The sequence below is a fragment of the Paraurantiacibacter namhicola genome, from assembly GCF_001687545.1.
GTDB lineage: Bacteria > Pseudomonadota > Alphaproteobacteria > Sphingomonadales > Sphingomonadaceae > Paraurantiacibacter > Paraurantiacibacter namhicola.
The window spans coordinates 839,195-896,153 of record NZ_CP016545.1 but is presented as its reverse complement, the minus strand read 5'-3'; the positions used below and the strand labels follow the sequence as shown (position 1 = coordinate 896,153).

Annotated in this window: 54 protein-coding genes and 1 tRNA gene (2 of these 55 cut by a window edge); 27 read left to right on the top strand and 28 right to left on the bottom strand. The window is 65.6% G+C overall.

The annotated features are described in order from the left end of the window. The 4 genes from A6F65_RS04295 to A6F65_RS04280 all read right to left on the bottom strand — a co-directional run. Positions 1-443, bottom strand: the beginning of a protein-coding gene (locus tag A6F65_RS04295; protein ID WP_067786277.1) for an acyltransferase family protein. 673 nt of this gene lie to the left of the window's left edge; only the first 443 of its 1,116 coding nucleotides appear in the window; it begins with the start codon at positions 441-443; the stop codon falls past the left edge of the window. Positions 444-498: 55 nt separating this feature from the next. Next, positions 499-1,587, bottom strand: a complete 1,089-nt coding sequence (locus A6F65_RS04290) for an acyltransferase family protein (protein ID WP_067786275.1) — start codon at positions 1,585-1,587, stop codon at positions 499-501. Positions 1,588-1,631: 44 nt separating this feature from the next. Next, entirely contained in the window at positions 1,632-2,207 is a 576-nt protein-coding gene (gene hslV, locus A6F65_RS04285; RefSeq protein WP_067786273.1) for an ATP-dependent protease subunit HslV, read from the bottom strand. Positions 2,208-2,288: 81 nt separating this feature from the next. Continuing rightward, the gene (locus A6F65_RS04280) at positions 2,289-2,747 is read right to left on the bottom strand and encodes an outer membrane protein assembly factor BamE (protein ID WP_083989206.1); all 459 of its coding nucleotides are present in this window, start codon (positions 2,745-2,747) and stop codon (positions 2,289-2,291) included. Between the two features lie 148 nt (positions 2,748-2,895). Between A6F65_RS04280 and A6F65_RS04275 the strand changes: the two genes are divergently transcribed. From A6F65_RS04275 to A6F65_RS04265, 3 genes are read left to right on the top strand one after another with little or no spacing between them, the layout of a single operon-like run. Beyond that, positions 2,896-3,429, top strand: a complete 534-nt coding sequence (locus A6F65_RS04275; protein ID WP_237164883.1) for a ubiquinol-cytochrome C chaperone family protein — start codon at positions 2,896-2,898, stop codon at positions 3,427-3,429. Positions 3,430-3,431: 2 nt separating this feature from the next. After that, complete coding sequence (locus A6F65_RS04270) at positions 3,432-3,947, top strand: YceD family protein (RefSeq protein ID WP_067786271.1); 516 nt, start codon at positions 3,432-3,434, stop codon at positions 3,945-3,947. Between the two features lie 31 nt (positions 3,948-3,978). After that, the gene (locus A6F65_RS04265; RefSeq protein ID WP_157093050.1) at positions 3,979-4,566 is read left to right on the top strand and encodes a hypothetical protein; all 588 of its coding nucleotides are present in this window, start codon (positions 3,979-3,981) and stop codon (positions 4,564-4,566) included. A gap of 4 nt (positions 4,567-4,570) precedes the next feature. Here A6F65_RS04265 and ssb read toward each other — a convergent pair whose 3' ends face one another. From ssb to A6F65_RS04240, 5 genes are all read right to left on the bottom strand, one after another. After that, complete coding sequence (gene ssb / locus A6F65_RS04260) at positions 4,571-5,116, bottom strand: single-stranded DNA-binding protein (RefSeq protein ID WP_067786267.1); 546 nt, start codon at positions 5,114-5,116, stop codon at positions 4,571-4,573. Between the two features lie 16 nt (positions 5,117-5,132). After that, a complete protein-coding gene (gene feoB / locus A6F65_RS04255) occupies positions 5,133-7,004 on the bottom strand; it encodes a ferrous iron transporter B (RefSeq protein WP_067786265.1) in 1,872 nt (623 codons plus the stop codon). Continuing rightward, positions 7,004-7,243, bottom strand: coding sequence for a FeoA family protein (locus A6F65_RS04250; RefSeq protein WP_067786263.1), 240 nt, complete (start codon positions 7,241-7,243; stop codon positions 7,004-7,006). The genes feoB and A6F65_RS04250 overlap by 1 nt, the downstream gene beginning before the upstream one ends. A gap of 80 nt (positions 7,244-7,323) precedes the next feature. Beyond that, the gene (locus A6F65_RS04245) at positions 7,324-8,004 is read right to left on the bottom strand and encodes a COQ9 family protein (RefSeq protein ID WP_067786260.1); all 681 of its coding nucleotides are present in this window, start codon (positions 8,002-8,004) and stop codon (positions 7,324-7,326) included. Next, positions 8,004-8,627 carry an ankyrin repeat domain-containing protein gene (locus tag A6F65_RS04240; RefSeq protein WP_237164882.1) on the bottom strand — a complete coding sequence of 208 codons (624 nt, stop codon included), beginning with the start codon at positions 8,625-8,627 and terminating at the stop codon, positions 8,004-8,006. The genes A6F65_RS04245 and A6F65_RS04240 overlap by 1 nt, the downstream gene beginning before the upstream one ends. A 154-nt stretch (positions 8,628-8,781) precedes the next feature. Between A6F65_RS04240 and A6F65_RS04235 the strand changes: the two genes are divergently transcribed. The 7 genes from A6F65_RS04235 to A6F65_RS04205 all read left to right on the top strand — a co-directional run bounded on the left by A6F65_RS04235 (position 8,782) and on the right by A6F65_RS04205 (position 13,329). Beyond that, the gene (locus A6F65_RS04235) at positions 8,782-9,396 is read left to right on the top strand and encodes an SCO family protein (RefSeq protein WP_067786258.1); all 615 of its coding nucleotides are present in this window, start codon (positions 8,782-8,784) and stop codon (positions 9,394-9,396) included. Beyond that, positions 9,384-9,827, top strand: coding sequence for a YcgN family cysteine cluster protein (locus tag A6F65_RS04230; RefSeq protein WP_067786257.1), 444 nt, complete (start codon positions 9,384-9,386; stop codon positions 9,825-9,827). Before A6F65_RS04235 ends, A6F65_RS04230 begins: the two co-directional genes overlap by 13 nt. Positions 9,828-9,840: 13 nt before the next feature. Beyond that, a complete protein-coding gene (locus tag A6F65_RS04225) occupies positions 9,841-10,560 on the top strand; it encodes a M48 family metallopeptidase (protein ID WP_067786255.1) in 720 nt (239 codons plus the stop codon). Positions 10,561-10,660: 100 nt separating this feature from the next. Beyond that, positions 10,661-11,185, top strand: coding sequence for a DUF4402 domain-containing protein (locus tag A6F65_RS04220; RefSeq protein ID WP_169816996.1), 525 nt, complete (start codon positions 10,661-10,663; stop codon positions 11,183-11,185). Between the two features lie 54 nt (positions 11,186-11,239). Further along, positions 11,240-11,704: a hypothetical protein gene (locus A6F65_RS04215; protein ID WP_067786253.1), complete on the top strand. Its 465-nt coding sequence runs from the start codon at positions 11,240-11,242 to the stop codon at positions 11,702-11,704. Continuing rightward, on the top strand, positions 11,688-12,668 hold the full coding sequence (gene ribD, locus A6F65_RS04210; protein ID WP_157093157.1) for a bifunctional diaminohydroxyphosphoribosylaminopyrimidine deaminase/5-amino-6-(5-phosphoribosylamino)uracil reductase RibD: 981 nt from the start codon (positions 11,688-11,690) through the stop codon (positions 12,666-12,668). The genes A6F65_RS04215 and ribD overlap by 17 nt, the downstream gene beginning before the upstream one ends. 25 nt (positions 12,669-12,693) lie before the next feature. Next, on the top strand, positions 12,694-13,329 hold the full coding sequence (locus A6F65_RS04205; protein ID WP_067786251.1) for a riboflavin synthase: 636 nt from the start codon (positions 12,694-12,696) through the stop codon (positions 13,327-13,329). Here the strand turns inward: A6F65_RS04205 and A6F65_RS04200 are convergent. The 5 genes from A6F65_RS04200 to A6F65_RS04180 all read right to left on the bottom strand — a co-directional run bounded on the left by A6F65_RS04200 (position 13,326) and on the right by A6F65_RS04180 (position 18,763). Then, positions 13,326-13,868: a GNAT family N-acetyltransferase gene (locus A6F65_RS04200; RefSeq protein ID WP_067786250.1), complete on the bottom strand. Its 543-nt coding sequence runs from the start codon at positions 13,866-13,868 to the stop codon at positions 13,326-13,328. The genes A6F65_RS04205 and A6F65_RS04200 overlap by 4 nt on opposite strands. 2 nt (positions 13,869-13,870) lie before the next feature. Next, positions 13,871-15,046: an amino acid aminotransferase gene (locus tag A6F65_RS04195; RefSeq protein ID WP_067786247.1), complete on the bottom strand. Its 1,176-nt coding sequence runs from the start codon at positions 15,044-15,046 to the stop codon at positions 13,871-13,873. Between the two features lie 76 nt (positions 15,047-15,122). Beyond that, on the bottom strand, positions 15,123-15,935 hold the full coding sequence (locus A6F65_RS04190) for a DUF1134 domain-containing protein (protein WP_157093049.1): 813 nt from the start codon (positions 15,933-15,935) through the stop codon (positions 15,123-15,125). Between the two features lie 129 nt (positions 15,936-16,064). Continuing rightward, a complete protein-coding gene (locus A6F65_RS04185; protein WP_067786245.1) occupies positions 16,065-17,579 on the bottom strand; it encodes an MFS transporter in 1,515 nt (504 codons plus the stop codon). A gap of 137 nt (positions 17,580-17,716) precedes the next feature. Then, the gene (locus tag A6F65_RS04180) at positions 17,717-18,763 is read right to left on the bottom strand and encodes a LacI family DNA-binding transcriptional regulator (RefSeq protein WP_067786243.1); all 1,047 of its coding nucleotides are present in this window, start codon (positions 18,761-18,763) and stop codon (positions 17,717-17,719) included. A 262-nt stretch (positions 18,764-19,025) separates the two neighbouring features. Between A6F65_RS04180 and A6F65_RS04175 the strand changes: the two genes are divergently transcribed. From A6F65_RS04175 to A6F65_RS04120, 12 genes are all read left to right on the top strand, one after another. Further along, a complete protein-coding gene (locus tag A6F65_RS04175) occupies positions 19,026-21,734 on the top strand; it encodes a TonB-dependent receptor (protein WP_237164881.1) in 2,709 nt (902 codons plus the stop codon). A 69-nt stretch (positions 21,735-21,803) separates the two neighbouring features. Then, positions 21,804-23,360 carry a tryptophan halogenase family protein gene (locus A6F65_RS04170; RefSeq protein WP_257784264.1) on the top strand — a complete coding sequence of 519 codons (1,557 nt, stop codon included), beginning with the start codon at positions 21,804-21,806 and terminating at the stop codon, positions 23,358-23,360. Next, entirely contained in the window at positions 23,357-25,258 is a 1,902-nt protein-coding gene (locus A6F65_RS04165) for an alpha-amylase family glycosyl hydrolase (RefSeq protein WP_083989199.1), read from the top strand. Before A6F65_RS04170 ends, A6F65_RS04165 begins: the two co-directional genes overlap by 4 nt. After that, positions 25,255-26,904 (top strand): alpha-amylase family glycosyl hydrolase, encoded by a 1,650-nt coding sequence (locus A6F65_RS04160; RefSeq protein ID WP_067786241.1) that lies wholly within the window; start codon positions 25,255-25,257, stop codon positions 26,902-26,904. The genes A6F65_RS04165 and A6F65_RS04160 overlap by 4 nt, the downstream gene beginning before the upstream one ends. Further along, the gene (locus A6F65_RS04155) at positions 26,879-28,399 is read left to right on the top strand and encodes a tryptophan halogenase family protein (protein ID WP_067786239.1); all 1,521 of its coding nucleotides are present in this window, start codon (positions 26,879-26,881) and stop codon (positions 28,397-28,399) included. Before A6F65_RS04160 ends, A6F65_RS04155 begins: the two co-directional genes overlap by 26 nt. A gap of 64 nt (positions 28,400-28,463) precedes the next feature. Further along, positions 28,464-28,555: transfer RNA gene (locus A6F65_RS04150), tRNA-Ser, on the top strand. A gap of 74 nt (positions 28,556-28,629) precedes the next feature. Further along, the gene (locus A6F65_RS04145) at positions 28,630-30,465 is read left to right on the top strand and encodes an ATP-binding cassette domain-containing protein (protein ID WP_067786237.1); all 1,836 of its coding nucleotides are present in this window, start codon (positions 28,630-28,632) and stop codon (positions 30,463-30,465) included. A 65-nt stretch (positions 30,466-30,530) separates the two neighbouring features. After that, on the top strand, positions 30,531-31,427 hold the full coding sequence (rfbA, locus tag A6F65_RS04140; protein ID WP_067786235.1) for a glucose-1-phosphate thymidylyltransferase RfbA: 897 nt from the start codon (positions 30,531-30,533) through the stop codon (positions 31,425-31,427). Then, a complete protein-coding gene (gene rfbC, locus A6F65_RS04135; protein ID WP_067786233.1) occupies positions 31,424-31,969 on the top strand; it encodes a dTDP-4-dehydrorhamnose 3,5-epimerase in 546 nt (181 codons plus the stop codon). The genes rfbA and rfbC overlap by 4 nt, the downstream gene beginning before the upstream one ends. Continuing rightward, the gene (rfbD, locus tag A6F65_RS04130; protein WP_067786231.1) at positions 31,966-32,826 is read left to right on the top strand and encodes a dTDP-4-dehydrorhamnose reductase; all 861 of its coding nucleotides are present in this window, start codon (positions 31,966-31,968) and stop codon (positions 32,824-32,826) included. The genes rfbC and rfbD overlap by 4 nt, the downstream gene beginning before the upstream one ends. Next, the gene (gene rfbB, locus A6F65_RS04125) at positions 32,819-33,871 is read left to right on the top strand and encodes a dTDP-glucose 4,6-dehydratase (protein ID WP_067786229.1); all 1,053 of its coding nucleotides are present in this window, start codon (positions 32,819-32,821) and stop codon (positions 33,869-33,871) included. The genes rfbD and rfbB overlap by 8 nt, the downstream gene beginning before the upstream one ends. After that, positions 33,868-34,809: a glycosyltransferase family 2 protein gene (locus tag A6F65_RS04120; protein ID WP_067786227.1), complete on the top strand. Its 942-nt coding sequence runs from the start codon at positions 33,868-33,870 to the stop codon at positions 34,807-34,809. The genes rfbB and A6F65_RS04120 overlap by 4 nt, the downstream gene beginning before the upstream one ends. Positions 34,810-34,892: 83 nt before the next feature. Here A6F65_RS04120 and wecB read toward each other — a convergent pair whose 3' ends face one another. The 4 genes from wecB to A6F65_RS04100 all read right to left on the bottom strand — a co-directional run bounded on the left by wecB (position 34,893) and on the right by A6F65_RS04100 (position 39,474). Continuing rightward, a complete protein-coding gene (gene wecB, locus A6F65_RS04115) occupies positions 34,893-36,041 on the bottom strand; it encodes a non-hydrolyzing UDP-N-acetylglucosamine 2-epimerase (RefSeq protein WP_067786225.1) in 1,149 nt (382 codons plus the stop codon). Then, entirely contained in the window at positions 36,038-37,261 is a 1,224-nt protein-coding gene (gene wecC / locus A6F65_RS04110) for a UDP-N-acetyl-D-mannosamine dehydrogenase (RefSeq protein ID WP_067789973.1), read from the bottom strand. Before wecC ends, wecB begins: the two co-directional genes overlap by 4 nt. A 99-nt stretch (positions 37,262-37,360) precedes the next feature. Beyond that, positions 37,361-38,128 (bottom strand): WecB/TagA/CpsF family glycosyltransferase, encoded by a 768-nt coding sequence (locus A6F65_RS04105; protein ID WP_067786223.1) that lies wholly within the window; start codon positions 38,126-38,128, stop codon positions 37,361-37,363. Continuing rightward, positions 38,128-39,474: an O-antigen ligase family protein gene (locus tag A6F65_RS04100; RefSeq protein WP_067786221.1), complete on the bottom strand. Its 1,347-nt coding sequence runs from the start codon at positions 39,472-39,474 to the stop codon at positions 38,128-38,130. Before A6F65_RS04100 ends, A6F65_RS04105 begins: the two co-directional genes overlap by 1 nt. 223 nt (positions 39,475-39,697) lie before the next feature. Here A6F65_RS04100 and A6F65_RS04095 point away from each other — a divergent pair, with 223 nt between their 5' ends. Beyond that, positions 39,698-39,967 carry a spike base protein, RCAP_Rcc01079 family gene (locus A6F65_RS04095; RefSeq protein WP_067786219.1) on the top strand — a complete coding sequence of 90 codons (270 nt, stop codon included), beginning with the start codon at positions 39,698-39,700 and terminating at the stop codon, positions 39,965-39,967. Then, positions 39,967-42,063, top strand: a complete 2,097-nt coding sequence (locus tag A6F65_RS04090; protein WP_067786217.1) for a hypothetical protein — start codon at positions 39,967-39,969, stop codon at positions 42,061-42,063. The genes A6F65_RS04095 and A6F65_RS04090 overlap by 1 nt, the downstream gene beginning before the upstream one ends. Here the strand turns inward: A6F65_RS04090 and A6F65_RS04085 are convergent. Further along, on the bottom strand, positions 42,054-42,638 hold the full coding sequence (locus tag A6F65_RS04085) for an SGNH/GDSL hydrolase family protein (protein WP_067786215.1): 585 nt from the start codon (positions 42,636-42,638) through the stop codon (positions 42,054-42,056). The genes A6F65_RS04090 and A6F65_RS04085 overlap by 10 nt on opposite strands. 307 nt (positions 42,639-42,945) lie before the next feature. Here A6F65_RS04085 and A6F65_RS04080 point away from each other — a divergent pair, with 307 nt between their 5' ends. Further along, the gene (locus A6F65_RS04080) at positions 42,946-43,578 is read left to right on the top strand and encodes a class I SAM-dependent methyltransferase (protein WP_067786213.1); all 633 of its coding nucleotides are present in this window, start codon (positions 42,946-42,948) and stop codon (positions 43,576-43,578) included. A gap of 12 nt (positions 43,579-43,590) precedes the next feature. Here A6F65_RS04080 and A6F65_RS13230 read toward each other — a convergent pair whose 3' ends face one another. The 7 genes from A6F65_RS13230 to A6F65_RS04045 form a co-directional block, all read right to left on the bottom strand. After that, entirely contained in the window at positions 43,591-44,193 is a 603-nt protein-coding gene (locus A6F65_RS13230) for a CatB-related O-acetyltransferase (RefSeq protein WP_067786211.1), read from the bottom strand. Between the two features lie 3 nt (positions 44,194-44,196). Continuing rightward, a complete protein-coding gene (locus A6F65_RS04070) occupies positions 44,197-45,654 on the bottom strand; it encodes an oligosaccharide flippase family protein (protein ID WP_067786209.1) in 1,458 nt (485 codons plus the stop codon). Further along, the gene (locus A6F65_RS04065; RefSeq protein ID WP_067786207.1) at positions 45,651-46,808 is read right to left on the bottom strand and encodes a glycosyltransferase family 4 protein; all 1,158 of its coding nucleotides are present in this window, start codon (positions 46,806-46,808) and stop codon (positions 45,651-45,653) included. The genes A6F65_RS04070 and A6F65_RS04065 overlap by 4 nt, the downstream gene beginning before the upstream one ends. Further along, complete coding sequence (locus A6F65_RS04060; protein WP_067786205.1) at positions 46,798-47,871, bottom strand: hypothetical protein; 1,074 nt, start codon at positions 47,869-47,871, stop codon at positions 46,798-46,800. Before A6F65_RS04060 ends, A6F65_RS04065 begins: the two co-directional genes overlap by 11 nt. A 63-nt stretch (positions 47,872-47,934) precedes the next feature. Further along, positions 47,935-50,166, bottom strand: coding sequence for a GumC family protein (locus A6F65_RS04055; protein ID WP_157093047.1), 2,232 nt, complete (start codon positions 50,164-50,166; stop codon positions 47,935-47,937). 15 nt (positions 50,167-50,181) lie between these two features. After that, positions 50,182-50,907, bottom strand: a complete 726-nt coding sequence (locus A6F65_RS04050; protein WP_083989197.1) for a polysaccharide biosynthesis/export family protein — start codon at positions 50,905-50,907, stop codon at positions 50,182-50,184. Between the two features lie 86 nt (positions 50,908-50,993). Further along, a complete protein-coding gene (locus A6F65_RS04045; RefSeq protein ID WP_067786199.1) occupies positions 50,994-52,382 on the bottom strand; it encodes an O-antigen ligase family protein in 1,389 nt (462 codons plus the stop codon). Between the two features lie 64 nt (positions 52,383-52,446). Here A6F65_RS04045 and A6F65_RS04040 point away from each other — a divergent pair, with 64 nt between their 5' ends. Further along, positions 52,447-52,992: a hypothetical protein gene (locus tag A6F65_RS04040; RefSeq protein ID WP_067786197.1), complete on the top strand. Its 546-nt coding sequence runs from the start codon at positions 52,447-52,449 to the stop codon at positions 52,990-52,992. 11 nt (positions 52,993-53,003) lie between these two features. On the opposite strand, the gene trxB is transcribed toward A6F65_RS04040, so the two are convergent. Both trxB and A6F65_RS04030 read right to left on the bottom strand, forming a co-directional pair. Then, positions 53,004-53,978: a thioredoxin-disulfide reductase gene (trxB, locus tag A6F65_RS04035; RefSeq protein WP_067786195.1), complete on the bottom strand. Its 975-nt coding sequence runs from the start codon at positions 53,976-53,978 to the stop codon at positions 53,004-53,006. Positions 53,979-54,084: 106 nt separating this feature from the next. Further along, positions 54,085-56,139, bottom strand: coding sequence for a TonB-dependent receptor (locus tag A6F65_RS04030; protein WP_067786193.1), 2,055 nt, complete (start codon positions 56,137-56,139; stop codon positions 54,085-54,087). A 171-nt stretch (positions 56,140-56,310) separates the two neighbouring features. Here A6F65_RS04030 and A6F65_RS04025 point away from each other — a divergent pair, with 171 nt between their 5' ends. After that, positions 56,311-56,959, top strand: partial view of a ParA family protein gene (locus tag A6F65_RS04025; protein WP_067786191.1) — the 5' portion only. The gene runs 98 nt beyond the window's last position; 649 of the gene's 747 nt are visible here — the first part of the coding sequence; it begins with the start codon at positions 56,311-56,313; its stop codon lies beyond the right edge, outside the window.

Genomic DNA, 56,959 nt, shown 5'->3' with positions numbered 1-56,959 from the left:
AACAATGTCCAACCGGTCCACAGGAACATGGTGGGTCTGATCGAGCCATTGTCCGGCCAATAAGGAACCAGGACGAGCGACTGCGCAAAGCGCAGCCAGTCGAGGTCCTGCGCCAGCATCAATCCCAGGACTGCCGCCAATAGAGCGCTGGCAATCCAATAGGGCGGCAGTATGCGGATCGCGCGGCGCAGCAGGAAAATCCGGCGCGCTCCGGGCTCACCGAATAGATGCCTGGAGGCGACCACCATGATGAAGCCGGAGATGACGAAGAACACGACGACCGCGGCCTGCGCCGCGCGCTCCATGTCGATCCGCACGCCGAAGCCGCCGCCAACATGGTCGGCAAAACCCCAGGCGATATGAACAAGAGCGACTGTACCGGCCGCGAGCGCGCGCAGCGCCTGCACGGACACGATCTTTGCTTTGGTACTTTCGACCGTCATGCGCCCGTGAATGTCCCGTCCTTATACGCCGCAATGTGCCCGCATGGCGCCGAAATCAAGGCGCGACGGAGAGCTTTGCCTCTGCTTTGGCGGGTCTTCCAGTGCCGAACAGGCGATTCAGCCTGCGCACAAGTGGGCGTTCGGCCACGCTATGGAACGCCAGCGCAGACAGGCAGGATAATGACAGCGTCATCGCGACGAAGGACCAAGGGTCAGTCCAGCCGAGCTTCATCCAGGCCCACTCGGTTGTCACTCCGATCGGCAGATGGAAGAGATAGAGCGCGTAGCTCGCGTCGGCCAGACGGTCCACGATGGCAAAGCCGGGCACGGTCAGCCGGCCGGCGAGCAGGCCGAGGCAAAGCAGCAAGGCCGGCAACCCTGCCCAGAAAATGTGGCTGAAACCGGTATCGAAGGTTTCGAAGAAGCTCTCTGGCGTCTTCGTCCCGGCAATCATCGCCACTCCGCCAAGGATACATAGCGTCCGGACGGGCATCGGTAATGTCCAGCCGTCCCGGACAAGGATCGCAATGGCCATACCCGCAATGAATACGAGGGAGATCGGCCGTGTGGCGGCAAACAGCACAGCATTGGCCGGCTGCAGTGCCATGCCGAGCACCACGAGTACGACAAGCGCCGAACCCGTCAGGATGACCGCAACATTCCTGCACCGAAGAATCGCGAAGCCGAAGATCAGGTAAAACAGCATTTCGTAAAACAGCGTCCACGCGACACCGAGTACCGTTGACGGGAACGCGGTAATTCCCGGCGTCCAATACAGCCAGAACACCGCAGAACGTGCAATGTTATCCAGTGGCGGCATCATTCCGCGCAGCCAGAACGCCGCAACCATGGCCGCAAGGGCGAGCCAGTAGGTAGGCAGGATGCGGATCGCGCGGCGCAGCCAGAAGGTCCGGCTTGCGCCGGGCCGGGCAAACAGCTTTTCGCTGGATATCACCATGACGTAACCCGACACGATGAAGAAAGCGCAGACCGCAACCTGTGCGAGCTGTCCGTCCGTGGGCGGCAAAGGCAGCGGCCCGATACGCGGCGCAAAAAGGTAGATGAAATGCCAGGCCGCAACAGTGAACGCCGCAAGGACGCGGATCAGCTGGATCGCCTGCACTCGCTGTGTGGCAGCCTCCAACACTCTTCCCCCTGCCCGGTGAAGGCGCGCGCGCCTCCGGTGTGCTAGACTTCCTCTAGCGTTACATTATCGTTGGTAAATACGCACACTTCTGCCGCGACCGCCATGGCCTTGCGCGCGATGACTTCGGCGTCTTCCTCGTAATCGGACAGGGCGCGAGCGGCACTGAGGGCGTAATTCCCGCCGCTGCCAATGGCGGCGATGCCACCTTCCGGCTCCAGCACATCACCATTCCCGGTCAGTACCAGCAGGCTTTCATCGTCGGCCACGATCATCAGGGCTTCGAGGTTGCGCAGGTATTTGTCCGTGCGCCAGTCCTTGGCCAATTCCACCGCCGCGCGAAGCAATTGCCCGCGGTACTGCTCCAGCTTCTTCTCCAGCCGCTCGAACAGGGTGAAGGCATCCGCCGTCGCGCCGGCAAAGCCTGCCACGACCTTCCCGCCTTCCCCGATGCGGCGAACCTTGCGGGCGTTGGGCTTCATCACCGTATTGCCCATGCTCACCTGCCCATCGCCCGCGACGACGGTCTTGCCGCCGCGCTTGACGCCGATGATGGTGGTGCCGTGCCAGGTGGTCAGGCCGTGCCAATGACGCGAAGATTGATCAGAATGTCCGTCCATGCGGGCGGATATGGGAGGAAGCGGCGCGCGCTTCAAGCATGCCGTCCCGCAGCGCGGGCCCGGCGATGCGCGGGGCCGGCCTTACTGGCCGCCGCCGCCCGCCGGTCCGATACCGCCGACGCGGCCGATATTGCCGAACAGGTCTTCGATCAGGCCGCGCTCACGCCCGAGCGTCGGCGTGATGTCGCCTTCGGGATCGATTTGCGCGAGGTCTTCCATCCCATTGCGATCGGTCGAGGTAACATTGCCTTGTGCATCGAAGGCCACGGCCAGGACCGTGTGCCGCTCGATCTCCGGGCTGCCGAACGGCTTCTGGCCGGTCTTGCTGGACACGTAATACCAGGTTTCCGGGCCGAACTGGCTCTTGAAGCTGGGCTGGCCCAGGGTCGCTTCGACGGAACGCTTGTTATCGAGGCCCGGCGACACGGCCTGCAGCAGCGCCTCGTCCACGATATATCCCCGGTGATCGGCGATGGAGGTGCAGCCCGCAGCCAGCGTTGCAGCCGCACATACCAGGCCAAGTTTCATCCGCTTGTTCATTCGTCGCTTCCCGTCAAACCGGTTTGGCCGCGCCCGTCCGGGGCTGCGGCAATCTGATGTGCCCGCTTTAGGGGCATGGCCAGCGCATGGCAATCGCGGTGCGCCCGCCGGTGTGCGCAATCGCGCCGGGCCATTGAACGGGCGGTGAATGCAGCATATCTGGCGCCCCATGTCCTTCTTCAGCCGATTGTTCCGCCCCAAGGCCGATGCCCGCGAAGCCCTGCGCCCGCTCTGGCATCGCATCGTCGAAACCAGCCGCGAGGAGCGCTGGTATGCGCAGCACGGCGTGGCCGACACCGTTGCCGGCCGCTTCGACATGATTGCCACGATCCTGTGCCTTGTCCTGCTGCGGATGGAGCAGGATGAAGAGCTGGTCGCGCCCTCCGTCCTTCTGACCGAACTGTTCGTGGACGACATGGACGGGCAGCTCCGCGAAAGCGGCATCAACGATGTCGTGGTCGGCAAGCATATCGGCAAGTTGATGGCGACGCTGGGCGGACGGCTTGGCGCCTTCCGTGACGGGCTTGCGAGCGACAAGGCGACGGGTCTTGAAGAGGCGGTGCGCCGCAACGTCAGCCTTGCCAACGAAGCGCAGGCCACCAGCCTTGCCGAAGCGTTGCGCGCCTATGCCGACCATCTCTCTAGCCTTGGCGGCGATGCCATCCTGGCCGGCCAGGTCTGACTATGGCGGATAACGAGTTTTCCCACCGCATCGATCCGCGCGCCGTCGACACGCGGCCCGTGGTGCTAGAGGCGGATGAGACGGAGCGCGCTGCATTGGCAAAGCGTTTCGGCCTTGTCTCCATCGGCAGGCTGACCGCGACGCTGGCCCTGGAGGCGGACGGCCAGGCTGTCACCGCCAAGGGCCGTATGCAGGCAGATTGGATCCAGCCCTGCTCGGTGAGCGGCGAGGACCTGGCACAAAGCGCCGATGAGGAGCTGGACCTGCGCTTCGTTCCGGCACGCGCCGAACCCGCTGCGCCCGACGAGGTGATCGAGCTGGAAGAGCACGAGCTCGACGAGATCGAATACGAAGGCCAGACCTTCGATTTGGGCGAAGCGGTGGCGCAAAGCCTTGCGCTGGCGATCGACCCCTATGCCACCGGCCCCGATGCGGAGCGGGTGCGCCGCGAGAAAGGCCTCTCGGACGAGGCTTCGAGCGGGCCGTTCGCGGCACTGGCGGCGCTGCGCAAGGATTGACGCGCGCGCCGGGCTGCGTAGCGTGCAGCCGATGGGACGGGGACAAGCAAGCGGATTGGGCAGGATTTACGCGGCAGCCATAGCGCTGTCCGCGCTGGCGATCGGCGCAGCATTCCTCCTCGCACCCGACACCTCTGGCCGGGCATTGCTGGCGGCCCGCTACACCGCGCGTGCGGGCTTCATCGCATTCTGCGTGGTCTATCTTGCCGGACCGGGCGTGAAGCTCTGGCCGAATCGCCTGACGCGCTGGCTGGCGCGGCGGCGCAGGCATCTTGGTCTTGCCTTCGCGCTGGTCATGGCGATCCATCTGGTGGCGCTCGCCATCAATGTCGGCTGGTTCCGCCCGCGCACGCCGGAAAGCATGATTGGCGGGGGGATCACCTATGCCTTCATCTTCGCGTTGGCGCTTACCAGCACGGATGCGGCGCAGCGGCGGATGGGGAAGTGGTGGCGCAGGCTGCATTTTATCGGCCTGCACGTCATCCTGCTGACCTTCACGGTCAGCTATTTCTCGCGCCTTTTCCAGGCGGATTACATGACAACGGGCGCGGTATTCGCGCCCGTTGTCATGTTGCTCATTGTGCTAAGGCTTCGCGCCCGATCGGCGCTCGCGCGCTAGACGATCAGAACGGGATATCGTCGTCCAGATCGTCACCGGAGGAGCCGCCCTGGTCCCAGCTCTGGCCGCCGCCACCGCCGCCGCCCTGGCTGCCGCCGCCCGATCCGCCGCCCTGGTCCCAGCCGCCGCCGGAACGCTGGCCACCGCCGCCGCCGCCATAACCGCCGCCCTGGCCACCGCCCCCGCCTTGGCCGCCACCGGCGCCATCGAGCATGGTCAGCGTGCCATCGAAACCGCGCAGGACGACTTCGGTGGAATAGCGGTCGTTACCGGACTGATCCTGCCACTTGCGGGTCTGCAGCTTGCCTTCGATGAAGACCTTGCTGCCCTTGCGCAGGTAACGCTCCGCGACATTGACGAGGCCTTCGGAGAAGATGGCCACGGTGTGCCATTCGGTCCGCTCCTGACGTTCGCCAGTGTTGCGGTCCTTCCATGTCTCGGACGTGGCGATGCGCAGGTTGCAGACCTTGCCGCCATTCTGGAAGCTCTTCACTTCCGGATCCTGGCCGAGATTCCCGATCAGCATTACCTTGTTGAGTGATCCGGCCATTTTCCTGCTTCCTTCGCTAAAGTCCGAGTGCCGTGGCACTCCAGAATGTGATTCCCGCGAAGACATAGGCGAGCGCGAACAGGTAAGCCAACATGACGATGGGCCATTTCCACCCATTCGTCTCTCGCCGTGTTACGGCAATGGTGGAAAGGCACTGCGGAGCAAAGATAAACCATGCCAGGAAGGCCAGAGCTGTGGGCAGGCTCCAGCGAGAGGCGATCTCGCCGCGCAGGGCCTGCTCGGTCTCGGCCTCGTCCTCGGCATCAACGGCATAGGTCGTGGCGAGGGATGACACGGCAACCTCGCGCGCGGCCATGGCGGGCACCAGGGCCAGCGTCATCTCGCGCTGGAAGCCGATAGGTTCGAAAGCGGGCTGCATGGCGCTGGCGATCTGACCTGCGGCGGAAGCGTCCAGCTGGCTCTCGCCCGGACCGGCTTTCGGGAAAGTCAGCAGCAGCCAAAGGATCACGGTAGCGGCAAAGATGATCGTTCCCGCGCGGCGCAGGAAGACCCACGCGCGCTGCCACAGGCCGATCAGCAGGTCGCGCAAGGGCGGCCACTGGTACTTCGGAAGCTCCATAATGAAGCCGCTTGCCGCGCCCTTGGTGACGGTGCGCCGCAAGACCAGCGCGACCACCATCGCACCGATGATACCGGCGATATAGAGCGCAAACAGGACCAGGCCTTGCAGGCCCACTCCGGGGCCCACGCTGGTGGCGGGAATGACCGCGCCGATGATGACGGTGTAGACCGGCAGCCGCGCCGAGCAGGTCATCAATGGAGCTATCAGGATCGTGGTCAGCCGGTCCTTCGGGTCAGCAATGCTGCGCGTCGCCATGATGCCGGGAATGGCGCAGGCGAAGCTGGACAGCAGCGGGATGAAGCTGCGGCCGGACAGGCCCACGCCCGCCATCAACCGGTCCATGATGTAGGCGGCACGGGCCATATATCCCGATTGCTCCATCACCAGGATGAAGGCGAAAAGGATCACGATCTGCGGCAGGAACACGACGACGGAGCCGACGCCGGCGATCACGCCTTCGGTTATCAGGTCGCGCAGCAGGCTTTCGCCCATATTGGCCTTTACGAGGCCGGAAAGACCTTCCGCCACGCCTTCGATGGCGCCGATCAGCGGATCGGCCCAGGCGAATACGGCCTGAAAGACGACGAACAGCAGGCCGAACAGGATGACCGGCCCGGCCCAGGGGTGCAGCAGCACCTTGTCGAGGCTGGCATGCAGGCGGTGCGCCCCGGTCTCCGAAAGGATGGCACCCTTGGCCATGTTGCGCGCGGCCAGACGCCGCTCCGGCAGGGTCACGTGCTGCGGCCGTTCCGGCGGGGGCGCTGCCTTGTCGATCGCAGCCAGCAGCTCCGCCGTTCCGCGGCGACGCACGGCAACGGTCGGGATGACGGAGATACCCAGCACGCCTGACAGCGCATCGGCATCGACCACCAGCCCGTCGCGCTCCGCCAGGTCCATCATGTTGAGCGCTGCGACCGCCGGGATGCCCAGTTCGAGCAGTTCCTGGGCAAAGACGAGGTGCTGCTCCAGGTTCGCAGCATCGATCACGATAACGAGAACGTCGGGGCGCGGCTCATCGGCAAATCCGCCGAGGACGACCTTGCGGGTCACCTCCTCGTCGGGGCTCGAGGCGTCGAGCGAGTAGCTGCCCGGCAGGTCGACCAGCTCTGCGGCCTCGCCCGATGCCAGCGCGAGCCGCCCAGCCTTCCGTTCCACGGTAACGCCGGGATAATTGGCGATTTTCTGGCGCGCGCCGGTCAGCACATTGAACAGCGCGCTCTTCCCCGCATTGGGATTGCCGACCAGCGCGATCCTGCGCAGCTTCGCGGCAGGTTTTGGCCGGTCGATTGTCTCGCCCTGCGCCATCAGACGTGCTCCACGCTGATGGCGCGCGCATGGCTGCGGCGCACGGCGATGACCATCCGGCCGATCATCAGCGCCAGCGGGTCGCGCCCGCCAAAGACGCCGCGATGGGCAATGGCAATACGGGCACCGGCATCGACACCCAGCGCGCGAAGCCGCTTGGCATCGGATTCAGGCAGCGATGCCCAATCCACTTGGGTGATTTCCGCCCGTTCGCGCGGCGCCAGTTCGTCCAGTGTCATTGCACCGGGCGGGTGGCACAGCACCGGCCGTATTGCAACTGGTTCTCAATAGAAGATGGCGCGGCGCGGCGGACGCAGATTTACCGCGAGGGGTAGCGCAGCCGGCCCAGAAAACGCATCATATCGAAGCTCTCGCGCGGCTTCAGCAATTGCGCCTTGGCCTTTTCGAACTTCATGACGCCTTCGATACGCCGGTCCACGAAAGCGCGTGTGTCGGCCTTGTCCTCGCTCTCATCCTCGACGAAAACCGCGATGGAGGCGGAATAGATGCCGAGCAGGATCGTGCGCTTGGTGTAATGGTTGTAATCGGTCGCCGTATCACCGGCCAGCCGCCACATCGCATCCGCGCTGTTCCACGCCACCTTCATGGTGAGCGGGAGGTTCTGCGGCATGGCCTGGATCGCCAGGGAACGGCGCACGGCCTCTTCCTTGCCGTCCAGCATGTCCAGCCGGAACTGCAGCAGCGTGCGGATACGCTCCCGGATCGGCAGGGCTGCCAGCTTCTCCTGCGGCCAGGCTGCTGCCATCGCCGCATCGACATGCTCGATCCATGCCACCGTCATGTCCATCGGCCCGCCCGGGAAGGCCAGCCGCGCCACGTCCATGTCGACACCGGCGAACTCGGCAGCGCTTTCCAGCGCAGCGTCGCTCCAGCCGTCGAAAATCGCCGCTTCCGCAATCTCCGGAGCGAGCGCGAGCCGCAGCTCGTCTAGCGTCATGTCGGCAAAACCGGGCCCGGTATCGGCAGCGGCGGCTTCCATCAGAAGCTGGGCCCGTAGGTCGAGGCCTTCTTCTTGGTCCGCGATCCGGGCTCGCCGCCCAGCCGGTCGATTTCACTCAGGACGGAGTTCCCGGGGCCGCCGAGCGTCGCGTAATCGCGCGCGGAACGGCCGGAATTGTCATTGCGATCGGGATCCGCCCCCCCGCGCAGCAGCACGCGCACCATGCTCAGGTCGCGGCGGTGCACGGCGGAAATCAGCGGCGTCTCGCCGGCCGAGTTCGGGATATCGACATTCGCGCCCTTGCTGCTGAGCAGTTCCACGCCTTCCACGAAGCCAAGCTGGCTGGCCACCATCAGGGGGGTGACGCCGTTCTTGTCCGCAATGTCCGGATCGGCGCCCTTACCCAGCAGGTACCCCATCCATTGCAGGTCGCGCCGCTTGGTCGCGATGTGCAGGCCGGTATGGCCCTTGGCGAGATCGCGCGAGTTCACGATCGTGGCATTGTGCTCCAGCAGCTCGTTCACCTTTGCCGCATCGCGTTTTTCCACCGCTTCCAGGAACAGGAAACCGTCGGAAAAACCCTGCGCGCTGGCAAGGCTCGCGCCCATCAGGGTGGACAGGAACAGGCCGACAAGGCCGAAGAGACGAAACCGCTTGAACACTTTGACGTGCGCTCCCCAATTGCTGTGGCCGGATCCGGCCGAAATACTGGCACTGATGCTGGCCGAATTACTGGCCTCCACCGGAAGGATGGCGTAGCAGGCGCGCTGCGCCCACGGTGCGAACCATCCCTTGCCCCAACCCTGTTAGCAGGACATGAACCGCCTTTCCATGACCCTCAAGCCGCTACTCGCCTCGCTGTTCCCGCTCGCCCTGCTGGCGGCCTGTGACAATACCCCCGCGCAGCCGGACCTGGCCACCGCGCCGCTCGCCGGATCCAGCATCGGCGGCGATTTCGAACTGGTCGATACAAGCGGCCAGCGCGTCACGCAGGACAATTTCGCGGGCAAGTGGCGCATCATGTATTTCGGTTACGCCTATTGCCCGGACATCTGCCCCTTCGACGTGCAGAAGCTGGTCAAGGGATATAATCTGTTTGCCGAGGATAATCCGGAGCTTGCCGCGAATGTCGTGCCGATCTTCATCACCATCGATCCGGAGCGCGACACGCCCGACGTGGTGGCCCAGTTCACCAGCGCCTTCTCCGACGATCTTGTCGGGCTGACCGGCACGCCGGAGCAGGTCGATGCCGCGGCGAAGGCCTATGCCGTCTTCTATGGGAAGGGTGAGGAGAATGCGGAAGGCGGGTACCTGATGGATCACAGCCGCGCCGCTTACCTGATCGATCCGCAGGGCAATCCCATCGCCACGCTGGCGGTTGAGAATTCGGGCGAAGCGGTTGCTGCGGACCTTGCGAAATGGGTGCGCTGAGGGACCGCTTCTGGAAGCTGCCCCTTGCCGCGCTGAACGCTGCGGAATGGGAAAAGCTGTGCGATGGCTGTGGCAAGTGCTGCCTGCACAAGCTGGAGGACGAGGATACCGGCGCCATCGCGGAAACCAACGTCGCCTGCCGCCTGCTCGATTGTGAGACCGCGCAGTGCATGGATTACCGCCATCGCAAGGCGAAGGTGCCCGATTGCCTGCAACTGACGCTGAAACTGGTAGAGCGTGTGCCGTGGCTGCCGGAAAGCTGCGCTTATCGCCGCCGCGCGGAAGGGCGCGACCTGCCCGAATGGCACCACCTGCTGACTGGCAGCACGGACGCGATGATCGCCGCCGGCGCCAGCGTGGCGGGCCGCGTCATCAGCGAGGACGAGGCCGGTCCGATAGAGCATCACATCGTGGCGTGGGACGACGAATGATGGGCAGGCCGGCGTGATCGACTGGCTCCGTAGGGGAACCGCCGATCCGGTGATCGACCTGGGCGCGGCCACGCTGCCGGTCGCCATCAAGCGGCATCCGCGCGCAAAGCGGCTGACGCTGCGCCTTGCCCCAGATGGCAGCGAGGTGCGCGTCACCATGCCGCGCTGGTGCGCCGCGCAGGAGGGGTTGCGCTTCGCAGAATCGCGCGCCGATTGGCTGGCAGCCCAGCTCGCAAAGGTCCCGCAGGAGGAAGTCATCGCCGATGGCACGCGCATGCCCCTCGGCGATGCCGATCTGGTGGTGGCCTGGGACAGCGCGCGCCCTCGCAAACCGGTTCGTGAGGGAAATGTTCTGCATGTCGGCGGGCCGGAAGATGGCCTCCACGGCCGCGTGCTGCGCTGGCTGGAGGCCGAAGCGATGCGGCTGTTTACGTCAGACCTGGAACACTATGCCGCGAAGGCGGACTTGCCGCTTCCCACGCTGGCGCTGAGCCGGGCACGTAAGCGCTGGGGCAGCTGTTCGGGCAAGGCCTGTATCCGCCTGAACTGGCGACTGGTGATGGCCCCGGCCGAAGTCCGCCGCTCCGTGGTCGCGCATGAGGTCGCGCACCTCCTGCATTTCGACCATTCCCCCGCATTCCATGCCGCCCTTGCGCGCATCTTCGATGGCGACCTGCCGGCTGCGGACAAGTGGCTGAAGCAATCGGGACGCAGCCTTTACCGTTTCGGATAAGCCCGCGCTCATCGTAGCCGTGCCTGCTCCGCTGGTTACGGCGCGTTAACCCTCTTCCTCCATATTCCGGCAAATGGCGCATATTGCCCGCCTTGCACTCATGGCCATCGTAATGGCCCTGCCTGCTCCCATCGCTGCTTCTCCAGCTGCCGGGCCGCAGGTTTCCGGCGTGCCCGTGGACGCCCCGGAATGCCGGCTGTGCGCCGATGCCTTCGGCGAGAAGGCGGAGACGCCTCTGCGCATAGAGATCCGCAGCGGGCTGACCTTCGGCCGCATGGCGCTGGTCAGCGAGGCGGACGGCCGTGCCGCGATCAAGCCGGAAAACGGCGGCATGCGGCAGGAAGAAGGCCTGGTTGACCTGGGTGGCATGGTCTTCACCGGGGAAGTCATCATCACCGGCGAGCCGCACAAGCCCGTCCGCGTGGACCTGCCATCCGAAGTTCGCCTGCGCGCACCGGGCGGCGCGGAAGCGCGGCTGACGGAATTTACCACGGACCTGCCGCCGGTGCCCCGGTTGGGCGCAGATGGCGTGCTGAAGTTCCAGTTCGGCGCCACCATGACCACGACCAGGGGCCGCGGCGGCGACTTTCGCGGACGCATCCCGATCAGCGTATCCTATTTCTGACGCGCAGGGATCGCCGGACTGGCGCGGCGCGCGAAGTGATACTATCTTGTCTCCATGGGTACATGGTCATCCGTAAAACAGGCATTCAATGCCAAGCGCGCGATCAAGGACTTCGCGAATGAATGGCAGCGGCCCAACCCGCACCGCTGGGGCGTGCTGGGCGTGTCCGTTGCACTGACCTTTGCGGTGATGATGCTGTTCATCCCGAAGACCGAACGCGGCGTGGAGCCCAAGCCCGACATTACCTATATCACCAGCTGGGCGGATGGCCGCAGCGACGCGGAAATCGTCGCGTCCAACATAGAGAACCAGCGCCGCAAGGATGAACGCGCCGCTCTGCTGGAACGGCGGGCCGAGCGGCGCAAGGAATTGTACCGCGAACTGGGCCGCGCCACCGGCATCGACGTGGACGAGGTGGAACGCCAAATCGCCCGCGAGGAAGCGGAAGCGCGCGCCGCCGCAGAAGCCGGCGAAACGCCTGCTGCAACGCCTGCCACCGGCGATACGGGTGGCGAATAAGACCGACCTGAAATGGCTGGACATGGCTGCCCGGCTGGCTGAGCGCGGGCGGCCCTCGTCCTCGCCCAACCCTGCCGTTGCTTGCGTCATCGTGAAGGACGGCATCGTACTTGGGCGAGGCGTCACGCAGGCTGGCGGCAGGCCGCATGCCGAAGCCTTGGCCCTGGCTGAGGCCGGCAGAGCGGCAGAAGGCGCAGATGTTTTCACCACGCTGGAGCCCTGCGCGCACGTCTCCGAGCGCGGGCCGACATGTTCGCATTCGCTCGCCGAGGCCGGTGTCGCGCGCGTGATCATCGGTTGCCATGATCCGGACCCCCGCACGGCTGGAAGCGGGATTGCGGCCCTGCGCGCGGCAGGCGTCGAGGCGCAGCTTGTGGGCCATTTGCCCAGCGCGGAAAGCCTTGCCGGTTACCTTGCGCGGGCCATGCTCGGGCGACCGCACATCACGCTCAAGCTCGCCCTGTCCCTCGATGGCTGCATCGCGCTGGCTGACGGGACGAGCCAGTGGATCACCGGGCCCGAGGCGCGCGCCCATGCGCATCGCGAACGCGCAAGGGCCGATGGCATTCTGGTGGGCGGGGAGACGCTGCGCGCCGATTCGCCCTCGCTCGATGTCCGCCTACCCGGCCTCGAGGATCGCAGCTCGCAGCGCCTAGTCCTGACACGCGGAGATGTGCCGGACGGCTGGCGCGCGCTGTCCTCGCCGCAGGGCGTGGCCGAGCTGGGCGATTGCCAATATCTCTTCATCGAAGGCGGGGCCGGGGCCGCAGCCGCCTTCCTTGCCGCCGATTTGGTCGACCGGTTGCTGATCTATCGCGCGCCAATCGTACTGGGCGGGGGCCGCCCCGGCGTGGCCGACATCGGCCTGGCCGAACTTTCCGCCGCGCATGACCGCTGGCAGCGCAGTGACACCCGCAGCCTTGGCAGCGACACACTGGAAGTCTACCAGCGCATCCGTTCATAGGCATTCAGGCTGAGGGCTCGACCACATGTTCACAGGGATCGTCACCGCCATCGGCACCGTCACCAGCGCGCAGCAGCAGGGCGACCTGCGGCTTGTCATTGCCAGTCCGCTGGATGCACGCGGCATTGCGATCGGCGCCAGCATCGCCTGCGCAGGCGTGTGCCTGACTGTCGTAGAGCGCGGTGCGCTGGATGCGGACGAGCATGACGGGAACACCGCATGGTTCGCCGTGGATGTCTCGGCAGAAACGACCAGCCGCACGGCCCGGGGCACCTGGGCGGAAGGCGCGCGGCTGAATCTCGAACCCTCGCTGAAGATCGGCGACGAGCTGGGCGGGCACATTGTCACCGGGCATGTCGACGCGGTGGGCAAGGTTGCGGACTGGCAGCTGGAAGGCGGATCGACCCGGCTGACCATCGCTGCACCAGCGGAGCTTGCGCCTTTCATCGCGGCGAAGGGCTCCATCACGATCAACGGCGTGTCGCTGACGGTCAATTCGGTGGAAGACCAGCCGGACGGGGCAGTGCATTTCGGGCTGAACATCATCCCGCATACCGCCGATGTGACGACGCTGGACGAGCTGGGCCAGGGCGATGAAGTGAACCTGGAGATCGATACCATCGCGCGTTACCTGCAGCGCATGGAAGCGCTGCGCAGCTAGGCGAGCGGTCCGGCCGCAAAGGTCTCGCGGTCGATCTCGTAAATCACGTTGCAATAGCCGCCGTCGGGGCTGTCGACGCGCTCTGTCCGGTCGGTCAGGATCCCGCCGATCTTCTCCATCGCGCGGCGTGATACGAGGTTGTTCTCGCCCACGCGAAAGACCACCCGGCGGACCGATTGCAGCGCATGGCGCAGCATCAGCCGCTTCATTTCGGCGTTTGCGCCGCTTCCCCACATGCGGCGGGCCAGGAAGGTCCAGCCGATCTCTACCGAGCCGCCGTCCGCCGGGTCATAGGCCTGGAACCGGCTTGACCCGGCAATCGCGCCGCTCGCCTTCTCGATCACGGCAAGTGCGCCGCCCTTGGCCAGCGCATCGTCGAAAAACTGCCGGAAGACCGGCTCCTGCCAGCGATCCGTCACCGGATGAAGCGCCCAGACCTGCGCGTCCGCAGCGACCGCAAACAGCGCGTCCCGGTCGCTCTCGCACAAGGGCCGCAGCAGCAGCCGCTCGCCTTCCAGCACCGGCTGCCGGTCAAGCACTGTCAGCCTGTCACCTTCGCCAGCGCGGCCACGAATGTGCCGATATTGGCGGTGGTCAGCCCGGCCACGTTGATGCGGCCCGAGCCTGCCATGTAAATGCCGTGATCCTCACGCAGGGCGACGATCTGCTCCTTGCTGAGAGGCAGCATGGCGAACATGCCCTGCTGGCGCGCATAGGGCGTCAGGTCCACGCTGCCGGCAGTTCCCGCTTCGCCCAGTTTCGTGCGCACCTGGTTGATACGCGTGCGCATCTGCTCAAGTTCGTCCAGCCACTGCGCTGTCAGGTCGGCATCCTCCAGCACAACGCGCACCGCAGCGCCGCCGTGGTCGGGCGGCATGGACCAGTTTGCCCGTGCAAGGGAGGATGCGTTGGACAGCACGCGGTCCAGCACATCCGTGTCGGCGGCCATCGCCCACAGCGCGCCTACGCGGTCGCGGTACAGGCCGAAATTCTTGTCGCAGCTGTAAGCCACCAGCGCTTCGGGCACCGCGGCGAGAACGGTGCGAAGGCCGTAGGCGTCTTCCTCCAGCCCTTGTCCAAGGCCCTGGTAGGCGAGGTCGAGGACCGGCAGCACGGGGCTGTCTGCCAGCATGGCGGCAATCGCATCCCACTGCGCGTTCGAATAATCGACGCCGGTCGGGTTGTGGCAGCAGCCGTGCAGCAGGACGGCATCGCCCTCGCCCGCGCCGGATAGCGCCTGCTCCAGCGCAGCGAAATTGGCATCGCCTTCTGACGTGGCATGGTCGAATGCGACCAGCTCCAGCCCCAGGTCATCGAGGATCTGCGCGTGGTTGGGCCAGCTTGGCGTGCCCATCATCACGCGTTTGCAGCCACCAGCCTTGGCCAGTGCCAGGGCAAGGCGCACGGCGCCCGTGCCGCCCGGCGTCTGCATGCCTTCGATCCGGTCCGACGCGGCCATGTCCGCGCCGAAGACGATGGGGGCCAGCCCGTGGACGAAGCCCATGTCCCCTTCCGGGCCGAGGTAGGACTTGCTGGCCTGTTCCTCCACCAGCCGCCGTTCCGCGCCCTTGATCGCGCCAAAGACGGGCGTATCGCCCTGCCCGGTGCGGTAGACACCCACGCCAAGGTCAATCTTGTCGGCGCGCGGGTCCGCTGCATGCATCTTGATCAGCGCAAGCAGCGCGTCGGGCGGTTGCTGGTTCAGTCGTTCAAGCATGCGCGCTCAATGCCCACAGGCGCGCGCGCCCGCAAGCGGCAAGCCGCCTACACGCACACAATTCATGCTTTGTATCTTAGAAGGGCAGCCAGCGCTGCTTCTTGGAAAACTTCAGGTAACCGGCGTTCAGGCCCACGCGCAGCCCGCCGCCCACGCGGATCGGAATGAGCACGATATCGCCCTTGCGCACATAGGAGGCATTGAAGCCGCCCAGCGCATACAATTGGCCCTCGCCCGCAGGGAAGCGCTCGTAGAGGTCTTCCGTGTCGTAGAGATTGTAGACCAGAATGAAGGTGCTGCCCGCATTGGCGCCCACATCGGGGCCTAGCGACGGGCCGGTCCAGTAGACGGGCTTTTGCCCCTCCACCTTGTGATACAGCGTGCCCGATCCGTAACGGACGCCGAAGATGAATGCGCCGCCGCCCTCGCGGCCGACGATATAGCCATTGGGTTCGCCCTGGTCGCGCAGCAGGTCCTCGATCAGCCCGGCGAGGCCTTCCGCGCCCTGGCCGAAGACGCCCTCAGCGGCGCCCAGCAGATCGTCTTCTTGATAAGTCTGGGACGGCTCGGCGGTCTGGGCCGCCTGCTCTGCGGGATAGGCTCCGGCTTCCGGCAGGGTATCGGCTGTAGCGCCGGCATCCTCATATTGCTGCGGCACGTCGTAAGCCGGTCCATCGGCCGCCTCTTCCGGCGGCAGGTCGAGAACGCGGTCCTCATACGTCGGCGCGGCGGTTTCCTCGCCTGCAAGGTCGCCATCGACCTCGTAAGCGGTGTCCGGGTCCACCGACTGGATTTGTGCTGCTGCCGGCATGGCCAGGGACGCGGCGGCCAGCGCCAGCAGCGCCATCCCGCCATCTTTTGCCCGCCGGGCAAGGTGCTGCATGTTCATAGCCGATCCCTCCAAGCGCAAACGCGCAGATCCATCGGCCAAGATAAGAGTCGCCCCGCCCTGAAGCAGCAATGAATGCGCGGCGAGTCGAATCCGAAATGCGGCGAAACGAGTCCGCCATGCGTCGGCTCAGCCAGGAACGCGCCCGCGAAGGCGCAGCATGGCGAATGCAGCCAGTGTCCAGCTGCCGGCGGCGAACAGCATGGTCCACACCGGCTCTTCCGGGAAGAAGGCCTTCATTACCGTGCCCATCACGGTCGCCACCAGCAATTGCGGCACCACGATGAAGACGTTGAACAGGCCCATGTAGATGCCCAGCTTCGCCTGCGGCAGGCTGCTCGCCAAAATGGCATAGGGCATGGCCAGGATGCTGGCCCAGGCGATGCCCTTCAGCACCTCCGCCACGATCAGCAGATTGGGATCGCGCAGCACGAAATAAGCCAGGAAGCCCAGCGAGCCCAGCAGCAGGCAGGTCATGTGCGTCACAACCTTGCCCAGCCGCTTCGCCATGAAAGGCAGCAGGACCAGCGCAGCGACGGCGGCGACACCGTTCTGCACGGTGTAGATCACGTTCCACCAGTTCGCGCCTTCGTTATAGGCCACGGTAGTGGGGTCCGCGCTGCCGAAGAAATATTGCGACACGATCGGCCCGGAATAGATCCACATGATGAAGAGCGCCGACCAGCTGAAGAACTGCACCAGCGCGAGCCGCTTCATCAGGTCCGGCATGCCGGAAAAATCGCCCACGATGCTGGCCAGCATGCCCGTTTCGCGCCCACCCTTGGCCAGGACGATGCCGATACCGCGCAGCAGGCCGTAAGCCGCCAGCAGGGCGCCGAGCAGGTAAAGCTCCTTCTCCAGACCCCATGCCCAGGTGGCACCCGCCACGCCGGAGCCGAGCGCAATCCACGCCATGCTCGGCCCCTGTCCGGCCTCTGCCAGCTTCGCCGGCGCGTGCAGGCTTTCCTCGGCGGCACCGTCTGCCGACGCGAAGGCCGCCTGCTCTTCGGGGCTGTATTCCTTCGTGGTGAAGACGGTCCACATGACCGCGAACAGCAGTGCGGCTGCCCCAGCCCAGAAGCTCCAGCGGACGGTGTCCGGTATCTCACCCGCTGCCGCCACATTGCTGACGCCGAACTGTTCCAGCAGCCACGGGAAGATCGCCGCAACCACCGCGCCTGCGCCGATGAAGGCGGTCTGCACGGCATAGCCTGTCGCGTGCTGCGACTTGTCCAGCATGTCCCCCACGAAGGCGCGGAATGGCTCCATCGCGATGTTGAGGCTGGCATCGAGCACCCACAGCAGCGCGGCGGCAAACAGCAGCGGCGCAGCAAACAGCGGGGCGAAGGGCATCAGGAACAGCGAAAGCGCCGCAAGCACCGCGCCGGTCGTGAAGTATGGGCGGCGGCGGCCGAAGCGGTTCCACGTCTTGTCCGAGAGATGGCCCACGATCGGCTGCACGATCAGGCCGGTCAGCGGGGCGGCAACCCACAGCGCCGGCAGGTCGTCCAGCGATGCGCCGACCGTCTGGAAGATCCGGCTCATATTGGAATTCTGCAGCACGAAGCCGATCTGGATGCCGAAGAAACCGAAGCTGATTTTGGCAAGTCCGCCCTTGCCCATATGCGGTTTGCGAGTGGGCATTGCGCCCGCGACCGATGCCATGTTGCTCTCTCCCGCGCGCGCCACCCTTCATGGGCGATCTTCGCGTTACCCGACAGGCTGGCCCAAATCCGCTGGCGCGACAACACGCATACGAATGTGACAGGCCCGCGTGCTCGTCAGTCATCACCCTCCGCAGGCGAGGTGCCGCGTACCACCAGCTGCGTTGGCAGGCGGGCATCGGGCAGGGTCTCGCCCTCGATCTTGGCCAGCAGCGTCTCCAGCAGGCGCTTGCCCGCGCCGCGAATGTCCTGGCTGACGGTGGTCAGCGGCGGCACAGTCAGGCTGGCGGAAGGAATGTCGTCAAAGCCCACCACGGCCACATCGCCGGGCACCTTGCGCCCCGCATCCGCAAGAGCCTGCATCGCGCCAATCGCAATCAGGTCGCTCGCTGCGAAGATGGCGTCGAATTCCTGCCCGCTGGAAATAAGGGCGCGGGCCGCGTCGCGCCCGGCAGCTTCGGTGGTGATGGCATCGAACTGCGGGACTTGTGCCGCGCCAATGCCCGCTTCCTCCAGCCCTTCACACAGCCCGCGGTAGCGGTGCGCAAACTCTGGGTAATGCGAATCCGCATGGCCCAGGAAGGCGATCTTGCGGCGGCCGCGCGCCAGCAGGTGCTGGGCCACAAGGCGCCCGGCACCCAGATTGTCCGACCCGATCGTGCCGCCGGTCGTATCGGAGCGGACCGAGCCCCAGCGCGCAAAATGCGTCCCTTGTGCCACCAGCTGGTCCAGCCGCTTGGAATAGAGCGAGAAGTCGCCATAGCCGAGCAGGATGAGGCCGTCGGCACGGTGACTGTCCTGGTACTGGGTATGCCAATCGTCTTCCATGCGCTGGAAGGATATCAGCAGGTCCAGCCCGCGATCCGCGCAGGCCCGGGTGATGGAACCCAGCATGGCCAGGAAGAACGGGTTGATCCCGCTCTCGTCCGCCGTCTCATCCTCGAAGAAGAGCAGCGCGATAGTGTTGCTGCGCTGCGAACGGAGCGAGGATGCGTTCTTGTCGACCGTGTAATTGAGCTCCCGCGCGATTTCGCGTATACGCTCGCGGGTCTTTTCGCTGACCGAGGGGTCTCCGCGCAGCGCGCGGCTGACGGTGGGCTGGGACACCCCTGCCTCATAGGCGATATCGAAGCTGGTGGGGCGTCCGCTCGGCTTGCGGCCCATGTCTCTCTCCCTGTGTACCAACCCTAACCGCGCGCGCGTGAGAGGGGAAGCGGATATCGCAGCCACTCGCGGCGCCATGCGATTGTTGCAAACTGGCGACACCCATCGATGCTGCAGTGCACAAACATACGTATGCCGCCTATTCGCGCCTATTGCAGCAGGCTTATGCCGCGATGCGAGAGGCGGATGTGCGGACAAATTGTGCGTCCCGTCTTGGAAGGAAATCCGCAGCCGATAGTGCGGACAAGGGAGACTAAACATCGTGACCAAGCGCAATTTCAAGCTCGCCGCGTTCGGCAGCACCGCAATGGCCTTCGCCTTGCTCGTGCCCGGCATCGCCCAGGCCCAGACCACCCAGCCGACGAATGTCGACGACCAGGTCGAAGACGGCACGCCGGTGTCCGACGAAGAACCGGAAAACACCATCCTGGTGACCGGCTTTCGCGCCAGCCTGCAGAACGACGTCAATGAGAAGCGCCGTTCCGACCAGATCGTCGAATCGGTTTCCGCCGAAGACATCGGCAAGCTGCCCGACAACTCGATCGGCGAATCGATTGCCCGCCTTCCCGGCCTCACCTCGCAGCGCCTCAACGGCCGCGCGAATGTGATCGCGGTCCGCGGCTTCGGCCCCGACTTCTCGCAGACGCTGCTGAATGGCCGCGAGCAGACTTCGCTGGGCGATGCCCGCGCAGTCGAATTCGACCAGTATCCCTCTGAAATCGTCAGCCAGGTCGTCGTCTACAAGTCGCCGACCGCACAGCTGGTGGGCCAGGGCCTTGTCGGCACGATCGACATCCGCACGGTTCGCCCGCTGGAAGTGGGTGAACGCGTCCTCGCCATCGGTGCCCGCGGTTCCTATGCCGACCTCGGCAAGCTGAACGCCGGTTCGACCGAATTCGGCTACCGCGCCAACGCAACCTACATCGACCAGTTCGCAGACGACACGGTCGGCGTCTCGCTGTCCGCATCCTATGTGGACGAGCCTTACCAGCTGCAGGAATTCAACGCCTGGGGTTACGGCGGCTTCAACGGCGCGGCCATCATCGGCGGCTCCAAGAGCTTCGTGACATCCACCCAGCTGAAGCGCCTCGGCCTGTCCGGCACGCTGCAGTTCCAGGCGACGCCGAACTTCACGGTCACCGTGGACGGCTTCTATTCCGACTTCGAAGACGACCAGATCAAGCGCGGCATCGAACTGCCGCTCGGCTTCGGCGCGTTCGGCGTCAGCACGGATCCGGTTGCCACCATCGAGGACGGTGTCGTGACCAGCGGCACGTTCAACAACGTGCGCGGCGTTATCCGTAACGATGTCTTCAGCAAGGAAGCAGACCTGCTTTCCGGCGGCATCAACCTGGAATACGAGAAGGACGGCTGGCTGGCCTGGTTCGACTTCGGTTATTCGCGCACCGACCGTGAAGAGCTGAGCTTCGAAAGCTATGCAGGCACGGGTTACAACCAGTCCGGCCCGTCCGATACGATCGGTTTCCAGACCGGCGAAACCGGCACGTTCTTCAACCCGACGCTCGATTACAGCGACCCCACGCAGATCGTCCTGACGGACCCGCTGGGCTGGGGTGGCTCGCGCATCCAGGCCGGTTACTTCAACAACCGCATCGTCGATGACGAACTGATGCAGTACCGTTTCCACCTGGAGCGTGAATTTGCCGGTCCGCTGACCTCGGTCGCCATCGGTGCAAGCTACGTCAACCGCGACAAGTCGCTGTTGGCGGACGAAAGCTTCATCATGCTGTCCGGCGGCGTCTCCGAAGCGACGATCCCCAGCAACATCCTGCTGGAATCCACGGACCTGACCTATCTCGGCCTCGGCCCGGTCGTCAGCTACGATCCGCGTGAGCTGATCGCTGCAGGCGTCTACATGCTCGATCCGAACACCGCGCAGGACGTGCTGTCGAAGAACTACTCGATCTCGGAAGACCTGCTGACGATCTATGCGCAGGCCAATTTCGAAACGAGCTTCACCGGCGGTGTGCTCACCGGTAACTTCGGCCTGCAGGTCATCTCTGCCGATCAGACGTCCACCGGCCTGATCTTCACGCCGACCGGCCCGCAGTCCGTGGAACTGGGTACCGATTACCTCGACTGGCTGCCCAGCCTGAACGTTTCGGCCCGCTTCGACAGCGATTTCGTGGTCCGCTTTGCTGCTTCCAAGCAGATCATGCGCCCGCGTCTCGACGACATGCGCGTGTCCATCGGCTATGGCATCAACAACAGCTTCAACCCGCCGATCATCGAAGGCGGGGGCGGCAACCCGTTCCTGCAGCCTTACCGGGCAACGGCCTTCGACCTGAACTTCGAGAAGTATTTCGGCCTGGGCGGCGTGGTCTCGCTCCAGCTGTTCTACAAGGACATCCAGAGCTACATCGCCGATGGCCGCTTCGTGTTCGACTTCGGTGGCTTCCCGCCCCCGACCGGTCCGGCCGTCGCGTCCACCGTTGGTATCCTGAATACCAAGATCAACACCGGTGGCGGCTTCCTCTACGGTGCCGAACTCGCAGTGACCCTGCCGTTCGAAACCTTCACCCCGGCGCTTGAAGGCTTCGGTGTGACGGGCGGCGTCTCGCTGACCGAAACGGAAGTGACCGACGCCAACGGCAACATCGCGGAGATCCCCGGCTACTCCAAGTGGGTCGCCAACGGTACGCTGTACTACGATAACAACGGCATCAACGTTCGCGGCAGCGTGCGTCACCGTTCGACCTTCCGCGGCGATTTCACCGGCTTCGGTGGCAATCTGCAGCGCAAGCAGGCGAAGGCGGAAACGATCTACGATGCGCAGATCGGTTACGACTTCCAGAGCGGTTCGCTCGAAGGCCTGTCGATCTACCTGCAGGGCCAGAACCTGTCGGACGAGCCGTTCGTGTCGCTCGCCGCACCGGGCCTGGACCGCCAGGTGACTGACTATCAGGTCTACGGCCGCCGCTTCCTGGCCGGTTTCACCTACAAGTTCTGATGAACTGACAGGGGGCGGCAGTGGTGGGCACTTGCCCTGCCGCTGCCGCCCCCTTTACGTCTGCCAGCGGTGAATACACCGTGGCATGCAATCGAGGCGGGAGAGATCGTGAGCGCCAAGGGCAAACCCAGCATCGTTATCGCCGGCGGCGGGACCGCCGGATGGATGGCGGCTGCCGCGCTCGCTCGCTTCGCCTCTGCCACGCACGACATCACCCTTGTCGAGAGCGAGGCAATCGGAACGGTGGGCGTCGGTGAAGCGACGATCCCCCAGATCCACAATTTCAATCACGCGCTGGGCCTGGACGAGGCGGCTTTCGTTTCCGCCACACAGGCCAGCTTCAAGCTGGGCATCGAATTTGCCGGCTGGTCGGGCGACGGCTCGGCCTACATGCACGCCTTCGGCCCGGTCGGCCGCGCGCATGGTCCGCTGCCCTTCCAGCATTACTGGCTGCGCGCCGCTGACGAAGGCGACGCCGGTTCGCTGGCCGAGTATTCGCTGAACGAGCAGGCTGCCCGCGCGGGCAAGTTCCGCCGCGGGCCATCGCGCAGCGGCGGGGCAGCCATGCCCTATGCCTATCACTTCGATGCCGCGCTTTATGCCGCACACCTCCGCGAATATGCCGAAGCGCGCGGCGTCACGCGCGTGGAAGGGCGTATCGACAGCGTCGCGAAACACGGCGAGAGCGGCCACATCCGCGCCCTGCATCTGGATGGCGGAACACAGGTCGTGGGCGACTTCTTCATCGACTGCACCGGCTTTCGCGCCCTGCTGATCGGCGAGGCGATGGGCACGGATTTCGACGCCTGGGACGCGCTGCTGCCCTGCGACCGCGCAATTGCCGCGCCCTGCGCCAAGGCCGGGGCGATCACGCCATATACCCGCGCCACGGCGCGCCCCGCAGGCTGGCAATGGCGGATCCCGCTCCAGCACCGCACGGGCAATGGTCACGTCTTCTGCAGCCAGCATATGGGCGAGGACGAGGCGACACAGCTGCTGCTGGACAATCTCGACGGCGAGCCCACCGCCGATCCGCGCACGATACGGTTCCAGACCGGCAAGCGGCGCGAACACTGGCGCGGCAATTGCCTTGCGCTGGGACTTGCCGCCGGTTTCATGGAGCCGCTGGAGTCGACCAGTATCCATTTGGTGCAAAGCGCCATCGCGCGCTTCCTGCCGCTGCTTCCGGGCGCGGTCCCCGCGCAGGCCGCCATCGACCGCTTCAATGCCGATGCCGACACCGAATGGCTGGCGATCCGCGATTTCCTCGTGCTGCATTACCGGGCCAATGCCCGCGAAGGCGAGCCCTTCTGGGACGCGATGCGCGGTCTTGCCCTGCCGGACACGCTCACCAGCAAGATCGCGCTGTGGCAGCAGACCGGGACCATCCACCGCGCCGGGGACGAACTGTTTGCCGAAGTGGGCTGGCTGCAGGTGCTGGCCGGACAGGGCGTGATGGCCCGCGCGCACAACCCCATCGCCGATGCCATGCCAAAGGAAGACCTCGCGCGCTTCCTGGCCCAGCAAAAACAGGCAATCGCCGCAGATCTTGCCACCATGCCGACGCATGAGGCCGCAATCGCCGATCTCACTGCCCGCCACAATCCATCCGGAGTAGCCGCATGACTAGGACCCACCAGATTCTCGCCTTCGTCTCCGCACTGGCGCTTGCCGGATGCGGCGGCAGCAATGCCGTGGCCAGCACGCCCTCCCCTGCCCCTGAGCAGGCGGAGGCAGGCAGCACGGGAGCCAGCCCCTCGGCAGAGGTTCTCGCCATCGATTACCGCCAGCGTCCGCCTTCGGACGAGGTTATCTATTTCGTCCTGCCCGACCGGTTCGAGAACGGCGACACGTCCAACGACCTTGGCGGCTTTACCGGCGGCCCGTTGCAGCATGGCTTCGATCCGACTCACAAGGGCTTCTTCCACGGCGGTGACCTGGCCGGCCTGACCGCGCGTCTGCCTTACCTCAAGCGCATGGGCATCACCGCCATCTGGTTCGCGCCGATCTTCCAGAACAAGCCGGTGCAGGGCGGCGAGGGCGAGGAAAGCGCCGGTTATCACGGATATTGGGTCACCGACTTCACCCGGCCCGATGCCCATTTCGGCACTGCAGACGAATTCCGCGCCTTTGTGGACGCCGCCCATGGCATGGGCATGAAGGTGTACATGGACATCATCACCAACCACACGGCCGACGTCATCGGTTACGAGGAAGGTCCGGAGACGGGCTACAAGTACCGCAGCCGCGGTGATTACCCCTATGTCACCCGCGGCGATGTCGGCGGTGCGCGCATCAACGAAGGCTTTGAAGGGGACCAGGTCAGCACGGATGAGAACTTCGCCCGCCTGACCGCACCGGACTTCGCCTACACGCCGGTGGTCAAGGATGCGGAGAGAGACATCAAGGTCCCCGCATGGCTCAATGACCCGATCTATTACCACAATCGCGGCGACACGACCTTCGACGGCGAGAGCAACACCTTCGGCGATTTCGTGGGGTTGGACGACCTGTTCACCGAACACCCCCGGGTGCGTGAGGGGATGATCGACATCTACCGCTTCTGGGTGACCGATTACGGCGTCGACGGCTTCCGCATCGACACCTTCCGCCACGTCGATCCCGGCTTCTGGCAGGCCTTCCTGCCCGCCATCACGCAGACCGCGAATGCTGAAGGCAAACCCAACTTCACGATGTTCGCGGAGGTTGCCCGCAACGAGCCGAATGCAGGCTATTTCGCGCAGTTTACGCGGCGTGACGGCGTGCCTGCCGTGCTGGATTTCGCGTTCCAGTCCGCCATGCAGGACGTGCTGGGCAAGGCGAAGGGCACGGATACGCTGATGGAACTGTTCGCCGGCGACGTGCTGTATGAAGGTGGCGAGGAAGCCGCCATGAACATGCCCACCTTCCTGGGCAATCACGACATGGGCCGCTTCTCCACCCTGGTGCGCCAGGACAGGCCCGGCATCTCGCAGGACGAGCTGCTGAGCCGCGTCATGCTCGGCCACGCCATGATGTTCACGCTGCGCGGCGCGCCGACCGTCTATTACGGGGACGAGCAGGGCTTCGTGGGCGATGCACACGACCAGCTGGCGCGCGAGGACATGTTCCCCAGCCGCACCGCCGTTTACAACGATAACAATTTGATCGGCACGGATGCGACCACGGCGGTTTCCAATTTTGACGAGGCACACCCGCTGTACCGGCTGGTCGCCAGCCTTTCCGAAATGCGGGCCGAGCATCCGGCGCTTCGCCGCGGACGCCAGGTCACGCGCGAATTCCGCACCAAGCCGGGCCTTTTCGCCGTCAGCCGCTTCGATCCGGACACCGGCACGGAATATTACATTGCCTTCAACACCTCGGACGCGCCCATCGTGGAAAATGCCGTCATCGGTTCAAATGCACGCTCGCTCGAAACCCTGGCCGGCACGTGCCCGGGCTCGGTTACCGTGCCCGGCAGTGTCAGAATCGAACTGCCCGCATTTGGCTGGGCCGTGTGCCGGGTGAGTGAAACCGCAAAATGAATCGCTTCGTGTCCATGAAGTCTGCGCGGGCGGACAACGGTGACGCCGAATGGTGGCGCGGCGCGGCGATCTACCAGATCTATCCGCGCAGCTTCTGCGATTCCAACGCAGACGGCATCGGCGACCTGCCCGGCATCACGCAGAAGCTGGACCATGTCGCCAGCCTTGGCGTGGACGGCATCTGGATCAGCCCGTTCTTCACCAGCCCGATGAAGGATTTCGGCTATGACGTGGCCGATTACCGCGACGTTGACCCGATCTTCGGCACGCTGGCGGATTTCGACGCGCTGATTGCCCGGGCGCATGAGCTGGGCCTCAAGGTGCTCATCGACCAGGTATACGCCCATACGTCGGACGAGCACGCCTGGTTCGAAGAAAGCCGCTCCAGTCGCGATAATCCCAAGGCGGACTGGTATGTCTGGGCCGATGCGAAGCCCGATGGCTCCCCGCCCAGCAACTGGCAGAGCGTTTTCGGCGGGCCGGCATGGACCTGGGACGCGCGCCGCGGCCAGTATTACATGCACAATTTTCTCAGCAGCCAACCGCAAGTCAACGGGCACAACCCGGACGTGCAGCAGGCGCTGCTGGATGTCGCGAAGTTCTGGCTTGACCGGGGCGTAGACGGCTTCCGCATCGATGCACTGAACTTCCTGATGCACGATCCGCAGCTGCGCGATAACCCGCCGGCGCCGGACAATGGCAAGCCGCGCACCCGGCCCTTCGATTACCAGCTGAAAGTGCACAACCAGTCGCACAAGGACATCCCCGCCTTCATCGAGCGGATCCGCGCGCTGTGTGATCGCTATGACGCCGTATTCACCGTGGCCGAAGTGGGCGGGGACGATGCCGCGCGCGAGATGAAGCTTTTCACGCAGGGCGACCGGCGGCTGAATTCCGCTTACGGCTTCAACTTCCTCTATGCCGACCAGCTGACGCCGCAGCTCGTCTGCGATGCACTGGGCGAATGGCCTGCCGATGGCCCTGAAGATGGCCCTGATGCTGGTGGGGCCGGCTGGCCCAGCTGGGCTTTCGAGAACCACGATGCGCCGCGCGCTATCTCGCGCTGGTGCGGGCCGGAGCACCATGACGCCTTTGCGCGCATGAAGGCCGCACTGCTGTGCTCGCTTCGCGGCAACATCATCATCTATCAGGGCGAGGAACTGGGCCTGAACCAGGTCGAGATCCCCTTCGAGATGCTGCACGATCCCGAAGCCATCGCCAACTGGCCGCAAACCTTGTCGCGCGACGGCGCACGCACGCCGATGCCGTGGATCACCCAGTGCGAGAATGCAGGCTTTGGCCATGCCGCCCCGTGGCTGCCCGTGGGCGACGAGAACGCTGCCAAGGCGGTGGACCGGCAGGGCAATGATCCGGCATCGCTGCTCAATCACACACGGGCTATGCTGGAACTGCGAGCCCGCCATCCGGCGCTCCGGTCAGGACGTGTTGCGGCGTGCCGCTGCGAAGGCGATGTGCTGGTTCTGGACCGAGAGGCGGATGGCCAGCGCGTGCGCTTCGTTGCAAACCTCTCGCCCGAAACCGTCACCCTGCCGGAAGGCACGGTTTGCGGCGACGTGATGGCTGCGATAAACGGCGTGGATGGCGACACCCTCGCACCCTATGGCGCGATCTTCCTCCAGTCCTGACACGCCCCGCCCACCCGATGTGGTGGTGCTGGGCGGCGGCAGCGCGGGCTGGATCACCGCGGCCCTGCTGCACAAGGAATGGGGACCGCTGGGTGCCAGCGTCACCGTGGTGGAAAGCCCGGAGATCGGCATCATCGGCGTGGGCGAAGGCTCCACCCCGCAGCTGAAGGCGCTGTTCGACCATCTGGGCATTGCGGAAGCGGACTGGATGGCCGCCTGCGATGCCACTTACAAACTGGGCATCCGCTTTTCCGGCTGGAGCGAGCGGGACGGGCACGAGAGCTATTTTCACCCTTTTTCCGGCCCGGTGGACCTGCATACTCAGCCCGGCTTCTTCCATAATTGCGCGCTCGCCCGGCGCGGCACGGACGTGCCTGCCCATCCGGACGACTGGTATCTCGCCCGATTGCTGGCGGATGAAGGCAGGGGCCCGCAGGCCGCAGACAGTTTCCCCTTCCCGCCAAGCTACGGCTATCACTTCGATGCTTACAAGCTGGGCGCCTTCCTGCGTGACTGGTCGGTGGAGCGCGGACTGGTGCACCGCGAGGCGAAAGTCGCCTCCGTCGAGCGCGCGGAGCATGGCGATATCGCAGCCTTACTGACGGAGGACGGGGATCGTATCGCGGGGGACATCTTCGTCGATTGCTCCGGCTTTCGCGCCCTGCTCTGCCAGCAGGAGCTGGGCGTGGCCTTCCGCGACTTCGGCGAGAACCTGTTCAACGACCGGGCCGTGGTGATGCCCACACAGCATGGCGGTGTCTTCAAGCCGCAGACGGAGGCCGTGGCGATGCGTGCAGGCTGGCGCTGGTCCATCCCGCTCACCAGCCGGACCGGCAATGGCTACGTCTATTCCAGCCGCTACCTTTCGGACGAGGAGGCGGAGGCCGAACTGCGCGAGGCGATCGGCATGACCGGCGATCCGCAGGAAGCGCGTTTCCTGAAGATGAAGGTCGGTCGCGTCGAGCAGACTTGGCATCGCAATTGCCTTGCCGCCGGTCTGGCGCAGGGCTTCATCGAGCCGCTGGAGGCGACCGCGCTGCACATCGTCATCTCCACAGCCATGGAGTTTGCGCAGGCATACCGGCAGGGCGGTTTCACCGCGCAGCACCGCGATATTTTCAACACCCGCACTGCCGAACGGTATGAAGGCATCCGCGACTACATCGTGGCGCATTACCGCCTGAACCGGCGCACGGACACGCAGTACTGGCGCGAAAATGCGGGGCATGACCGGCTCTCGGACAGCCTCAAGGCCATGATGACAGCATGGTTCACGCATAAGGACATGTCCGAGGCGCTGGCCGGCGCTTACCGCGACGCGCCCTACCCCGTGATGAGCTGGCATGCGCTGCTGGCAGGTTACGGAACCTTCCCGCCAGCAGACCGCATGAAGGCGCCGGAGCAGGGCCTTCCGGTGGCCGACGTTAAAGAGACACGGGCCATGTTGCAGGCATGCGCCGCAAACTTCTCGCCCTATCCGGCCATTTCCCCCTGAACGCGCCCTTGAAGCGCGCAATACTGCCCGCTATAGGCCCCCTCCTATCGCGAAGCCGCGATCCGGAGACGTGGGTGAGTGGCTGAAACCAGTTCCCTGCTAAGGAACCATACCCCTATCGGGGTATCGAGGGTTCGAATCCCTCCGTCTCCGCCAGCGGCCCCTGCCTTCGGGCAGGTGGCGATGGCGGAAATGCGAGCGGTGGACGGACATCTGGTTCGGATTCGCAGGTGCGCAGCACCGAAGAAGGCCGCAGCGCAGCGAAGGCCAATCCCTCCGTCTCCGCCAGTTTTTGCATGGTCCTGACCGAAAACCTCTCTCCTGAAGCACCCGCCCTTGCGGGCGCGCGGTTCTATCTTGCCGATCTGAAGAGCTACGCCGGCAAGAAGCTGGCGCTTGCCGCCGGGCTGGTCGGGCTTGGCGCCATTCTCGATTCGGCGGGCATCGTGATGCTCGTGCCGCTTGTTGCACTGTTTGCGGAAGGCGGCTCGGCAGACAGTGCCACCGGGCGCTTCATCCTCGGCGCACTCGGCAATTCCGGGATCGATGGGCGGGCGGAACAGGTCCTGGCAATCCTCGCGATCTTCCTGTCGCTGCTGACCCTGCGGGCGTTCGTCGCCGCGAAGCGCGAGGTGCTGCTCGTTGCCATCGCCACCGGCTATGTCGACAACTGGCGGCGGCGCATCTTCGACGCGATCGGACGTGCGGAATGGCTGGAGGCAGCGAAGTTCCAGCGCACGGACCTTGAACATGCCGTCACACGGGATGTGGAGCGGCTCGGCATCGGCAACACGCAAATGCTCAGCACAGCGTCGCTGGTGGCGCTTGCGCTGGCCCAACTGGGACTGCTGGCGGTGCTCTCACCGCCGCTCCTGCTGGCCATCGTGGCTCTCCTCACGCTGGCCGTGCTCGCGGGATGGCCGCTGGTCCGCCGCGCAGCCGGGCTGGGCCGCCACCAGACGCGCGCCGAGCGGTCGAGCCATCATGTTCTGGGCGATTTCCTCGCCAGCCAGAAGCTCGCCCGCCTGCACGACGCACAGGCCGAATTCGGCGCCCGCTTCGCAGAGAGCATCGCCGATGCGCGCCGCGGCGCGCTCGACCACGTCAGCCGCCTGGTCCGCTTTCGCTCCGTATTCCAGGTAGTCGCGGGCTTACTGGGGGCGCTCATCGTCGCCATGGGACTGCTGGTGCTGGATACGCCGGTAGAGATCCTCGCGGTCGTCATACTGGTCGTCGCCCGACTATCCTGGCCGGTGCAGGCGATCATCCAGAGCCTGCAATCGACCGCCCACATGCTGCCGGCGCTGGTCGAGCTTCAGCGCACCGAAAGCCGCCTGTTGGCGAGTGCACCGCCAGCCGCGGAGATCCACCACCCTGCGGCGCTGCCCGCCGGTCCTGCAGAAGTGGAGCTACGCAGCATTCGCTTTGCCTATCCCGGGCGTGGGGCGATCCTCAGCGCAGCGAACCTCCAGATCGGCGCGGGTGAGCGGATCGCTCTGGCGGGGCCGTCTGGCGCAGGCAAGACCACGCTGCTGGAAGTGATGGCCGGTCTGCTTAAAGCAAACGAAGGCAGCGTCTTGGTGGATGGCAAGGTGCTGACTACCCCGGCCGAATTCGCCCATTGGCGCGCGCAGATCGCTTTCGTTCCGCAGACCCCCTTCCTTTTCGATGCCACTGTCGCCGAGAACCTGCGCTGGGGCACGAATGGCGCAGATGATGCAGCGATCGCGCAGGCTCTCGCAATCGCCCAGGCCAGCCAGCTCGTCGCCCGCTTGCCACAGGGGCTTGCCACACGCGTGGGCGAGCGCGGCGAAGCGCTGTCCGGCGGGGAGCGCCAGCGCCTCTGCCTTGCCCGTGCCCTGCTGCGCCGCCCGCGCCTGCTGGTGCTGGACGAGGCGACCAATGCACTGGATGCAGCGACAGAGGACCAGGTACTGGCCGCGCTCGCCAGCCGGCGCGGTGATTTCTCGCTCATCATGGTGAGCCACCGCGAAAGTGCCCTGAACCACGCAGACCGCGTGTTTCGCCTGCTGCCCGGCGGCGCGGAGGCAAGCGGGAAAGCCTGAAACGCGCGCGCTGCACTGCACAAGCGCCTTGCCCGCGCGCCCCCGCACCGGCTAGGCGCAGGGCCATGAACAGCCAATCAGATAAGCCCGCGACGGCCCGCAAGGGCATCATCCTGGCAGGTGGCAGCGGAACGCGGCTCTGGCCGCTGACCCGCGGCGTCTCAAAGCAGCTTATGCCGGTCTATGACAAGCCGATGATCTATTACCCGCTCAGCACGCTGATGCTTGCGGGCATTCGCGAAGTCCTGATCATCACCACTCCGGAGGATGCAGACCAGTTCCGCAAGCTGCTGGGCGATGGCAGCGACTGGGGCATGAGCATCGAATATGCCGTGCAGCCAAGCCCTGATGGGCTCGCACAGGCCTTCCATATCGGTGCGGACTTCGTGCGCGGCGGACCAAGCGCGCTCGTGCTGGGTGACAACATCTTCTACGGCCACGGCCTGCCGGACCTGCTGGCGAGCGCCGATGCGCGGAGCAGCGGCGCCAGCGTGTTCGGCTATTGCGTCGCCAATCCCGAGGCTTACGGCGTGGCGGAATTCGACAGCGAGGGCGCGGTCGTGTCGCTGGAGGAAAAGCCTGCCAAGCCGAAGTCGAATTATGCGGTTACCGGCCTCTATTTCTACGACGAGACGGTGGTGGACCGGGCGCGCGACCTGAAACCGTCCCCGCGCGGCGAGCTGGAAATCACCGACCTCAACCGTCTGTATCTCGACGATGGCGCGCTGTCGGTGGAAATCATGGGCCGCGGCTTTGCCTGGCTCGATACCGGAACGCATGCCTCGCTGCTGGATGCCGGCACCTATGTCCGCATCACGGAGGAACGGCAGGGCCTGAAAATCTGCTGCCCGGAAGAAATCGCCTGGCGACAGGGCTTCATCGACAGCGAGCAACTGGACCGCATCGCCCAGCCGCTGAAGAAATCCGGCTATGGCGAATATCTGGCGGCGCTGCTGAAATGAAGATCCGCGAATGCGCGATACCGGGCCCGTTGGTGATCGAGCCCTCCGTCTTCGGGGACGAGCGCGGCTTTTTCATGGAAAGCTGGAATGCAGAGAAATTCGCGGCGGCCGGCCTCGACATTGCCTTCGTTCAGGACAACCACTCGCGCAGCCAGAAAGGGGTGCTGCGCGGACTGCATTTCCAGAACCCCGGCCCGCAGGGCAAGCTGGTGCGCGTCGTTTCCGGCGCGGTCTATGACGTGGCCGTCGATATCCGCCGCTCCAGCCCGAATTTCGGCAAATGGGTCGGCGTGAAACTCAGCGCCGCCAACAAGCTGATGTTCTGGGTGCCGCAGGGCTTCGCGCATGGCTTCCTGACGCTCGTGGACGGGACCGACTTCCTCTATAAATGCGATGCGCCTTACGCGCCGCAGGCCGAGCATACGCTGGCGTGGGACGACCCTGCGCTGGGCATCGACTGGCCGCTGGCGGGCATGGAGCCGCAGCTGTCCGGCAAGGACCGCGAGGGCCGCCCCCTGTCCGAGATCGAGGCTTTCGCGTGAAGGCGCTCGTCACCGGGGCGAAAGGCCAGCTCGGCACCGCCTTGCAGGCGACCGCGCCGGAAGGCTGGCAGGTCGTGGGCGTGGACCTGGCCGAAATGGACCTGGCCGACCCGCAGGCGATCCGCGACGTGGTGACGCGCGAGGCGCCGGATGTGCTGTTCAGCGCGGGCGCCTATACGGCCGTCGACAAGGCCGAGAGCGAACCGGACATCGCGCAGGCGGTGAACGGCGATGCCGTCGGCCACATGGCCCAAGCCCTTGCCGCGATCACGGGCGGGCGGCTGGTGCAGGTTTCGACCGACTTCATCTTCGATGGCACGCGCTCCACGCCCTACCCCGTCGATGCAGAGCCTAATCCGCTGTCCGTCTATGGCGCGACCAAGCTTTCCGGCGAGGCGCAGGCGGGGGACGGGGCGATCATCTGCCGCACAAGCTGGGTCTATGCGGCGGGCGGCGCCAATTTCGTGCGCACAATGCTGCGCCTGATGGCGGAGCGCGACGCGCTGAGCGTCGTCAGCGACCAGATCGGTGCGCCCACACTCGCGACGGGCCTTGCGCAGACGCTCTGGAGCCTTTCCGCGGTGGGCAAGCCCGGCACGTTTCATTACCAGGATGCGGGCGTCGCCAGCTGGTACGACTTCGCCGTCGCCATCCAGGAGGAGGCACTGGCGCTCGGCATGCTGGAGCGTGCGATACCCATCACGCCGATCCGCACGGCAGACTATCCTACGCCGGCCACGCGTCCGGCCTATTCGGTCCTCGACACGCGCGATACCCGCGCGTTAACAGGCCTGCCTGCAATTCACTGGCGCACGAATTTGCGCACAATGCTCAAGGAAGAACAGCAGCTTGGCTAATCTCCTCGTCACTGGCGGCGCCGGTTTCATCGGCGGCAATTTCGTGCATTTCTGGCGCGAGCGGCATCCGGGCGACACCGTCCACGTGCTCGACTGCCTGACTTATGCCGGTAACCGTTCCACCATCGCGGACCTGCCCGACGCGCAGTTCCACAAGGCCGATATCCGGGACACGGACACAGCCGAGGCGCTGCTGCGCGACCATGCGATCGATACGCTGGTGAACTTCGCAGCGGAAAGCCACGTTGATCGTTCCATCAGCGGACCCGACGCCTTCATCGACACCAATATCAACGGGACGCACGCCCTGCTGAAGGCCGCGCGCAAGGTGTGGCTGGACGAAGGAAGCGGCAAACCGCACCGTTTCCACCATGTCTCTACTGACGAAGTTTACGGCTCGCTCGGCCCGCAAGACCCGGCCTTTTCCGAGACGACACAGTACCAGCCGAATTCCCCCTATTCCGCCAGCAAGGCCGCGTCCGACCATCTCGTGCGCGCTTATCACCACACTTACGGGCTGGAGGTCTCCACCTCCAACTGCTCCAACAATTACGGGCCGTACCAGTATCCGGAAAAACTGATCCCGCTGTTCCTGATCAACGCGCTGCATGGTCGCAGCCTGCCGATCTATGGCGACGGCATGAATGTGCGCGACTGGCTGCATGTGGAAGACCACTGCCGCGGCATCGAGGCAGCGATCCTGCGCGGGACACCGGGCGAGGTCTACAATATCGGCGGCGGGCAGGAATTGCCCAACCTCGAGGTGATCGAGCAGATCTGCGCTGGCGTGGACCAGGCTTTTGCCGTGGACCCGCAGCTGGCCGGCCGCTTCCCCGATGCCCCGCCTGCGAAGGGTCAGAAGACCGAGACGCTCAAGACCTTTGTCGAGGACCGCAAGGGGCATGATCGCCGCTATGCCATCGACGAGACCAAGGCGCGCGAAGAACTGGGATATTCCGCCAGCCGCACTTTCCAGCAGGGCTTTGCCGAGACGCTGGCTTGGTACCTGGAAAACGAGGGCTGGTGGCGCCCGCTGATGAAATGAGCGCGCCCGAGCTCTCCGTCCTGATCGTCAACTGGAACACGCGCGAGATGACGCTGGAATGCCTGCGCTCGCTCTACGCCGAAACCAGCACGACCGACTTCGAGTGCATCCTCGTGGACAATGGGTCGCATGACGGGTCGGCCGAAGCCATCGCCGCCGAATTCCCGCAGGTCCGGCTGATGGCCGAAAGCGAGAACCACGGTTTTGCGAAGGCCAACAACCTCGCAGCCGAAATCGCGCGCGGCGAATATTTGCTGCTGCTTAACAGCGATACGCTGGTGCTCGACGGGGCCATCGACAGGCTGATGGACTTCGCCCGCGCAAATCCGGATGCGAAGGTCTGGGGCGGGCGCACGGTGTTTGGCGACGGTTCGCTCAACATCGGCTCGGCATGGGGGCAGCTGACGCCCTGGAGCGCCTTCTGCTTCGGCAGCGGGCTGTCGCTGCTGAAGGTCAACGCCTTCGATCCCGAAGCCATGCGCGGCTGGGACCGGTCAACCGAGCGGCAGGTGGACATCGTCTCGGGCTGCTTTTTCCTGATGAAGCGCGCCTTCTGGAACGAACTCGGCGGCTTCGACCTGTCCTTCTTCATGTACGGTGAGGAAGCCGAACTGTGCGCCCGTGCGCGCAAGGCCAGGGCCGAGCCGCGCGTTACGCCGGATGCCACCATCGTCCATTACGGCGGCGCCAGCGCGACATCGAAATGGCAGAGCCGGTATTACGTCCTTGCAGCCAAGATTGCGTTGGCGCGCAAGCATCTGGGCGAGGGCAGCGCGAACTGGATCCGGCGCTTTTTCGTGTCCGGCGTGGGACTGCGCAGCTTCGGCTACCGCGCGCTCGCGGCGCTCACCGGCAAGGGCAGGCGGCAGGCCGAGGTCTGGACCGAAGTCTGGAACCGTCGTGAAGGCTGGCAGAACGGGAAACCGCCAAGTTCGTGAGTCCCTGCGGAGGCAGGAACCTCCTCCAGTAAGCAGGTCATCGTCGCGAAGAGGCCCCTGCCTGCGCGGGGGCTCGGTTCGGTTTACAGGCCGTGCGCCTCGGCCACGGCCTTCGCAATGCGCGCGCTGGCCTTGCCGTCCCCATAGGGATTGTGCGCCTGAGCCATCGCATCATAGGCCGCCTTGTCATCGAGCAGGCGGTTCGCCTCGCTGACAATCCGCGCCCGGTCCGTGGCGACCAGCTTGGCCGTACCTGCATCCACGCCTTCGGGCCGTTCGGTCGTGTCGCGCATGACCAGCACCGGCTTGCCCAGGCTGGGCGCCTCTTCCTGCACGCCGCCGCTATCGGTCAGCAGCAGTTCTGCCATGCCCATCAGGCGGACGAAGTGCGGGTAATCTAGCGGTTCGATCAGCGCGACATTGTCGAGGTGACCCAGCGCCGCTTCCATGACGGGGCGGACATTGGGGTTGGGATGGACCGGGAAGACCACGGCCACATCTTCGCGCCGAGCGATCTCCGCCACGGCCGCAGCGATGTTCTGCATGCCCTCGCCAAAGTTCTCTCGCCGGTGCGCGGTCAGGCCCACGATACGCTTGCCGGCAAAGCGCGCGGCGACATCGTCCAGCCCGCTGGCGAGCGAGGGATCGGCCTTCACCTTGTCATGCGTTGCCAGCAGCGCGTCGATCACCGTGTTGCCGGTGACGAAGATGCTGTCCTCGGAAACATTCTCGCGCCGCAGCGCCTCTGCCGCGCCCTCGGTCGGGGCGAAGTTCAGGTCGGCAACCGCGCCCGTCACCTTGCGGTTCACTTCCTCCGGCCAGGGGGAATAGATGTTGCCGCTGCGCAGGCCCGCCTCGACATGGCCGACGGGGATGCGGCGGAAGTAACTCGCCAGCGTCACCATCATGGTCGTCAGCGTGTCGCCATGTACGATGACCCGGTCCGGCTCCCACTCGTCCAGCGCGGCGCCGTATTTCGTGATGATGCGCGCCGACAGCGCGTCGAGCGACTGGCCCGGCGTCATCAGGTCGAGGTCGATATCGGCGCTGATCCCGCCAATCTCCATCACCTGGTCGAGCAATTCGCGGTGCTGCGCAGTCAGCGCCACGCGCACATCCATGCCCCCATGCTCGCGCAGGGCGTGAACGACGGGGAACATCTTGATCGCTTCCGGCCTCGTGCCGAAGCTGACGAGAATGCGCGGCGCGCCGGACTTGGCAGGCGCGCTCATGCCCACATCCCGCGCGTATCGTAAATCGTCTTGCCCGACGCTATGGAGCGCGGGGCATTCTTGAAGGCATCGTGGTCGACCAGCACGGCGACAAGGTCTGCCTGCGCCATGGCATCGTCCAGCGATGTCAGCACCGCGCCGCTGCCGGCCAGCTTGCCGGGCAGGGCTTTGGTGAAGGGCTCCACCACCAGCAGGCGATCGGCGTAATCGGCGACCAGCTCCTCGGCGATTTCGAGCGCGGGGCTTTCGCGGAAATCATCGATATTCGGCTTGAAGGCGAGGCCGAGCAGGGCGAGCTTCGCGTCCGGCCTCGCGTCCATCATGCCCTTCAGCCGCTCCGCGACATGGACAGCCTTGCCGTCGTTCACTTCGCGCGCGGTGCGGATCAGGCGCGCCTTGTCCGGCGTGGCCGCGACCAGGAACCAGGGGTCAACCGCGATGCAATGCCCGCCCACGCCCGGGCCGGGCTGCAGGATGTTGACTCGCGGGTGACGGTTGGCGAGGCGGATGACCTCCCACACGTCGATGCCCATCTCCTCAGCAATCAGTGACAGCTCGTTGGCGAAGGCGATATTGACGTCGCGGAAGCTGTTTTCGGACAGCTTCACCATTTCCGCCGCGCCCGCTTCGGTCGGCAGGCAGGCCCCGTCAACGAACTGCTGGTAGAATGCCGCGGCGCGCTCCGAACAGGCAGGGGTCAGCCCGCCGATCACGCGGTCGTTGGCGACCAGTTCGGCGATGATGTGGCCGGGCAGCACACGCTCCGGGCAATAGGCGAGGTGGACGTCATGCGCGCCATCCTCGCAATGCCCGGGCACTTTCAGGTCGGGCCGCAGCTCCGCCAGCCGCGCGGCGATCTGCTTGGTGGTCCCGACCGGCGAGGTGCTCTCCAGGATCACGCAATTGCCGGGGCGTACCTTCGGCGCGATCATCTCAAGTGCCGAGAGGACATAGGAAATGTCCGGCTGGTGATCGCCCTTGAAGGGCGTGGGCACAGCAATCAGGAAGGTGTCCGCTTCCGGCGCCTCGGTGCTGGCCGACAGCAGCCCGCGGCTGACCACGTCGCGCACCAGCGCGTCGAGATCCTTTTCCTCGATATGCACGCCGCCAGCGTTGATCGTGTCGACAGCTTCGCGGTTGATATCGACGCCGCGCACGCTGAGGCCGCTGCGCGCAATGACGGCAGCAGTCGGCAGGCCGATATAGCCGAGGCCGATCATGGCCACGTCAAAACTCTTTTCGGGTTCACTCACAGGAAAAGCCCCAATCTTTGCCGGATGCCGCGCGCAATAGCCTAGCGCGCGATGATTGCCACCCCGTCAATACCGCTCCAGCGGATTGCGGCCCGACAGCTTCGTCTTCAACAGCAGCCACGCATAGGCGGCATTGGTGCTGGCATAGCGCCAGAACATCTTGCGCGGCTCCTTCACCATGCGGTGGAACCATTCGAGGCCGTTGCGCTGCATCCATCGCGGTGCGCGGCTGACGTGGCCCGCCAGCACGTCCACGCTGCCCCCCACACCCATGATGAAGGGCACGCCGAGGTCCCTGGCATGGGCATTGAGGAAACGCTCCTTGCGCGGCGTCGGCATGGCTACGAACAGGCAGTCCGCGCCGCTGACACGGATGTCAGCCACGATCTGCGGCACGTCGTCCGGCCCGTAATAGCCGTTGCGCGCGCCTGCGAACTCAAGGCCCGGATTGCGCTGCATCGCCTCTGCCATCGCGCGCTCGAGCACGTCCTGCCTCGCGCCGAGGATATAGGGCCGCCGCCCGGTCCGCGCGCACAGGGCCAGCACGTCGAGGAACAGGTCGACGCCGGCGACCCGTTCAGCCTTGTCCACGCCGAACAGCTTCAGGCCCAGCACGATCCCCATGCCATCAATGCCCACAAGGTCGCTGCCGCGCACGTCCTCGGCCAGCAGTTCATCGCCTTCCAGCTTGATCAGCTTCGCGACATTGAGCGCGGTGTGGCGCAGCGGCTGACCGCTATCCATAGCCTGCTGCGCACGCGCCAGCGTCTGTTCCCGGTCGAGCAGGTCGACGGGCGTCCCGAAGAACGTGATGCGACTTGCTGCCTGCTGCATCAGGCTGCCCCGGTTTGCGGGCCTGCGGCCGCCTGCGTCTGCAGATTGTGCGAGATCGTGATGCCGATCCCGGCCAGGGCGATGAAATAGGCGAAGATGCCGCCGGTAAATGCCACCGTGAAACCGGTCAGGAAAAGGGTGACCAGCGCGAATGCCAGGCCGCGCATTGTCATCAGGTCCGCCATTGGCAGGCGCGAGCTTGCGCGGGCGACCAGCGTAATCGCTCCGACGAAAAAGCCGGTCAGAAGCAGCGCCGAGGGAATGCCGTAACGCACAGCCAGCAGCAGCCAGTGGGCGTCGATCGATTCGGTCACCACCCAGGTCGGCCGTTCGTAGCCTTCGAAACCGATGCCGAAGATCGGGTAATTGCTCACCGACAACAGCCCGTATTCCCAGATCAGCGTCCGGAAATAGCCGGTTGCCGGGCTGAGCGTGAAGTAACGTACGAATACGCTGACAAGACCGCTCTTCGAAGCAATCTGGATCACGGTCGCAACCGCTATGACCGCGCCGATCAGCAGCGGCCAGTTCAGTTCGCGGATGCGCCGCTGGAGGAATTCATACGCCGTCAGACCGGCTGTCACCATCAGGGCCAGGATCGCTGCCGAGCTCAGCGAGAAGAAACCGAACAGCGATCCGGCGATCCCGGCCATCTTTGGAGGCATCTTGAGCCAGCCGAACAGGTAAAGCCCAAGGCCGCTTGCAAGGAAAACGCCGGCAAGGATCGAGTGCGGGAAGCCTGCCTGTGCGCGCATGAGGCCAAGCCTGATCTCCCCAGCGCGGTTTTGAACGCCAGCCTCTTCACCGCTGAGATAGACCGGCAGGGGCCCGAAAACGCTCTGCGCCAGCGGCTGGAGGATCAGGCGTCGCGACACACTTTCGAGAAGCATGATCCCGCCCGAAATGGCGAAGCCCGGGGCGACAAAAACCAGCAGGCGTCGCAGGTCGTGCAGCGAGCGGACCGATATCCGCCCGATCAGGTAAGCCAGCACCGTATCGAAAGCCTGCGCGCCGCCGCGCTCCAGGCCATCGGCAAACCCGTAATTGGCCATCATGGCCACGATCATCCACGCCGCTGCACCAAACACGCAGGTGTCTATCGGGCGGAAGCGCAAGGCCCCGCGCGCGATCGCCATCAGGATAAACGGCGTCATCGCATACATGTATGCGCGGTCCGGGAAGATCACGAACTGGCCGAACTGCAGCCTGATCTCACGGGGCAGCATGGCTGCGTAGAACAGCAGCGCGGCAATCCAGACCGGCCCTGCGGCGGTCGCTTCGGCGCGGCTGCGCGCCGGTTCCGCGGCGGGTGCGGGACGGCTGGAGGTGACGGCAATGCTCGACATGCGGGGGACTTAATAGCGTCCCTGCCGCAAAGTTCTACATAAAGCGCAGCGGTGTTCACCGGCCTGGCTCATGGTGGGATTTACGGCCCGTTTCGGCGGAGGCGCAAGGGACGGTCAGTGTGGCAGGCCGGGGCGGCCTGAGAACTTTCCGCTTTCCTACAAATCTCACCCCTGAATAGCGGACCCGTTCTCCCCTTCCCGAATCATCATCCGGAGAACGACAATGGCTTTCGACCCCTTCAACCGCACCGTGGACACGCCCGGCGATCCTGCGCGTGACTGTTTCCCTGTCACCCCTGCCGACAATGCCGACCTCGATCGGCTGACCAAGGCGATCTATGTTGGCACGGGCGGCGATATCGTGCTGCGCGCAGCGGATGCGGATGTCGATGTGACCTTCCGCAACGTGCCCGCCGGCAGCATCCTCGACATTCGAGTGCGGGCCGTGCGCGTGTCCGGGACCACGGCCGCCGACCTGGTCGGCCTTTCCTGATGGGGCGCCTGGGCTTTGGCTACGGCGCGCGCCATCGCAGGCGTGCGCTGCCCGGCGGCAGCGGCGTGGTGGCTGCCCCGCCGCCAACAATCGAGGACAACGGCTGGTCGGTCCGGCTGGACTCGCCGCAGGACCTCTCCATGCAGCCACTGGCTGTGCAAAGGCAGGGCTTCTCGGCAAGTGGGGCGCCGGCCAGCCACGCCGCCACCACCCTGCTGACGAAGCGCGTGCGTGAAGCCTGGCCCGACCACGCGCAGGATACACCCGGCCGCGTCGCCCTGTCCGATTATCTCTACGCTACGGACGCGGTCGCGGGCTGGGACAACGCCAGCACCGCCGCCGCGCCGAAACCGATTGCCGCATGGACCATGCCGGCGCGGGAAATCGTGGGCGCAGCGCTGGCGTGGGAGCTGGTCGCTTTCCACCGCGACGCCCGGCCCGATCCGGTCGACGGTACTGGCCGGCAGGTGGCATGCGTGCGCGTGCGGGCCAGCAATGGCGCGGCCTCGACTGCCTGGCAGGTGGTTTCGCAGACCGGGCTGTCCGCCTTATGCGAAGATCGCCAGCCGCTGGAGACCTATTCCGGCACGCTGGACGTCTCCGCCCTGCCCGATGGGCCCGTATGGCTGGAAGCCGAAGTGGTGCCGTGGTTCGGCGCGGAGGCATCGGTGCTGCGCAGCGAGGACAACGCCGCCCCGCGCGAATTCTCTCGCCGCTGGTTCCGCAAGGATGTCGCCCGCGCGGCCAATCCGCCGGTCGTTTACCTCTCCTCAACCGGAAGCGACGCGACCGGAGTCGTCTCGGCGGACAATGCCGCCGCACTGGCTGCGCCATGCCTGACGCTGGCCGGGGCCTTCACCCGGGCACGCAGCCAGCTGGGGGCGGCAACGGGATCCTTCGACGGCCTGCGCATCCGCGTGCTCGACCGCGTGCGCTGCGGTGCGATTGGCTGGCAGCCCTTCTACCCGCAGGACATCGCGGCGGTCATCGTGGAGCGCGCACCGGGCACGGCCCGCGAGGCCGCAATCCTCGAATGGAATGCGAGCCTTCGCACCTATTTCAAGGACCACTCCACCGGCCTGTCCGAAGGCGCGCTGACATTCCGTGACCTCACGATCGCGCGCACCGGTCCCCATGCCTTCTACGGCGAAGCAGCCGCGCAGCTGGAAGTCCGCTTCCATGACGTGGTGTTCGACAATGCCGGGCACGCAGGTTCTTGGCGCGCGAATTCGCATATATCCGTCCATGGGATGCAGATGACGGGCTATAACAACAACCTCCTCCAGACGAGCGCGGGCGAGCTTCGCATGCTGCGCGGGCTGGATGCGGACATGGCGGGCGGCGGACCCGAAGCGTGGGTGACGCTCGGCAGCCGCATGACGAATGCCGGGGCATGCCGCGTCGCCGATCCGGCGAAGGGCGCGCTCTTCTATGGCAATGAATGGCGCAGCCCGGCGGCAGTGACCGGGACGATCACCTTTGCCGGCAGCGTCGCGGGCCAGCGGATCGGCCCGGTGGCCATCGTGCAGAACCTGATCGAGGTCACGCATACGGAAGCAAGCGCCGCCGCGTTCGTGCTCGCCAGCGTCGGGCTCGGCGATGTCAGCCACGCTGTCATGTTCCACAATTGCGGGACTGGCGAGGGCCAGCTCGGCCGCTGGAACATCTGTTATGACGAGCATCCCGCGGCGACCCGCACGCACACGCTGGTGCGTTATGCCGGGAATTTGTGCGAACAGTTCAACACCAAGGGCGACATCTTCCAGCAGGACGGGTCGCGTCTCGGCCAGTTCCCGCTGACCCACGGTGTCGGCTGTTCGGGCAACTTCACCGTGTCCCTGCCCAACGCCCCGTCAAGCGAAGCGCAGACTTATCCCGGACCGGGCAGCCTGATCGGCGCGGGCGATCCCGGCTTCGTACAGGACAGGTCCACTTCGGGCACAGCAGAGGCGCCCATGGCAGGTGCGGGCGGCGGAGACTATGCGCTGATTGCGGCATCTCCCGCGCGCGGGATCCAGCCCGATGCGGTCCTGGCCTTCGACCTTGCGGGCAATCCGCGCGGCAATGGCCCGCAGGCCGCCGGGCCTTACGCCTGACGGCAGGCCCCGGCGATCGCTTCACGCAGCCGCTTCGACCCGGTGGCGGTGTAGTGCAGGCCATCGGGGCCAGTCGGCCCGGTTACCGCCTGGACATAGCGGGCTCCCCTCTCCTTCGCCGTCTGCGCCACGAAGGCGCTGGCGGCGGGGGAGTTCGCCACGCCGACCAAGATCAGGTCGTATCCGCCCGCCATGCTGACGAGCTGCGGATAGAGGCGGCGGAAATCCTCCATCTCGTCCCCCGCAGCGAAATGGTTGGCGCCAATCGCGATCACCACCGTCCGGGGCTGCGTAGCTTCCAGCAGGCCGGGCAGCGCCTGCATGGCCTGCTGCGTGCGCGCCCCGCCGATTCCGGCGTTGAAAGTGCGTCCACACGCGCCCGCGAGGTACGTCTGCTCCACCAGGCTATCGCCCAGCACCAACGTGTCAGCCGGCCCGTATTGCTGTGCAAGGACCTTCACGAAGGGGGTGCGCGCGCTGGCATAGGGCGGGCTTTCCCCGCGCAGGTCGCCAATCAGCAGCCCTGTCAGCAGGGCAGCGCTGCCTGCCAGTGCGTATAATGCGGATCGGCCCATGGCCGGTACACATAGGCCAAGGGATGGGAGCTGGAATTACGGCAGAATACCTAGCCCGCCATCGCGGCAGGCGCGGCGGCTTTTGCGCGAGTTATCTCAGCGCAGGACGTTCAGGAGGACAAACAGGATCACCACGATGATCACAGAACCCCCGACGTAATACAAAAGGTCCCGCTTGCGGCGACGGTTTGTTTCCAATTTGCGATGATCGACCACGAAATCTTCCCTTCCAAGCGCCTTGCCGCTAACGCCTCGGTAGCTTGAAAGCAAGCAATGCTCTCGGCAGGTTCAGGATACCCATCACCCCATGCAGCTCGGTTATCATTCGCACGTCCGGTCCGACATCTTCCCCTACCTGCCACGCGGCGGGAAAATGCTGGATGTGGGCGGCGGCGATGGCGCGACCGCCACTGCGGCCAAGCAGGCCGGCATTGCCGATGTGGTGGGCGTGGCCGACATGGTGGAACCCCACCCCGACGCCCAGCTGGACTTCAATTACAATGGCGACCTGACGGCGGACGGCTTCATCGAGCGTATCGGCGAGGAGCAGGGCCTGTTCGACATCGTCACGGCCTGCGACATACTGGAACACCTGGTGGACCCATGGGCCATGGTGGCGCGGCTGCACACGCTGCTGAAGCCGGGCGGCGTGTTGCTGGCCACCATCCCCAATGTCCGCCATCGCAGCGTGACCGGCCCGCTGATGATGGGCGACAAATGGACTTACCAGGACGCGGGCATCCTCGACCGGACACACCTGCGCTTCTTCGTGCGCGAGACTGCCGTTTCGCTGATGCTTTCGAGCGGGCTGCAACTGGACGAAGTCGCTGCCCTGCCCACCGGCAGCCGGATTGACAAGACGCTGATCAGGTTGCCCTTTGTGAAGGGCTTCGCAACGGCAAAGTACCTGGTCCGGGTGAAGCGGCCGGCTGACGGCTGAGCCTTCCCGCGGTCAGATGTCCCCGGCTTCGGCGAGGTCAAGGAACCGGCCGATATCGTCCGACATGAGATGCTCCCCCGCCGCTACGATCCGTTCGTGCGGCCAGTCCCACCAGCGCAGGGCCAGCAGGCGCTCTATCGTCGCATCGTCGAACCGCTTGCGGACTTCGCGGGCGGGTACGCCGCCGACGATGGCATAAGGCGCGACGTCGCGGGTCACCACGGCCCCGGTCATGACGACCGCTCCGTCGCCGATCGTCACGCCGGAGGTGATCGTGACATTGCTGGCCAGCCAGACATCGCTGCCAATGCACACATCGCCCCGGCTGACCGGATGGCCCGGAATACCGGATAACGAGGGTTCGAGGACCGAGAAGGGGTAGGTGGTTACCCAGTCCGTGCGATGCCCACCGCCCAGCAGAACCCGGCAATCTTCCGCGACGGAGCAGTAGCTGCCCATCGAGAAACGCGTCCCCTCGCCGAAGTCGATGATGTCCAGATCACCGTAACTGCCGCGACCGATATCGTATTTCGGCCAGACGGCAGCCAGCATCCTGGGCCTGGGCCTGATGCCCAGCTTGCGGGCGATGCGCAGGTGGAGTGGCTTCTTTCGCATGTCTCAGGCCCTGTTACCGCGTCTGGCCAAGCCTGCAATGCGTTCACGCGATTCCGGCGGCAAGGCCCACAGGCCGATAATGAGTGAAACGGCCCCCGCAATCACAGCCGGACCAAGCGCGCCAAGGAAGCCCGGGACCGGCTGCGATTGCAGCACCAGCACCAGTGCCACCAGCGCGGCGAATGTCAGCGCCAGCTGCCAGCCGCGCTCGATCCTGCCGGTTGCGGCGAGGTAAAGCGCAAACGTATCCACGGTATTGCGCGCCAGGTAGACCCAGGCGGCGCCTTCCAGCCCGTAACGCGGCAGGACCCACCACAGCGCCAGCAGGAAGAACGGAAGCTGGGCCAGCATCAGGAGGGCCACTGCGCGCGGCCGGTCCTGCGCCTGCAATTGCGCATAAGGCGGTTTGGCAAAGATGTTTATCCAACCCGCTATGGCCAGGATCTGCGCCAGCGGTGCGGAGCGCGATCCGATGTCGTCGCCCAGCCAGAACCGGATCAGCGGCTCCGCCAGGATGATAACACCCACCACCAACGGCGTCGCCAGAGCATAGAGCGCCGAGACCGCACCGCGCATCAGCATCCGGCTGGCATCGGCGTCCGTCACGGCCAGCCTCGGGAACAGGGCGTTGGCCAGCGAATCCGCGATCACGGCGATGCGGCGTGTGGCGTCCAGCGGGACGGCGTAGATTGTCACGGCCACTGCGCCCACCAATGCACCGATCAGGAAGCGGTCTGAAAAGACGAGCGCCATGCCGACGAGGCCCGACACGCTCACCCAGCCGCCATAGCCCAGCATGGATCGCATATCCTTCCGGTCCCAGCGGGCCAGGGCCCCGCTGCCGAACTCCTTGCGGCATGCCCGCCACAGCAGCAGTGCGGCCAGCAGCCGGGCGGCCAGCGCGGCGACGACCAGCCACACGAGCGTTGGCCCCACCAGCCAGGCCACCGCCAGCGGCATCAGCTGGAACAGCGCGGCATTGGTGATGGTGATGCGATTGGTGATGAAGAAGCGCTCTCGCCCCTGCAGCGCGCCGCTCAGGATGTTGAGCGTGGTCATCATCGGCACGGCCATGGCCATCAGCGGGACCAGCGGCAAAGCCTCCTGCCGCAGCCAAGGGTCAAGTTTCATCCCGTGGGCAAAGATATACCAGGCCGCGCCGCCCATCAGCAGTGCGCCCAGCAGGCCGATGACGAAATTGGACGCCAGCGCCGTGCCCAGCGCGCGCAGCCTGTCCTCCGGCGCGGCATCGCGCAGCGCCGCGACCCGCTGCGTGGCCGCGCGGCCGAGGCCAAGGTCCATCATCCCGAACAGGCCCAGCACCAGCCAGACGATGGCCAGCACGCCGTAACGCGCCGTACCGATCAGCCCGATATACAGCGGAATGGTCAGGAAAAAGAGCACCAGCGGCACGCCGAAGCCGGCAAGATTATAGGCAGCGTTGCGCCCGATCGTGCTCATCGCATCGCCCCTCGAAGGCCGGTTGCGAAGGCAGCGGCAATGGCCGGGCGGGTGAAGCGGCGCGCGGCCTCGCCTTGCTGCCACTCGGCCAAGGCCTGCTTCAGCGGGGCCTCGCTGGCGACCAGCGTGCGCAGTGCATCGGCAATCGCTCCGCTATCGCTCGCATCCACGCGCAGGGCGAAGGGGCAGTCGTCGAAATAGCCGTCCACCGCCGCCCCGGCGGGATAGGCAATGGGGCAGCCGGCAAACAGCGCCTCCACGAAGACGAGGCCGAAGCTTTCGCGCCTGCTCGGCATGGCGAAGCCGCTGGCTGCGTTGAAGCGCGCGGCAATCCGCGCATTATCGACCGCGCCGGCAAATTCGATGTCCGGGCCAGCCAGCGTGCGTGCAGCTTCTGCCTCCGCCTCGCTCCCGCCGCCGATCACAGTGAGGGGAACAGATGCCTGCCGCGCCGCTGCCGCCAGTGCGCCGAGGTTCTTGATGCCGGCGTTGCGCAGGTGGAAGGCGGTGACGATGCCTCCGTCCCCCGCCACCGGGGCGAGCATGTCGTCCCGCGCCATCGCACAGGGCAGCAGCGTGACGCCGCCATCGCGGGCGCCAAGGCGGCTCTCGACCGCTTTCTTGACCCAGGGCGTGAAGGGGAAGACGTGCGATGCGCCGTGATAGATGCGGGCGAGGCGGCGGCGCAGGTCGGGCCGCGCGGCCAGGATGCGCTGGTCCGTATTGCCCTGGATGCTCAGCGCGTAGGGAATACCGAGGCGGTTAGCGGCGCGGGCTACGGCGATCCCCTCGATACCCAGCTTGTGGCCCAACAGCAGGTCCGGCTTGCCGTCCTGCACACAGTGCCGCGCAATCCAGTCGCCCAACTGCTCCAGCATACGATGATGGTGCAGCCCGTGCGGTGGAGCCGTGTAGCTGATCGGCAGGACACGGTCTTCGGCCGTCCCGGCGCGCACTTCGAGACGCGGGTAGAGCCACTTGGTCACGGGCGGGGAATGCCGGTTTAAGGAGATGACGCGGTGGTCGAAATCATCGCGCGTCAGATGCAGCAGTGTGCGGATTACCGGCGTCTTTGCAGGCGCGATCGGATCGGGAAAATCCCCGCTTACGTGCAGGATGTGCGGTTTGCCCCGCACGCCGATCCTATCGGCCATCGGCACGTTCGAATGTCAGCACGGGCAGCGTGCCATCCCGCGCGCCCGGCCCCAGCGTCAGGGACAGGGTCTGCGTCTCGCACCCGGCAGGGACGGACAGGGGCGTGCGCGGCTGCAACAGCTCGATGGCGGGCGGAAAGGCATTTCCGCAGGCGAAGGCATAACGCCAGTCACCCACGATCTCGCCATCGGCCCTCAGCACCCAGCGGCCCGCTGGCAGGACCGTGCGGATGCTGGCAGGCCGCGCGTCCATGCTCCTGGTGCGGACAAGGCGGGAGCCTTCACCCGCGCCATCCACCCGGAAGCCAGCGGGTATCCGCCAGCCGAAGGGGCCCGGATGCATGCGCTTCTCCGCGCCCGGCCAGCCCGGCATGACGGCGCCGCCATTGGCAATCCGGTGCAGCGCGTAAGCAAGTCCGATGCGCGAATCCTCGACGAGGTCGGTCTGCAATTCGATCTGCATCTGGCGGCCCGGCATCGCGCCTGCCGCCTGTCTGGCGCGGAAGATGTCTTGAAGCGATCCATCGTCCAGCGACACGCCGTGATAGGCCAGGAACCTGTCGCCCCAGCGCGATGACCGGGAGAGGGCATCGACCAGCGCAGCCTTCAGCGCCGGGCTCTTCGACGCGTCGTCGAGCAGACGCCGGGAATTTTCCGCGACAGCGTAATCGCGCCGCAGCGGGGAGGAGGCGTGCTCAAGCGCCATTCCCGCATCCCCGCGGGCAAGCGCCATCTCATACAGGCCCTGCTGCGCGGCATTGTCGCGCCAGCCCAGGTCAGCGGCGCTGGCAAGCAATTGCGCCTGCCGCTCTCCATCAAACTTTTCCGCAAGGAAGGTAAGCGCGGCGGGAAGCAGGGGAGAACGGGCGAGACCGTCCGTGATGACGGCCTCGTCCTGCCCCGCATCCTGTCGCAGCAGGGCATAGCGCGCCGTGGTCGTCGCCTGGAACGGGATATCCGCCGCAGCGGGCGCGCCGCGCCGGGCCAGCGCCGATCCGCCGAGGTCCACCAGGACGGTGGCCACGACCGTCAGGGCAAGACCTATCGCGAGTGCGGTGCGCATGTCCGGCCGTGGCTCCTTCGCTTGCTGGCCGCCCTTGGCAAGGCGACCGAATGGGCGGCGTCCCTACTCCTGGCCGCGGTTACCGTAGGAATAGGAATAGTAGTAATAATAGTCCTCGTCGCCGGCCTTCGCCTGGTCATACTTGGTCAGGACGAAGCCTGCCATGTTGGCGCCGCTTTCGCGCAGGCGACGCACAGCCTGGCGCGCCTGGCCGGTCTTGATACGGCCGGCTTCCAGCACCAGCAGCGTGTGATCGACGAGGCCGGACAGGACCGGCGCATCGGCCAGGCCCATCACCGGTGCGGAATCGACGATGACCACATCATACTTGGCCTGCAGCTGCTCGAGGAAATCCCTCAGGACATCGCTGGCCAGCAGCTGCGCCGGGTTGGGCGGCAGCGTGCCGAGCGGGATGAAATCGAGCCCGGTTTGCGGCAGCGACTGCGTGACATCGGCAATCGACGCCTCGTTCATCAGCGCATCGACGAAGCCCTTGTCCGCGGAGACGCCCAGCGACTTGTGCAGCTGCGGCTTGCGGAAATCGGCATCGATCAGCAGCGTGCGGCGGCCGATGCGGGCAAAGTCGCGGGCCAGAGCCACAGATGTGGTCGACTTGCCTTCTGCCGGGCGGCAGGACGTGACCTGGATCGACTTCTTCTGCTTCCCGCCCGTGGCGAAATCGACAGAGGAGCGGATCGCGAAATAGGCCTCGTTGATGTCCGAATGCATGTCGTCCATCTCTTCCGAGCTGACGTCCGCCAGATATGGCGTCGACCCTAGCAACGGCAGGGCGAGCTTTTTTTCGGCATCCTGCGGCGAGTACAGCGTATCGTCGAAGGCTTCGCGAACGATGGCAAGGCCACCGCCGACGAACAGGCCCAGCATCAGCGACATGAGCATGTTGCGCAGCAGGTTGGGCGAGGTCATGACCCCTGCCGGATCGGCCTGGTCGAGGATGCGGATGTTGTTGGCGGCCGTATCGCTGGTGCGGTTCAGGATGCCCAGGCGGCGCTGCAGTTCTGCCAGCGTCTCGCGCATTGTCTGCGCTTCCCGGTTCAGCAGGTTGAACTCCACGCGGCGGCCCTGCTCTTCAAGGGTATCATCGGCATATTGCGCACGCGCAGCGCCCAGCTGGCGCTCCTGCTCGCGCGCGGTCAGATATTCCTGGCGGATGGATTCGCGCAGCTTCGACCCCGCCTCTGCAAGCTGGGATTCCACGGCATCGAGGCGCGCCTGCGCCTGCATCACTTCAGGGGCGGCATCGACATAACGCTGGCGAAGCTGGTCAAGCTCTCCCTGCGCGGCGGCACGCTGGGCCAGCAGGCCCTGGATTACCGTGCTGTCACGCGCTTGCGGCAGGCTGAGCGGATCGACTCGGCGGGCGGCATTCCAGCGCTGTTCGGCAAGGATGCGATCCTGCTGCGCCTGCACATAGCCGGAATTGATCTGCGAAAGGCTGGCAGTGGTGATCGAAGTGTTGGGCGCAGGGCCAGCCTCGCTGCCACCATCGGCAATACCGCCATCGGCATCGACCAGACCGTTGTTGCGGGCATAGACCAGCGCCTTGCGCTCGGTTTCCTGGAGCTTCGCCTGCCCTTCGGCGATCTGGCGCTGCAGCAGGCCGCGCGCATAGGCATTGGTATCGGATTCCGCCCGCACGTTTTCCGCGACGTAGGATGCGGCGTAACCATTGACAATCTGCGAGGCGAGGATCGGATCGGCGGTGGTAAAGCCGATCGTGCCCACGCGGGAGTTGATCTCGAACTCCATCGTCACATTGTTCTGAAGAACCTGCGCGGCCAGCATGCGGCGCGCTGTTTCGGCCTCGCCCTCGCCCAGCGCGGCCGGCATTTCGTCGAGGCCGTAGATGGCCAGGAACCGCTCGTTACCGGCAAGGCCCAGCACATCGACCACGACAAGCGCGAGGTTACGGCTCTCGATGATCTTGCGCTGTGTTTCGAGATAACGCTGCGTCTCAGCGGCAGCGATGCCGCGCGTGAACTGCGGATCGCCGTTCACGTTGAGGCTTTCATTCTCCACCACGACGGTGGCCTGCGAGGTGTATTGCGGCGTTGCCAGCAGCGTGAAGATCAGGCCCGCGATCAGCGCCACAGCCGTAAGCACGATGACGAGCGATTTCTGGCGCCACAGCATGCTGCGCAGCTGCGCCAGGCTCAGCCCGCCATCCTGCGGGGCAGGCTCACCTTCATTGGCAAGCGGCGCGCCGGAAGGCGGGGATTTGATGAAGCGATCCGCGATGGAGCCGCTGTCGGAAGATACTGCGCTATCGGCCACGAACAAGCTCCGGCACTAAATGGCGTTGAAGACGTACAGCACCGGCAGTGCCTCGAGGATTCGCTGGAAGGTCTTGGCCGATCCGGACTCGCCGATCACGACCTTGTCGCCCGGCAGGACGATGGGGTCGACCATCTGGCCGGAACGGATCTGGCTGAGATCGAAGCGCGCTGCCATCGGCTGACCATCGACCTCTCGGAAGATCACGACCTGGTCCAGCTTGGCATATTCGCTGGGCCCGCGGCCCATTGCCACTGCGCCGAGCAGGGTCGTCTCCGGCGTGATGGGGAACATGCCCGGCTGTGTCACGGCGCCTTCCACGGTGATCATGCGCGGCCCCGTTTCCAGAACGTTCACGGCCACGCTGGGATCGCGCAGATATGTGCGGCGAAGCACGTCTTCGATCGTGCCGGCAATCTGCGCGGGCGTGCGGCCGCTGGCGTAAACCAGTCCGACGCCGGGTGCCATGAAGGACCCGTCCTCGCCAACGCGGACCTGCGCCAGCGAAAGGCCGGGTTCCCCGCGCACATTGATGCTCAACACATCGCGCGGCTGGACGGCATATTGCGGCGAATCCGGCGCGGTGGCGCTGAAGTCTGATGCGGCGACGCCAGCAGGCAGCGCGGAGGCCACCGGCCCGCTCTGAACTTCCGGCGTGCCCTTTGCACATGCGCCAAGGAGGAGGGCCGCTGCGCCGGCGACAAGCGCCCCGCGCATGGCGTTACCCGTGTTTCGAAACATAATTCCCGTCCGACCAAATGATTTGCCAAGGCTCTAACTGCGGGGGTTGCACAAGGCAAGCAGTCCAGGGGCTGAACGGGCGCGTATCAGGCGCTTTCGTCCGACGCCGGCCTGGCGGACGCCGTGAGCAGGCCCAGCGCGGCCGCCAGGATGCTGGCCACGGCAATCGTGCGCGTGGGATAATCGACGAAGGAATGCGCGCAGAGCAGAACCACCGGCATGGCGAACAGGCCTGTCACCAGCCAGCTTTCACCATCCGCCAGTGCGCGGCGCAGCGCATTGGCAAACCACAGCAGGAAAGCGACGAGCAGCGCGATGGCGGGAAGGCCGCCTTCGATGGCAAGTTCGAGGTAATCGTTATGTGCGTGATTGCTGTAAAGCGGGCCGACCATCTCCAGCGGCTCGTGCCGTTCGTAAAGCTCGCGGAAGGAACCAAAGCCAGCACCGGCCGGGAAATAGGTTTTCGCCATTTCGGCGGAGACGTCCCAGATCTCGTACCGCGCATCCGTGGCAAGCGAGGCGCGCTGGGTCGCCCCGGCCAGCGCACCTGCTGTGACATTGCGCTGCTCCCCGCCGTCATTCCCGCCGACCAGTGAGGTGATGAGCAGACCTGCAGCCACGGCCGAAACCAGCAGGCCCGCGCCGACGGCCACGCCGGTCCGCAGGCTGGCGCCGAAGCGGTCCAGCGCGAAGGCACCTGCCCCCAGCAAGGCAAAGATGGCGATCAGCACCAGTGCGGCGCGCGAGCTGGTCAGAAGCGCGCCAATGATGGCGATACAGGCCACGATGAAGGCCATCAGCAGGCGATTGCCCCGGCCTGCAAAGCTGCCCGAGCGGGCAGAAAGCAGGAATGCACAGGCCACGCTGCCCGCCACCAGCATCATCGCCGCCATGTGGTTGTGGTTGGAAAAGAAGCCCGCGCCGTAATCGTCGCGCCCTTCGCGAAACACGAAGATGCCGTCCGTGGTGACCTGCACCAGCTGGATCACGAAGCCGATTGCCATGGCCAGCAGGATGCCGCGGATGATGGCCGCCCTGCGTCCTGCATCGCCGAAGCGCATGGCGAGATAGGCGATCAGCGGCGGAAAGAGGAAAAACAGTGTCCGCGGCGTATCATCCGGGTCGAGCGACAGCGGCCGGGCAATCGGCCCGCCGAAGACGGCCGCATCCAGCTGTTGCAGCCACTCGCGCCCGGGCAGCGATGCAGACCATCCCGCAGGCAGCGGTATCGCCTGCAGCACAACCAGACCGGCAGCGAGCGACCAGAATAGCGCCGGTGCGCCCATGTCCCGCAAGCCGAAGCGGCCCGCGCGGACCAAGAACACCATCATCACGGCAGCGATGAAGACGCACCATGCGCGCATGCCGGGATACAGTTCGCTCGTCCCGCCCAGCAGCAGGATCAATGCAATGCCGATGCTCCAGCCCCAGCCGCGCGCGGAAACCATGCTGGCCAGCGGTCCGCCACTGGCCATGTTGACCTGTCCGGTCGATCTCCTATGGCCGGGGCGATCCGGATCCCGGCTGATGGCGTGAGGCATGGCAAGCATTCCAGACTATATCGGCAGCGCGCTTTATGCGGGCTGCGCACTCGTGGCACTACTTCCCGTATGGGACAAGGTTCGCCAGGGCCATCCGCGCAAGGCGGGCTGGCTGATGGTGGCCGCCTTCCTGCTGGCACTCGTCCCGTTGCGCCTGCTGGGGGCGGAGGAACTGGCGCGCGATTCGCTGCGCGCCATCGTGCAGACGGATTACGATTATTCCGCCCGCGGGGCGCTGCAGGGGCCGATTGCCGCCGCGCTGCTGGCGCTCGCCACGCTGGTCGCAGGCTTCATGGTCCTGTGGCGCGGCATGGATTTGCGCCGCCCGGTAAACCTGGCGATCGCGGGCGTGTTCTGCATGGCGGGCCTCTGGACGCTGCGCATCCTGTCGTTCCACCCGCTGGACCGGATATTCTATTCCGGCGTCGCGGGGCTACGCTTTCATTACCTGCTGGAACTAGCCTGCCTGGGCGCGGTGATTGCCGGGGTCTTCCTTTACTTCCGCAAGCCGAAGCCGCGAAGGGGTGAGCGGCGGTATCGCTAAGCGGGCAGGCGTTACTCGGCCGCCTGCGCTTCGTGCTCGACGAATTCCAGCGTGGCGAGGAAGCGTTCGGCATCCAGCGCCGCCATGCAGCCCGTGCCGGCAGCGGTCACCGCCTGGCGATAGGTGTGGTCCATCACGTCACCGCAGGCGAAAACGCCAGGGACATTGGTTTTCGGCGTGCCGGGTGCGACGATGAGGTATCCGCCATCGTCCATCTCCAGCTTGCCCTTGAACAGCTCGGTCGAGGGTGCGTGGCCGATGGCAACGAAGGCGCCTTCGCAGGCAAATTCGCTCATCTCGCCCGTCACGGTGTCGGCCAGCTGCAGGCCCGTCAGCCCGCCATCAGCCGGATCGCCGAGGAACTTTTCGACCCGCTTGTTCCACAGGGTGGAAATCTTGGGATGCGCCATCAGGCGGTCCTGCAGGATCTTCTCGGCGCGCAGCTCGTCGCGCCGGTGGATCAGCGTCACATCGTCGGAATGATTTGTAAGGTATAGCGCCTCTTCAACGGCGGTGTTGCCGCCGCCGATCACGACCACCTTCTTGCCGCGATAGAAGAAGCCGTCGCAGGTCGCGCAGGCGGACACGCCCTTGCCGCCCAGCTCTTCTTCGCCCGGCACGCCCAGCCACTTGGCCTGCGCGCCGGTGCTGATCACCAGCACATCGCCCAGATATTCGTTGCCGCTGTCGCCGACTGCACGAAAGGGCGTGCCGTTCTCGATATCGACCTCGACGATGGTGTCCCACATCATCCGCGTGCCGACGTGCTCTGCCTGCTTCGTCATCTGCTCCATCAGCCAGGGCCCCTGGATCACATCGGCAAAGCCGGGGTAATTCTCCACGTCCGTGGTGATGGTCAGCTGGCCGCCGGGCTGCAGGCCCTGCACCACGATCGGCTCCATCCCGGCGCGCGCGCCATAGATGGCGGCAGACAGGCCGGCGGGGCCTGAGCCGATGATGAGCATGCGGGTCTTGTGGGTTGCCATGGTAACTCTGCCGTTAGGGAATCGCTTGGCCCGTTAGGTAGGGCGCGCAGGCGCTTGCTGCAATCACGCCGGGCCGGTTTTCCCGCACCCGCAGAAAGGCTGCGCCTCAGAACCCGTAGCGTAGCCCGATCCAGACGGTGCGCGGCACGCCAAGGTCCACGGATCCGCCCTGGTTGCGGGTCACGATATCCTCGTCCAGCAGGTTTTCCCCGCGCGCGACCACGCTGAACCCAGCGCCCAGCGGCACCTGCGCAAAGGCATCGAGCGTGGTGGCGGCAGGCAGCACATCGCTCTGCTGGTCATCCTCGAACTGCTTGCCGACATGGCGCAGCGTCAGCGCCAGCCGCGTGTCGGCGCCCGGCACCCAGGCGATCGTCGCGCTGGCAGCAAACTGCGGGACCTGCGGCGGGCGATTGCCATCGAGCGGTGCAGCAAACCCGCTGCCCTGCACCTTGGCATCAGTATAGGCCGCGCTGGCATCGAGGCGGAATGCGCCGCGTTCCACCTTCGCGCCGGCTTCAATCCCGCGCGCCTCGATGGCATCGAGGTTGCGGCGCTGGCGGACATTGGGCGCCAGCGTGACATTGGCGATGGCGCCTTCCACGCGGTTGTCGAAGGCTGTCAGGGAAAAGGCGATGCCCGGCGCTGCCTGCCAGTCCGCGCCGATCTCGAATCCTTCAAGCCGCTCATTCTCCAGCGCCGCATTGGCATTGGTGACGACGGGGAAGACCACGAAGGGCCGGTAAAGCTCGTTCAGCGTTGGAAGGCGCAGCCCGCGATATGTTGCCGCGCGCAGCCGCAGCTGAGCACTCGCATCGTACATCACGCCCGCGCGCCAGCTCGTCTCCCAGCCCTTTCGCGTGGCGAAGCGGTCGTCGGTCAGCAGCGTGCCGCCGGCATCCTCCTCGCGGAAGTATCCGTCTGCGATCGTGTAGCGGTCGAAGCGGACGCCGCCCGTCAGGACCAGCCGGCCGATGGTCCAGTCATCTTCCACGAACAGGCCAAGATTGCCGTTGCGCCCGCCCGCGAACCGCCGGCCCGTCAGATTGCCGGAGAAAGCGGAATAGCGGTCTTCCGACAGATCGCCCTGGCTGCGGCGATAATCGACGCCCACGCGCAGCGCATGGTCAGCGCCCACCGGCGGGCGCACTTCCAGTTTTCCGCCCAGGCCGGTGGAAGGCGTGTCCTTCTGGTCCAGCACACGGGTGAAACGGCTGGAGGAAATCACGACATTGGTGAAATTGCGCCACTGGCCATAGCCCACGGCCTCGAACTGCCATGCGCCTGTGCCGACAAGGCGGATGCTGGCATCGCGGCCTTCGCTGGATGAATCCGCCCCGTCGAAACGCAGCGTGCGCTGGTCGTCCCATGCCGCGCCGCGCAGGTGCAGCGTCAGATCGCTGCCGAGCGGCTGGACCAGCCGGCCCGACAGGTTCCAGCTCTCATACTGCGCACGCGCGCTCGCAGGCACGCGCTGGGTATCCGGCGCCGTGAAGAAGCCTTTCCCCCGATCCCACCGCGCAGCCACCACGGCATAACCGCTGCCGATGCCGGGCGCGGCGGAGGCGAACAGCTCCGTCTCGCCCCGGTCGTTCACCAGCGCGGACGCGGCAAGCGGGGTCAGCGCGTCCTGCCCGGCGCTTTCCAGCTCGATCGTGCCTGCCAGCGCGCCTGCGCCAAAGGGCCCTGCCCCGCCGCCGCGCGTCACGCGGATGCGGCCCAGCGTCTCGGGCGGCGCGGCATTGAAGGGGATATAGCCGAAGAACGGGTCCGACAAAGGCACGCCGTCCAGCAGCACCTGCGCTCGGCTGGAAGCATTGCCGCCCAGCGCCCGCAGCGTCGCGCCTTGCGCCGAGGGATTGGAACTGCGGCTGTCGGAGCGGCGGAACTGCTGGAAACCCGCGACCGATGACAGCGCATCCTCCAGCCTGCCCGATCCGGTATTCGTGATCGCCTCCCGCTCCAGCACCACTGTGCCATAGGCAGGCGCAGCTGGCGTGTCTGGCAACCGCTCCGCCGTCACGATGATTTCGGTCGGCGCCAGTGTGACTTGCGTGTCCTCACTGCTGGTATCCTCGTTGGAGGACTGGGCGTGCGCAGCATTTGCATGCAGCGAATGTGCCATGGCGCACATGGTGAGGAGCATCGGGAATCTGGTCATCGCCGGGTGCGATAGACGCGCCCGAGCGGAGGCGAAAGCCTCTTGCCGGTCCCGCGCTCGCGGCAAGGAATTGACGCGCGAGAGTCTCGATTCTGGACGAAAGCCCCGCATGCCTTGCGGCCGAGGTGCGGGTTCTGCTGTATCGCTGCGGGAATTGTTGGGGACGCAGCTTTGGCAGTCATCGCGATATTCAGCGCCAAGGGCGGCGTCGGCAAGACCACGATTGCGCTCGACATGGCGTGGCAGGCGGCCGTGTCTGGCGGCAAGCGCACGCTGCTGTGGGATCTCGACCCCCAGGGCGGCGCAAGCTGGATGTTGCAGGCCGAGCCGCCATCGCATCGCGGCGCAATCAGCGTGTTCCAGCGCGATGGCAAGCCGCGCGACCATATCGTGTCCACCGGGACGGTCGGCCTCGATTGCCTTTGCGCGGATGACAGCCTGCGCAACCTTCCACTGCAGCTGGCCCGCATAGGCAACCGGCGGCGGCTGGCCACGCTGTGCAATTCGCTGCGCGGAACCTACGACCGCGTCGTGCTGGATTGCCCACCTGGCCTGAACGAGATCAGCGAGCAGATCATGGCAGCTGCGGACCTGCTGATCGTACCCATTGCCGCCTCCCCGCTATCCTCGCGCACCTTCGCGCAATTGCGCAAGGACCTGACCCGCCATCCCGGCCATCCGCCCACCCTGCCGGTGCTGACCATGTTCGATGTCAGGCGCAGGATGCACATGGCGGCTCACGAAGGCTTTGCGGCCGGTTGGCCCACCCTCCCCTCCGACGCCGCGGCAGAGCGTGCGGCCAGCGTACAGCAGGCGATTT

Coding starts and splice junctions, on each gene's coding strand:
- hslV (WP_067786273.1), bottom strand. CDS start 2,207: ATGGACGGACATTCTGATCAATCTTCGCGTCATTGGCACGGCCTGACC.
- A6F65_RS04280 (WP_083989206.1), bottom strand. CDS start 2,747: ATGAACAAGCGGATGAAACTTGGCCTGGTATGTGCGGCTGCAACGCTG.
- A6F65_RS04275 (WP_237164883.1), top strand. CDS start 2,896: ATGCAGCATATCTGGCGCCCCATGTCCTTCTTCAGCCGATTGTTCCGC.
- A6F65_RS04270 (WP_067786271.1), top strand. CDS start 3,432: ATGGCGGATAACGAGTTTTCCCACCGCATCGATCCGCGCGCCGTCGAC.
- A6F65_RS04265 (WP_157093050.1), top strand. CDS start 3,979: ATGGGACGGGGACAAGCAAGCGGATTGGGCAGGATTTACGCGGCAGCC.
- ssb (WP_067786267.1), bottom strand. CDS start 5,116: ATGGCCGGATCACTCAACAAGGTAATGCTGATCGGGAATCTCGGCCAG.
- feoB (WP_067786265.1), bottom strand. CDS start 7,004: ATGGCGCAGGGCGAGACAATCGACCGGCCAAAACCTGCCGCGAAGCTG.
- A6F65_RS04250 (WP_067786263.1), bottom strand. CDS start 7,243: ATGACACTGGACGAACTGGCGCCGCGCGAACGGGCGGAAATCACCCAA.
- A6F65_RS04245 (WP_067786260.1), bottom strand. CDS start 8,004: ATGGAAGCCGCCGCTGCCGATACCGGGCCCGGTTTTGCCGACATGACG.
- A6F65_RS04235 (WP_067786258.1), top strand. CDS start 8,782: ATGAACCGCCTTTCCATGACCCTCAAGCCGCTACTCGCCTCGCTGTTC.
- A6F65_RS04230 (WP_067786257.1), top strand. CDS start 9,384: ATGGGTGCGCTGAGGGACCGCTTCTGGAAGCTGCCCCTTGCCGCGCTG.
- A6F65_RS04220 (WP_169816996.1), top strand. CDS start 10,661: ATGGCCATCGTAATGGCCCTGCCTGCTCCCATCGCTGCTTCTCCAGCT.
- A6F65_RS04215 (WP_067786253.1), top strand. CDS start 11,240: ATGGGTACATGGTCATCCGTAAAACAGGCATTCAATGCCAAGCGCGCG.
- A6F65_RS04205 (WP_067786251.1), top strand. CDS start 12,694: ATGTTCACAGGGATCGTCACCGCCATCGGCACCGTCACCAGCGCGCAG.
- A6F65_RS04195 (WP_067786247.1), bottom strand. CDS start 15,046: ATGCTTGAACGACTGAACCAGCAACCGCCCGACGCGCTGCTTGCGCTG.
- A6F65_RS04190 (WP_157093049.1), bottom strand. CDS start 15,935: ATGAACATGCAGCACCTTGCCCGGCGGGCAAAAGATGGCGGGATGGCG.
- A6F65_RS04185 (WP_067786245.1), bottom strand. CDS start 17,579: ATGCCCACTCGCAAACCGCATATGGGCAAGGGCGGACTTGCCAAAATC.
- A6F65_RS04180 (WP_067786243.1), bottom strand. CDS start 18,763: ATGGGCCGCAAGCCGAGCGGACGCCCCACCAGCTTCGATATCGCCTAT.
- A6F65_RS04165 (WP_083989199.1), top strand. CDS start 23,357: ATGACTAGGACCCACCAGATTCTCGCCTTCGTCTCCGCACTGGCGCTT.
- A6F65_RS04160 (WP_067786241.1), top strand. CDS start 25,255: ATGAATCGCTTCGTGTCCATGAAGTCTGCGCGGGCGGACAACGGTGAC.
- A6F65_RS04155 (WP_067786239.1), top strand. CDS start 26,879: ATGGCGCGATCTTCCTCCAGTCCTGACACGCCCCGCCCACCCGATGTG.
- rfbA (WP_067786235.1), top strand. CDS start 30,531: ATGAACAGCCAATCAGATAAGCCCGCGACGGCCCGCAAGGGCATCATC.
- rfbC (WP_067786233.1), top strand. CDS start 31,424: ATGAAGATCCGCGAATGCGCGATACCGGGCCCGTTGGTGATCGAGCCC.
- A6F65_RS04120 (WP_067786227.1), top strand. CDS start 33,868: ATGAGCGCGCCCGAGCTCTCCGTCCTGATCGTCAACTGGAACACGCGC.
- wecB (WP_067786225.1), bottom strand. CDS start 36,041: ATGAGCGCGCCTGCCAAGTCCGGCGCGCCGCGCATTCTCGTCAGCTTC.
- wecC (WP_067789973.1), bottom strand. CDS start 37,261: ATGATCGGCCTCGGCTATATCGGCCTGCCGACTGCTGCCGTCATTGCG.
- A6F65_RS04105 (WP_067786223.1), bottom strand. CDS start 38,128: ATGCAGCAGGCAGCAAGTCGCATCACGTTCTTCGGGACGCCCGTCGAC.
- A6F65_RS04100 (WP_067786221.1), bottom strand. CDS start 39,474: ATGTCGAGCATTGCCGTCACCTCCAGCCGTCCCGCACCCGCCGCGGAA.
- A6F65_RS04095 (WP_067786219.1), top strand. CDS start 39,698: ATGGCTTTCGACCCCTTCAACCGCACCGTGGACACGCCCGGCGATCCT.
- A6F65_RS04090 (WP_067786217.1), top strand. CDS start 39,967: ATGGGGCGCCTGGGCTTTGGCTACGGCGCGCGCCATCGCAGGCGTGCG.
- A6F65_RS04085 (WP_067786215.1), bottom strand. CDS start 42,638: ATGGGCCGATCCGCATTATACGCACTGGCAGGCAGCGCTGCCCTGCTG.
- A6F65_RS04080 (WP_067786213.1), top strand. CDS start 42,946: ATGCAGCTCGGTTATCATTCGCACGTCCGGTCCGACATCTTCCCCTAC.
- A6F65_RS13230 (WP_067786211.1), bottom strand. CDS start 44,193: ATGCGAAAGAAGCCACTCCACCTGCGCATCGCCCGCAAGCTGGGCATC.
- A6F65_RS04070 (WP_067786209.1), bottom strand. CDS start 45,654: ATGAGCACGATCGGGCGCAACGCTGCCTATAATCTTGCCGGCTTCGGC.
- A6F65_RS04065 (WP_067786207.1), bottom strand. CDS start 46,808: ATGGCCGATAGGATCGGCGTGCGGGGCAAACCGCACATCCTGCACGTA.
- A6F65_RS04060 (WP_067786205.1), bottom strand. CDS start 47,871: ATGCGCACCGCACTCGCGATAGGTCTTGCCCTGACGGTCGTGGCCACC.
- A6F65_RS04050 (WP_083989197.1), bottom strand. CDS start 50,907: ATGTTTCGAAACACGGGTAACGCCATGCGCGGGGCGCTTGTCGCCGGC.
- A6F65_RS04045 (WP_067786199.1), bottom strand. CDS start 52,382: ATGGCCAGTGGCGGACCGCTGGCCAGCATGGTTTCCGCGCGCGGCTGG.
- A6F65_RS04040 (WP_067786197.1), top strand. CDS start 52,447: ATGGCAAGCATTCCAGACTATATCGGCAGCGCGCTTTATGCGGGCTGC.
- trxB (WP_067786195.1), bottom strand. CDS start 53,978: ATGGCAACCCACAAGACCCGCATGCTCATCATCGGCTCAGGCCCCGCC.
- A6F65_RS04030 (WP_067786193.1), bottom strand. CDS start 56,139: ATGACCAGATTCCCGATGCTCCTCACCATGTGCGCCATGGCACATTCG.